The organism is Streptococcus sp. SP1 (genome assembly GCF_030440005.1).
GTDB lineage: Bacteria > Bacillota > Bacilli > Lactobacillales > Streptococcaceae > Streptococcus > Streptococcus parasanguinis.
The window spans coordinates 1-57,671 of record NZ_JAQFJJ010000004.1; the positions used below are offsets into that span (position 1 = coordinate 1).

The 57,671-nt window shown below is 41.5% G+C and carries 50 protein-coding genes (1 of these 50 running past the window's edge); 9 read left to right on the forward strand and 41 right to left on the reverse strand.

Features of this window, described 5'->3' with window-relative positions; genetic code table 11:
* Positions 1–167: 167 nt before the first annotated feature.
* Together ptsP and PCY07_RS02915 are read right to left on the reverse strand one after the other, a co-directional pair.
* Positions 168–1,901 carry a phosphoenolpyruvate--protein phosphotransferase gene (gene ptsP, locus PCY07_RS02910; protein WP_014713082.1) on the reverse strand — a complete coding sequence of 578 codons (1,734 nt, stop codon included), beginning with the start codon at positions 1,899–1,901 and terminating at the stop codon, positions 168–170.
* Between the two features lie 4 nt (positions 1,902–1,905).
* Complete coding sequence (locus PCY07_RS02915) at positions 1,906–2,169, reverse strand: phosphocarrier protein HPr (protein ID WP_003006411.1); 264 nt, start codon at positions 2,167–2,169, stop codon at positions 1,906–1,908.
* 476 nt (positions 2,170–2,645) lie between these two features.
* On the opposite strand from PCY07_RS02915, the gene nrdH reads away from it, so the two are divergent.
* The 3 genes from nrdH (at position 2,646) to nrdF (ending at position 6,854) form a co-directional block, all read left to right on the forward strand.
* Positions 2,646–2,864 carry a glutaredoxin-like protein NrdH gene (nrdH, locus tag PCY07_RS02920; RefSeq protein WP_003006408.1) on the forward strand — a complete coding sequence of 73 codons (219 nt, stop codon included), beginning with the start codon at positions 2,646–2,648 and terminating at the stop codon, positions 2,862–2,864.
* 114 nt (positions 2,865–2,978) lie between these two features.
* Entirely contained in the window at positions 2,979–5,138 is a 2,160-nt protein-coding gene (gene nrdE, locus PCY07_RS02925; RefSeq protein ID WP_301355301.1) for a class 1b ribonucleoside-diphosphate reductase subunit alpha, read from the forward strand.
* 756 nt (positions 5,139–5,894) lie between these two features.
* Positions 5,895–6,854, forward strand: coding sequence for a class 1b ribonucleoside-diphosphate reductase subunit beta (gene nrdF / locus PCY07_RS02930; RefSeq protein WP_301355300.1), 960 nt, complete (start codon positions 5,895–5,897; stop codon positions 6,852–6,854).
* A gap of 260 nt (positions 6,855–7,114) precedes the next feature.
* Here the strand turns inward: nrdF and alaS are convergent, their stop codons facing one another.
* The 10 genes from alaS to PCY07_RS02980 form a co-directional block, all read right to left on the reverse strand.
* Positions 7,115–9,733, reverse strand: coding sequence for an alanine--tRNA ligase (gene alaS / locus PCY07_RS02935; protein ID WP_301355298.1), 2,619 nt, complete (start codon positions 9,731–9,733; stop codon positions 7,115–7,117).
* A gap of 24 nt (positions 9,734–9,757) precedes the next feature.
* Positions 9,758–10,243, reverse strand: coding sequence for an LURP-one-related family protein (locus tag PCY07_RS02940; RefSeq protein ID WP_301355296.1), 486 nt, complete (start codon positions 10,241–10,243; stop codon positions 9,758–9,760).
* Between the two features lie 253 nt (positions 10,244–10,496).
* On the reverse strand, positions 10,497–11,441 hold the full coding sequence (gene prsA / locus PCY07_RS02945; RefSeq protein ID WP_301355294.1) for a peptidylprolyl isomerase PrsA: 945 nt from the start codon (positions 11,439–11,441) through the stop codon (positions 10,497–10,499).
* A gap of 73 nt (positions 11,442–11,514) precedes the next feature.
* Positions 11,515–12,234 (reverse strand): O-methyltransferase, encoded by a 720-nt coding sequence (locus PCY07_RS02950; RefSeq protein WP_301355292.1) that lies wholly within the window; start codon positions 12,232–12,234, stop codon positions 11,515–11,517.
* Between the two features lies 1 nt (position 12,235).
* On the reverse strand, positions 12,236–14,038 hold the full coding sequence (gene pepF / locus PCY07_RS02955; protein ID WP_301355290.1) for an oligoendopeptidase F: 1,803 nt from the start codon (positions 14,036–14,038) through the stop codon (positions 12,236–12,238).
* A gap of 72 nt (positions 14,039–14,110) precedes the next feature.
* Positions 14,111–15,061 carry a competence protein CoiA gene (locus PCY07_RS02960; RefSeq protein WP_301355288.1) on the reverse strand — a complete coding sequence of 317 codons (951 nt, stop codon included), beginning with the start codon at positions 15,059–15,061 and terminating at the stop codon, positions 14,111–14,113.
* 73 nt (positions 15,062–15,134) lie between these two features.
* Entirely contained in the window at positions 15,135–15,716 is a 582-nt protein-coding gene (locus PCY07_RS02965) for a hypothetical protein (protein ID WP_301355286.1), read from the reverse strand.
* 167 nt (positions 15,717–15,883) lie between these two features.
* Positions 15,884–17,056 carry an MFS transporter gene (locus PCY07_RS02970; protein WP_013903303.1) on the reverse strand — a complete coding sequence of 391 codons (1,173 nt, stop codon included), beginning with the start codon at positions 17,054–17,056 and terminating at the stop codon, positions 15,884–15,886.
* A 71-nt stretch (positions 17,057–17,127) separates the two neighbouring features.
* Complete coding sequence (locus PCY07_RS02975) at positions 17,128–18,474, reverse strand: DUF1958 domain-containing protein (protein WP_301355285.1); 1,347 nt, start codon at positions 18,472–18,474, stop codon at positions 17,128–17,130.
* A gap of 188 nt (positions 18,475–18,662) precedes the next feature.
* Positions 18,663–19,370: a glucosamine-6-phosphate deaminase gene (locus PCY07_RS02980; RefSeq protein WP_301355284.1), complete on the reverse strand. Its 708-nt coding sequence runs from the start codon at positions 19,368–19,370 to the stop codon at positions 18,663–18,665.
* 303 nt (positions 19,371–19,673) lie between these two features.
* Here PCY07_RS02980 and queA point away from each other — a divergent pair, with 303 nt between their 5' ends.
* Both queA and PCY07_RS02990 read left to right on the forward strand, forming a co-directional pair.
* Entirely contained in the window at positions 19,674–20,702 is a 1,029-nt protein-coding gene (gene queA, locus PCY07_RS02985; RefSeq protein ID WP_003006367.1) for a tRNA preQ1(34) S-adenosylmethionine ribosyltransferase-isomerase QueA, read from the forward strand.
* A gap of 11 nt (positions 20,703–20,713) precedes the next feature.
* Positions 20,714–21,184 carry an arginine repressor gene (locus PCY07_RS02990; protein ID WP_003006364.1) on the forward strand — a complete coding sequence of 157 codons (471 nt, stop codon included), beginning with the start codon at positions 20,714–20,716 and terminating at the stop codon, positions 21,182–21,184.
* A gap of 29 nt (positions 21,185–21,213) precedes the next feature.
* Here PCY07_RS02990 and PCY07_RS02995 read toward each other — a convergent pair whose 3' ends face one another.
* The 14 genes from PCY07_RS02995 to PCY07_RS03060 form a co-directional block, all read right to left on the reverse strand.
* The gene (locus PCY07_RS02995; protein WP_301355280.1) at positions 21,214–22,548 is read right to left on the reverse strand and encodes a dipeptidase; all 1,335 of its coding nucleotides are present in this window, start codon (positions 22,546–22,548) and stop codon (positions 21,214–21,216) included.
* 17 nt (positions 22,549–22,565) lie between these two features.
* Positions 22,566–24,077, reverse strand: a complete 1,512-nt coding sequence (locus PCY07_RS03000) for a YfcC family protein (protein WP_003017698.1) — start codon at positions 24,075–24,077, stop codon at positions 22,566–22,568.
* A gap of 124 nt (positions 24,078–24,201) precedes the next feature.
* Positions 24,202–25,146, reverse strand: coding sequence for a carbamate kinase (gene arcC, locus PCY07_RS03005; protein WP_003011576.1), 945 nt, complete (start codon positions 25,144–25,146; stop codon positions 24,202–24,204).
* Positions 25,147–25,231: 85 nt separating this feature from the next.
* A complete protein-coding gene (gene argF, locus PCY07_RS03010) occupies positions 25,232–26,248 on the reverse strand; it encodes an ornithine carbamoyltransferase (RefSeq protein WP_049483675.1) in 1,017 nt (338 codons plus the stop codon).
* 84 nt (positions 26,249–26,332) lie between these two features.
* On the reverse strand, positions 26,333–27,562 hold the full coding sequence (gene arcA, locus PCY07_RS03015) for an arginine deiminase (protein WP_049489081.1): 1,230 nt from the start codon (positions 27,560–27,562) through the stop codon (positions 26,333–26,335).
* A 236-nt stretch (positions 27,563–27,798) separates the two neighbouring features.
* Positions 27,799–28,488 (reverse strand): Crp/Fnr family transcriptional regulator, encoded by a 690-nt coding sequence (locus PCY07_RS03020; protein ID WP_049518503.1) that lies wholly within the window; start codon positions 28,486–28,488, stop codon positions 27,799–27,801.
* A 164-nt stretch (positions 28,489–28,652) separates the two neighbouring features.
* The gene (locus tag PCY07_RS03025) at positions 28,653–29,711 is read right to left on the reverse strand and encodes a serine hydrolase (RefSeq protein ID WP_049504007.1); all 1,059 of its coding nucleotides are present in this window, start codon (positions 29,709–29,711) and stop codon (positions 28,653–28,655) included.
* Positions 29,712–29,810: 99 nt separating this feature from the next.
* Positions 29,811–31,280 carry a helicase HerA-like domain-containing protein gene (locus PCY07_RS03030; protein ID WP_301355275.1) on the reverse strand — a complete coding sequence of 490 codons (1,470 nt, stop codon included), beginning with the start codon at positions 31,278–31,280 and terminating at the stop codon, positions 29,811–29,813.
* Between the two features lie 211 nt (positions 31,281–31,491).
* Positions 31,492–32,097 (reverse strand): superoxide dismutase SodA, encoded by a 606-nt coding sequence (gene sodA / locus PCY07_RS03035; RefSeq protein WP_003017685.1) that lies wholly within the window; start codon positions 32,095–32,097, stop codon positions 31,492–31,494.
* An 87-nt stretch (positions 32,098–32,184) separates the two neighbouring features.
* Positions 32,185–33,219, reverse strand: a complete 1,035-nt coding sequence (gene holA, locus PCY07_RS03040) for a DNA polymerase III subunit delta (RefSeq protein WP_301355274.1) — start codon at positions 33,217–33,219, stop codon at positions 32,185–32,187.
* Positions 33,197–33,844, reverse strand: a complete 648-nt coding sequence (locus PCY07_RS03045; RefSeq protein ID WP_301355273.1) for a DUF805 domain-containing protein — start codon at positions 33,842–33,844, stop codon at positions 33,197–33,199. The genes holA and PCY07_RS03045 overlap by 23 nt, the downstream gene beginning before the upstream one ends.
* A gap of 75 nt (positions 33,845–33,919) precedes the next feature.
* Positions 33,920–36,166 (reverse strand): DNA internalization-related competence protein ComEC/Rec2, encoded by a 2,247-nt coding sequence (locus PCY07_RS03050; RefSeq protein ID WP_301355272.1) that lies wholly within the window; start codon positions 36,164–36,166, stop codon positions 33,920–33,922.
* Positions 36,147–36,815 carry a helix-hairpin-helix domain-containing protein gene (locus PCY07_RS03055; RefSeq protein ID WP_301355270.1) on the reverse strand — a complete coding sequence of 223 codons (669 nt, stop codon included), beginning with the start codon at positions 36,813–36,815 and terminating at the stop codon, positions 36,147–36,149. Before PCY07_RS03055 ends, PCY07_RS03050 begins: the two co-directional genes overlap by 20 nt.
* 66 nt (positions 36,816–36,881) lie before the next feature.
* Positions 36,882–37,628 carry a 1-acyl-sn-glycerol-3-phosphate acyltransferase gene (locus tag PCY07_RS03060; protein WP_301355268.1) on the reverse strand — a complete coding sequence of 249 codons (747 nt, stop codon included), beginning with the start codon at positions 37,626–37,628 and terminating at the stop codon, positions 36,882–36,884.
* 174 nt (positions 37,629–37,802) lie between these two features.
* On the opposite strand from PCY07_RS03060, the gene PCY07_RS03065 reads away from it, so the two are divergent.
* From PCY07_RS03065 to PCY07_RS03075, 3 genes are all read left to right on the forward strand, one after another.
* Positions 37,803–40,142, forward strand: coding sequence for a cation-translocating P-type ATPase (locus tag PCY07_RS03065; RefSeq protein WP_301355266.1), 2,340 nt, complete (start codon positions 37,803–37,805; stop codon positions 40,140–40,142).
* Between the two features lie 80 nt (positions 40,143–40,222).
* A complete protein-coding gene (locus PCY07_RS03070) occupies positions 40,223–40,969 on the forward strand; it encodes a tRNA1(Val) (adenine(37)-N6)-methyltransferase (RefSeq protein ID WP_061604930.1) in 747 nt (248 codons plus the stop codon).
* On the forward strand, positions 40,959–41,228 hold the full coding sequence (locus tag PCY07_RS03075; protein ID WP_013903293.1) for a GIY-YIG nuclease family protein: 270 nt from the start codon (positions 40,959–40,961) through the stop codon (positions 41,226–41,228). Before PCY07_RS03070 ends, PCY07_RS03075 begins: the two co-directional genes overlap by 11 nt.
* Positions 41,229–41,459: 231 nt before the next feature.
* Here the strand turns inward: PCY07_RS03075 and PCY07_RS03080 are convergent, their stop codons facing one another.
* The 15 genes from PCY07_RS03080 to PCY07_RS03150 all read right to left on the reverse strand — a co-directional run bounded on the left by PCY07_RS03080 (position 41,460) and on the right by PCY07_RS03150 (position 57,525).
* The gene (locus PCY07_RS03080) at positions 41,460–42,281 is read right to left on the reverse strand and encodes an aldose 1-epimerase family protein (protein WP_301355262.1); all 822 of its coding nucleotides are present in this window, start codon (positions 42,279–42,281) and stop codon (positions 41,460–41,462) included.
* Between the two features lie 349 nt (positions 42,282–42,630).
* Complete coding sequence (locus PCY07_RS03085) at positions 42,631–44,202, reverse strand: DEAD/DEAH box helicase (protein ID WP_301355260.1); 1,572 nt, start codon at positions 44,200–44,202, stop codon at positions 42,631–42,633.
* Positions 44,203–45,001: 799 nt separating this feature from the next.
* On the reverse strand, positions 45,002–45,910 hold the full coding sequence (locus PCY07_RS03090) for a magnesium transporter CorA family protein (RefSeq protein WP_014713063.1): 909 nt from the start codon (positions 45,908–45,910) through the stop codon (positions 45,002–45,004).
* A gap of 42 nt (positions 45,911–45,952) precedes the next feature.
* Complete coding sequence (locus tag PCY07_RS03095; RefSeq protein ID WP_003015210.1) at positions 45,953–46,333, reverse strand: PH domain-containing protein; 381 nt, start codon at positions 46,331–46,333, stop codon at positions 45,953–45,955.
* A 78-nt stretch (positions 46,334–46,411) separates the two neighbouring features.
* Positions 46,412–47,959: a peptide chain release factor 3 gene (locus tag PCY07_RS03100; RefSeq protein WP_003012237.1), complete on the reverse strand. Its 1,548-nt coding sequence runs from the start codon at positions 47,957–47,959 to the stop codon at positions 46,412–46,414.
* A gap of 184 nt (positions 47,960–48,143) precedes the next feature.
* Complete coding sequence (locus PCY07_RS03105; protein WP_301355256.1) at positions 48,144–48,824, reverse strand: TIGR02206 family membrane protein; 681 nt, start codon at positions 48,822–48,824, stop codon at positions 48,144–48,146.
* 13 nt (positions 48,825–48,837) lie between these two features.
* Positions 48,838–49,524 carry a TIGR02206 family membrane protein gene (locus PCY07_RS03110; protein ID WP_301355255.1) on the reverse strand — a complete coding sequence of 229 codons (687 nt, stop codon included), beginning with the start codon at positions 49,522–49,524 and terminating at the stop codon, positions 48,838–48,840.
* Positions 49,525–49,549: 25 nt separating this feature from the next.
* The gene (locus PCY07_RS03115; RefSeq protein WP_301355253.1) at positions 49,550–50,245 is read right to left on the reverse strand and encodes a TIGR02206 family membrane protein; all 696 of its coding nucleotides are present in this window, start codon (positions 50,243–50,245) and stop codon (positions 49,550–49,552) included.
* A 30-nt stretch (positions 50,246–50,275) separates the two neighbouring features.
* The gene (locus PCY07_RS03120) at positions 50,276–50,887 is read right to left on the reverse strand and encodes an NUDIX hydrolase N-terminal domain-containing protein (RefSeq protein ID WP_003015213.1); all 612 of its coding nucleotides are present in this window, start codon (positions 50,885–50,887) and stop codon (positions 50,276–50,278) included.
* The gene (gene murF / locus PCY07_RS03125) at positions 50,877–52,247 is read right to left on the reverse strand and encodes a UDP-N-acetylmuramoyl-tripeptide--D-alanyl-D-alanine ligase (protein WP_301355252.1); all 1,371 of its coding nucleotides are present in this window, start codon (positions 52,245–52,247) and stop codon (positions 50,877–50,879) included. The genes PCY07_RS03120 and murF overlap by 11 nt, the downstream gene beginning before the upstream one ends.
* A gap of 274 nt (positions 52,248–52,521) precedes the next feature.
* Positions 52,522–53,568: a D-alanine--D-alanine ligase gene (locus PCY07_RS03130; RefSeq protein WP_301355250.1), complete on the reverse strand. Its 1,047-nt coding sequence runs from the start codon at positions 53,566–53,568 to the stop codon at positions 52,522–52,524.
* A 76-nt stretch (positions 53,569–53,644) separates the two neighbouring features.
* Complete coding sequence (recR, locus tag PCY07_RS03135) at positions 53,645–54,241, reverse strand: recombination mediator RecR (RefSeq protein ID WP_003002450.1); 597 nt, start codon at positions 54,239–54,241, stop codon at positions 53,645–53,647.
* Between the two features lie 10 nt (positions 54,242–54,251).
* Entirely contained in the window at positions 54,252–56,303 is a 2,052-nt protein-coding gene (gene pbp2b / locus PCY07_RS03140; RefSeq protein ID WP_301355247.1) for a penicillin-binding protein PBP2B, read from the reverse strand.
* Positions 56,304–56,443: 140 nt separating this feature from the next.
* The gene (locus PCY07_RS03145) at positions 56,444–57,076 is read right to left on the reverse strand and encodes a DUF421 domain-containing protein (protein WP_003014418.1); all 633 of its coding nucleotides are present in this window, start codon (positions 57,074–57,076) and stop codon (positions 56,444–56,446) included.
* Positions 57,073–57,525: a DUF3290 family protein gene (locus PCY07_RS03150; protein WP_003014412.1), complete on the reverse strand. Its 453-nt coding sequence runs from the start codon at positions 57,523–57,525 to the stop codon at positions 57,073–57,075. Before PCY07_RS03150 ends, PCY07_RS03145 begins: the two co-directional genes overlap by 4 nt.
* A 135-nt stretch (positions 57,526–57,660) precedes the next feature.
* Here PCY07_RS03150 and PCY07_RS03155 point away from each other — a divergent pair, with 135 nt between their 5' ends.
* Positions 57,661–57,671, forward strand: the 5' portion of a protein-coding gene (locus tag PCY07_RS03155; RefSeq protein ID WP_049489062.1) for an exodeoxyribonuclease III. It continues 817 nt past the right edge of the window; only the first 11 of its 828 coding nucleotides appear in the window; the start codon lies at positions 57,661–57,663; its stop codon lies beyond the right edge, outside the window.

The window sequence follows — 57,671 nt, forward strand, 5'->3', positions numbered from 1 at the left end:
ATTGGCTTGAACACCTTAATTGTATCGCGTTTGGAGTTTTTTTGGTATAACCTTCGATGCGCACCCGCATAGCGGGTGGTTTTTTGTCTCGCACCTAACGGAGCGAGACGGACTGAAAGTCACATAAGAAAAGACTAAGACAGAATTGTCTTAGTCTTGTTCGACTCTTAGTCTACATTCACATATTCTTTTGAAAGTTCAAGAACTTCTTCCATTGTTGAACATTCAGTCAGAGCACGGTTAGCGTATTCTTGCATTTTAGCAGTGTCCAATTTCTTCATCAAGCTACGTGTACGAAGGACAGATGTAGCTGACATGGAGAACTCATCCAAGCCCATTCCGACAAGAAGTGGAACAGCAGTTTGGTCACCGGCCATTTCACCACACATACCAGCCCATTTACCTTCAGCGTGAGCCGCTTTGATCACATTGTTGATCAAGCGAAGGATAGATGGGTTATAGGGTTGGTAAAGGTATGAAACTTGTTCGTTCATACGGTCAGCAGCCATTGTGTATTGGATCAGGTCGTTTGTACCAATTGAGAAGAAATCAACTTCTTTAGCAAATTGATCAGCAAGCATTGCCGCAGCTGGAATTTCAATCATGATACCTACTTGGATATCATCTGCAACCGCTACCCCTTCAGCAACCAATTTCGCTTTTTCTTCTTCGAGAATTCCTTTAGCCGTACGGAACTCAGTCAACAAAGCAACCATTGGGAACATGATCCGCAATTTACCGTGAACAGATGCACGAAGTAAAGCACGCAATTGTGTACGGAACATTTGGTTACCTGTCTCAGAAATAGAGATACGCAAAGCACGGAAACCTAAGAATGGGTTCATTTCTTTAGGAAGATCGAAGTAAGGGAGTTCTTTATCTCCACCGATATCCATTGTACGAACGACAACAGGTTTACCGTTCATACCTTCAAGAACAGCTTTGTAAGCTTCGTATTGATCATCTTCAGTTGGGAAGTCTTGAGAATCCATGTACAAGAATTCTGTACGATAGAGACCAACAGCTTCTGCACCGTTATCATTTACACCTTCAACGTCTTTAGGTGTACCGATGTTAGCAGCCAATTCGAAATGTTTTCCATCAGCAGTAACTGTTTGAGCATCTTTAAGGAGAGCCCATTCAGCTTTTTGTTTCGCGTAAGCTTCACCAGCTGCTTTGAAGGCAGCAATTTGCTCTTCAGTTGGGTTGATCACCACTTCACCAGTGATCCCTGAAACAGCCAAAACATCACCGTCTTTGACAAGTTCTGTGATGTTATTTGTACCAAGAACAGCCGCGATTTCAAGTGTACGCGCCATGATAGCTGAGTGACTGGTACGTCCACCGATGTTAGTAACAAAGGCTTTTACGTACTTTTTGTTCAACTGAGCTGTATCAGATGGTGTCAAGTCATGCGCTACCACGATTGCTTCTTCATTGATAGAAGCAGGGTTAGGCAATTTCTTACCAAGCAAGTTAGCAAGCACACGTTTTGTAACGTCACGAATATCCGCTGCACGTTCTTGCATGTAAGGATTGTCTTCCATTCCTTCAAAGATCGCAATGAACATGTCAGTGACTTCTTTTAAGCCTGCTTCTGCATTGATTTTTTTCGTACGAATCGTTTCTTTGATCTGACCAACCATTTCAGGGTCAGCGAGAACCATCATATGCGCATCAAAAACTTGCGCTGCTTCTTCACCAAGGCTTGCTACTGCATTCTCCCGAATAAGAGAAAGCTCGTTTTGTGAAGCTTCAAGAGCTGCATCCAAACGAGCTTCTTCTGCACTTGTATCTTCGACTGAAACTGTCTCAAATGATAAGTCTGGTTGAATGAGCAAATATGCCTTAGCAACGGCAACACCGTCAGATGCTGCAATTCCTTTTAGCATTTTTGTCATATTTTTAAGCCAATCCTTCTTTAGTCATTGTTTCTGAGATAGCTGCAATCGCATCATCAGCGTCAGCACCTTCAGCAGAAATTACTACGTCAGCACCTTGACCAACACCAAGGCTCATAACACCCATGATTGATTTCAAGTTAACTGATTTACCTTTGTATTCAAGAGTGATGTCTGATGCAAATTTGCTAGCAGTTTGAACCAACAAAGTTGCTGGACGTGCGTGGATACCTGTTTCTGCCACGATGTGGAAATCTTTAGAAGCCATAATTGGACTCTCCTTTTAAAAAATAGTTTTTGAGTTACCTTTTGATAACCCTTACAATTTGGTATTATATCATCTTTTGAAATTTTTTTCAAGATTTTTATCACTGACTTACAGAAAAAGACTGCGAAAAATCCCAATTTAGATACATTCTAAGAAGCTACTGAAGAACGGAGAAAATATCTTTTCAATTTTCTACTATATTATAAGTAACATTTTCCTCCACTTTCAAATAAAAAGAAGCTACTGAAACACAGGATATTGATTCACCAAAAAATTATAACTAATTAAAGATGCTTTAAAGCCTATTCCTATCCTATTTCTTGGAATTTCTCAATTTTTGTTAACCACAATATATTGTGTTTTGAAAGCCCTATTCCATCTCTTTGCACAATATTTAGTTTTATTTTGTTGACAAGTTGCTGAATTTTGTTTATACTGTTTACAGATTTATATTTCGATAGGAGAACGGAAAAGAAATGGTAACCATTTATTCAAAAAATAATTGTGTTCAGTGCAAAATGACGAAGCGATTCCTCGATAGCAATCACGTGGAATACCGCGAAATTAACTTAGATGAACAGCCAGAATTTGTAGAACATGTTAAAAACCTTGGCTTCAATGCTGCTCCAGTTATTCAAACACCGGATGAAGTATTTTCTGGTTTTCAACCAGCTAAGTTGAAGAAACTTTCTTAATATACACAGTATTTTGCTTAAATAGGGTCTAGCGTTAGCAACCTAACACTAGACTTTTTACTTGTAAAGAGAGGAATTTTCCTCTTCATTTTTTTGAACTAGAAAAGGATTATTATGGGATTAAAATCTCTTGAAGATGTGACGTATTTCCGTCTTAACAATGAAATCAACCGTCCAGTAAATGGCCAAATCATGCTTCATAAAGATAAAGAAGCTCTGGATGCTTTCTTTAAAGAAAATGTTGTACCAAATACCCTGACTTTTGACTCGATTACAGATAAGATTCAGTACCTTCTCGAGCATAATTACATTGAAAGAGCTTTTATCGAGAAATATCGTCCTGAATTTTTGGAAGAATTGGCCCAATTTATCAAAGAACAAAACTTCCAATTCAAGTCCTTCATGGCGGCCTATAAATTCTATAACCAATATGCTCTGAAAACAAATGATGGAGAATACTATCTCGAAAGTATGGAAGACCGCGTCTTCTTCAATGCTCTCTACTTTGCAGGTGGAAATGAAGCTATCGCGCGAGATATCGCAAACGAAATTATCCACCAACGTTACCAACCAGCTACTCCTTCTTTCTTAAATGCTGGTCGTGCTCGCCGTGGAGAATTGGTCTCCTGTTTCTTGATCCAAGTAACCGATGACATGAATGCAATTGGACGCTCTATCAACTCTGCCCTTCAACTTTCTCGTATCGGTGGTGGGGTTGGGATCTCCCTCAGCAACCTTCGTGAAGCTGGAGCACCGATCAAGGGCTATGAAGGAGCTGCTTCTGGGGTCGTTCCAGTTATGAAACTCTTTGAAGATAGCTTCTCTTACTCTAACCAATTGGGACAACGCCAAGGAGCTGGGGTTGTTTACCTCAACGTCTTCCACCCAGACATCATCGCCTTCCTTTCTACTAAGAAAGAAAATGCTGATGAAAAAGTTCGGGTTAAGACTCTCTCACTTGGGGTAGTCGTGCCAGACAAATTCTATGAATTGGCTCGTAAGAATGAAGAAATGTACCTCTTCAGCCCATACTCTGTTGAGCGTGAATACGGAGTGCCATTTAACTACATTGATATCACTGAAAAATATGATGAGTTGGTCGCTAATCCAAATATCCGTAAGACAAAAATCAAGGCACGTGATTTGGAAACTGAAATTTCTAAATTGCAACAAGAATCTGGCTACCCTTATGTAGTCAACATCGATACTGCTAACCGGGCAAACCCAGTTGATGGAAAAATCATCATGAGTAACTTGTGTTCAGAGATCCTACAGGTTCAAGAACCAAGCTTGATCAACGATGCCCAAGAATTTGTCCAAATGGGAACAGACGTCTCATGTAACCTTGGTTCAACCAACGTGGTCAACATGATGACTTCACCTGATTTTGGTCGTTCAATTCGTGCCATGGTTCGTGCTTTGACCTTCGTTACAGATAGCTCTCATATCGTAGCAGTCCCAACTATTGACCACGGAAATAAACTGGCGCATTCGTTCGGACTTGGAGCTATGGGACTTCACAGCTACCTTGCGCAACAATTGATTGAATACGGATCGCCTGAGTCTGTTGAGTTCACAAGTATCTATTTCATGCTCATGAACTACTGGACTCTCGTAGAATCAAACAACATCGCGCGTGAACGTGGCGTTACCTTCCACAACTTCGAAAAATCAGACTATGCCAACGGTACTTACTTTGATAAGTACACGACTGGAGAATTTGTACCAAAATCTGATCGCGTCAAAGAACTCTTTAAAGATATCTTTATCCCAAGTGCAGAGGATTGGACAGAACTGCGTGCTAAAGTTCAAGTAGATGGTCTTTACCACCAAAACCGCTTGGCTGTCGCACCAAATGGTTCAATCAGCTACATCAATGACGTATCTGCTTCTATCCACCCAATTACACAACGGATTGAAGAACGCCAAGAAAAGAAAATCGGGAAGATCTACTACCCTGCAGCTGGTTTATCAACTGCAACCATCCCTTACTACACTTCTGCCTACGACATGGATATGAGAAAAGTCATCGATGTCTATGCTGCGGCAACTGAGCATGTAGACCAAGGTCTTTCACTGACTCTCTTTATGCGCAGCGATATTCCAAAGGGTCTTTACGAATGGAAAACTGAAAACAAACAAACCACTCGTGACTTGTCTATCCTTCGGAACTACGCCTTTAACAAAGGTATCAAGTCTATCTACTACGTTCGTACCTTTACAGATGATGGTGGAGAAGTTGGCGCGAACCAATGTGAAAGCTGTGTCATCTAATGAACCCAATATTTATAATAATTATATATACAATCTGCATTATTCCTTATCGTTCTGTTTTAAAGGAATTGACAAAGTTTTGTCCAGAAATAAAAGAAACATTTGTTTTTTTCATTAAACGTTATAAGAATTCTAAAAATTTCAAGAAATTTTTAAACTTCATATTAATTATTTTTATTTCAATTTTAGTTCTATTCATATCTCCTATTTTTATTTTATATTTAATTTGTTATCATGCTTTAAAAACCAACTTAAACAATATACATGCAAATGTATATAAGTATTTTGTTATACCTTATGTTCTTACCTGGTTTCTGGTTTCCAATTTCATTAAAGATAATAACTACGGAATATCTTTATCAATAATAACAAAATACTTTAACAGGTTGAGTAAGCTATTTACCGAAACTTCTGTTGTTCAGTTCTTCTGTATACTATTAGTTATAGGAGCAATTTCTTTATTCCTTAACCTATTTCCTAAACTGTTTCTATCAGAAAATAATACTATTGACAAGGATTTTTGGGGTTTAATAACACTTCTTTTCACTAGTAGTATGCTAACAATAATATTTCTTACTTTTTTGGGAACTTTCTTTATCTTGACTGATAATGTTACAACCGATTTGACTAAAAAATTTAATATTAGTTTTTTTGATGTATATTCTACACTATCATTGTATTACGCTAGTTGTATTTTACTTGTAAAAATTGTCTTCAATCTTAGTATAAAACCATTTATAGAATCGAGAAAGCAAAATGACGACTTACTACAAAGCCATTAACTGGAATGCCATCGAAGATGTCATCGATAAATCGACCTGGGAAAAGCTAACCGAACAATTCTGGTTAGATACACGGATTCCTTTGTCAAACGACTTAGACGACTGGAGAAAGTTATCTCTCAAAGAAAAAGACTTGGTTGGTAAAGTCTTTGGTGGATTGACACTCTTGGATACCATGCAGTCTGAAACGGGTGTGCAAGCTCTTCGTGCAGATATCCGTACTCCTCATGAAGAAGCTGTCTTTAACAACATCCAATTTATGGAATCTGTCCATGCTAAATCCTACTCTTCTATCTTTTCTACCTTGAATACCAAGTCAGAAATCGAAGAGATTTTCGAATGGACCAATACCAATCCCTTCCTTCAAAAGAAGGCAGAAATCATCAACGAGATCTACCTCAATGGCACTCCTCTAGAAAAGAAAGTAGCCAGCGTCTTCCTTGAAACCTTCCTCTTCTACTCTGGTTTCTTCACACCGCTCTACTATCTTGGAAACAACAAGTTGGCCAACGTGGCTGAGATCATCAAGTTGATCATTCGGGACGAATCTGTTCACGGAACCTATATCGGCTATAAGTTCCAACTTGGATTTAACGAATTACCAGAAGAGGAACAAGAAAAACTTAAAGAATGGATGTATGACTTGCTTTACACCCTCTATGAGAATGAAGAAGGCTATACAGAGAGCCTCTATGACGGTGTAGGTTGGACAGAGGAAGTCAAGACCTTCCTTCGTTACAACGCTAATAAAGCCCTCATGAACTTGGGACAAGATCCGCTCTTCCCTGACTCAGCAGATGATGTCAACCCAATCGTCATGAACGGGATCTCAACCGGAACATCCAATCACGACTTCTTCTCTCAAGTCGGAAATGGTTACCTTCTCGGTGAAGTAGAAGCCATGCAGGATGACGATTACAACTACGGCCTATAAGACAAAAACCTTTCCAGACGGAAAGGTTTTTTTGTTGCGATTTTTTCTGATTGGATCCCCTTCTTATTTGAAAAAAAGAGGCTGGGACAAAAGTCCTAGCCTCTCAATTGTCTTTGGATTGTCGAGCAAGACGCAGTGGTTGAGTGGGGTCTACTACGATGATTTCATCAGCTTTCACAGCCCTACTCAACTGTGCGGAGGCGGGACAACGAAATCGAATTCTAACGAATTACCGATTTCTGTCCCACTCTCTCCTATTATTACAATTTACCTGCTACTGCATCCAACAATTCTTGGATTTTCGCTTGGTTGCTTCCTCCTGCCATGGCCATGTCTGGTTTACCACCGCCACGTCCATCAACGATTGGAGCCAATTCTTTAATCACATTACCTGCGTGTACATCTTTTGTCTTGCTGGCTACAAGGACGTTCACTTTGTCACCGATGGCTGCGACAAGGACAAGCACATCAGAGTAGTCTTTTTGTTTCCAGTTATCTGCGAAGGTACGAAGGGCACCTGCATCTGATACAGAAACTTGGCTTGCGATAAAGCTGTGACCATTTGCTTCTTGAACATTCTTGAAGACATCACCTGCTGCTGCAGCCGCTGCTTTTTCCTTCAATTCTGCATTTTCTTTTTGCAATTGACGAAGTTGCTCTTGAAGGCCTTCTACCTTGTGAGGGACTTCTTTGAGTTGAGGGGCTTTTAAGGTTGCTGCGACTGCTTTCAGAGCATCTTCTTGTTCACGATAAGCTTCAAAGGCTTCCTTACCAGTCACTGCCAAGATACGACGAGTTCCTGAGCCGATCCCTTCTTCCTTGACAATCTTGAAGAGACCGATTTCAGAAGTATTGCCTACATGGGTACCACCACAAAGTTCAACTGAGTAGTCACCGATGGTCACAACACGAACTTCTTTACCGTATTTCTCACCAAAGAGGGCCATCGCTCCCATTTCTTTGGCTGTATCAATATCAGTCTCAACAGTCTTGACTGCAATGGCTTCCCAGATCTTCTCATTGACTTGTTGCTCAATAGCGCGTAATTCTTCAGGAGTTACGGCTTGGAAGTGAGTAAAGTCAAAGCGAAGGAATTCTACTTCGTTGAGAGATCCTGCTTGGGTTGCGTGGTTACCAAGAATATTGTGAAGAGCCGCATGGAGCAAGTGAGTTGCTGTGTGGTTCTTCATCACACGGTGACGACGATTAGTGTCAATGGCCAAGGTGTATTCTTGGTTCAAGGCAAGAGGAGCAAGGACTTCAACAGTATGGAGTGCTTGTCCATTTGGTGCTTTTTGAACGTCTGTTACAGTCGCTACGACATTTCCTGCCGCATCCAAGATTTGACCGTGGTCAGCTACTTGTCCACCCATTTCAGCGTAGAAAGGTGTTTCTGCAAAGATCAGTGATGCAGTTCCTTCTGAAACAGCTTCTACTTCAGCATTGTCCGCTACGATAGCCACCAACTTAGAAGGCAATTGACTAGCATTATAGTTAAAGACACTTTCAACTGTGATATTTTGAAGGGTTTCATTTTGCATCCCCATAGATCCGCCTTTGACAGCTGATGCACGCGCACGCTCTTGTTGTTCCTTCATAGCTGCTTCAAAACCTTCACGATCGACTGTCATTCCAGCTTCTTCAGCGATTTCTTCTGTCAATTCTACTGGGAATCCGTATGTATCATAGAGTTTGAAGACATCTTGACCAGCAATAACCGTTTGGCCTTTTTCTTTCAAGTCTTCAACGATGGTTTGGGCAAAGTGTTGACCAGAGTTCAAAGTACGAGCAAATGACTCTTCTTCACTCTTGATGATTTTCTCGATGAAGTCTTGTTTTTCAAGTACTTCTGGGTAGTAACTTTCCATGATCTTCCCAACGGTTGGAACCAATTTATACAAGAAAGTTCCCTCGATCCCCAATTTTTGACCATGCATAGAAGCACGACGGAGGAGACGACGAAGAACGTAACCGCGTCCTTCATTACCAGGAAGAGCCCCATCTCCAATCGCAAATGAAAGCGAACGGATGTGGTCTGCAATCACCTTGAAGCTCATGTTGTCGCCATCTGGATCATAGGTTTTACCAGACATCTTTTCAACTTCACGGATAATCGGCATGAAGAGGTCTGTTTCAAAGTTGGTCTTCGCCCCTTGGATAACAGCTACCAAACGCTCTAAACCAGCGCCCGTATCAATGTTCTTGTGTGGCAATTCCTTGTATTCGCTACGAGGTACAGCAGGGTCTGCGTTAAATTGTGACAAGACAATGTTCCAGATTTCGATGTAACGGTCATTTTCGATATCTTCTGCAAGCAAGCGAAGACCAATATTTTCAGGGTCAAAAGCTTCACCACGGTCAAAGAAGATTTCAGTATCTGGTCCAGAAGGTCCCGCACCGATTTCCCAGAAGTTGTCTTCGATTGGAATCAAGTGACTTGGATCCACACCAACAGCGATCCAACGGTTGTATGAATCCTTATCATCTGGATAATAGGTCATGTAAAGTTTGTCTTTGGGGAAGTCGAACCATTCAGGACTTGTCAAAAGCTCATAAGCCCAAGTAATGGCTTCATCACGGAAGTAATCCCCGATGGAGAAGTTCCCCAACATTTCAAACATAGTATGGTGACGAGCAGTCTTCCCTACGTTTTCGATATCATTGGTACGAATGGCCTTTTGAGCATTGGTAATCCGTGGGTTTTCAGGTTTGATAGTTCCATCAAAGTATTTCTTAAGAGTGGCAACCCCTGAGTTGATCCACAAAAGGGTTGGGTCGTTTACAGGAACCAAACTAACAGATGGTTCTACTGAGTGGCCTTTGCTTGCCCAGAAATCAAGCCACATTTGGCGGACTTGTGCACTAGATAATTGTTTCATATTTGTCTCCTAATTTTTATAAGATTAGTTGGTGCCTGCTTCTAACATTTCGACATAATCGATAGCGACACACAGTGAGATGACTAAATCAGCGTATTCATCCTCATAAACCGATACTTGATAAGTAGAGGTTAGATGAAAGAGTTCTTTGCTAATCTCAGCGACGATTTGATCCCGATCATCGAACAATTTGAATTCCAGGTCCCAGATATTTCCCTGCACCCGAAGCCCCAAATCTTCGATTTCGTATTTGTCTCTGAAGATCGTCAGCTTTTTATGGATATAAAAGCGGTCCCCATTCATCAACTCAACCACAAATTTTGGAAGAAGGCTGATTGTTTTTTTGGTGATATGGCTAACTTTTTCTCCATTCTTATCATAAATGGTAAAAGTCTTGGGAATCTTAAGAAAGGATCCCTCAACCTGGTATTCGACATTTCCTAACTCATCTTTGATATCGAAGCGTTCGCCACCCAATCGAAATTTTTGTTTCACTTGATAGGTTCGCATCTTTTGATCTCCTTTGAAAAGCTTCAGAGAACGATTCACAAACAAAAGACAAGCCACTAAACGAAGGGCGAAAAACCGCGGTACCACCTTCATTCAATGAACTTGTCATTCTTCATTTTGTATGTAATTGTCTCAGCCGAGTAGCAAAATCATTTCTCTTCCATGGCTCGCACCCCCGCCACTTCTCTGATTCTGAGTAACAATGATTTATTCTCAACTATTTCATTATACAAGTTCCAAAAGGAACCGTCAACTATTTTTTAGATGATGAGCTGCTACCGCTTGTTTCAACACCGATATTTTGCAAATATTGGTTGAATGTTGATTTGAAGGCATCATCTTTGACCTTGATATTGGCATTGGTCATCGCTTTTGCAATAATGCTACGGATGTAGTTAGTATCTTGCTTACGACCGTCAACAATGATCTCTTTCAGACGTTTTTCGTATTTCTTCCAGTCAGAACCTTTTTCTGTCTTCTTGTTCAATTTGACAATATAGTAGCTAGCAGAATAGTTTTGACCTGCTGAAACTGTGATGACATCTGAAATTCCATTTTCATCCAACTTAAAGGCAGCTTCTTTGACTTGAGATGGAATATCTGCTGTTCCTGAATCGAACTTGACTTCGCCACCTTTGTCTTTTGTAGCGGTATCTGTTGAATTGTCTTTTGCAATTTTGGAAAAGTCTGCACCTTCAGCTTTAGCTGCTTCCAATACTTCTTTTGCTTTGTCTTCAGAATCCAACTTGATAATTTGTGCTGTTACTTCTGGTGTGTAAGATTCAAAAGCCGCCTTGTAGTCTGACTCTTTGATATCTTTCTTAGCAGCTTGATTAACTGCATATTCCAACAACATATTGCTACGGATTTGTTTCTTCGCTGTTTCTTCCGTCAAGCCTTGTTGCGCCAAGTAAGCGTCAAATTGGTTGCCCAATTGTTTCTTTTGTTTAGCCAATTCTTTATCGACTTCTTTATCAGAAACTTTTGATCCATATTCTTTTTCAAAAACTTTATTGATAGTCATTTGGAAAAGAACTTGTTGGGCTCCTTGGTTTGATTTGATTTCATCATAGAAATCTGAAACTGTGATCGTGTCCCCTTTCATGGTCACGACATCTTTGTTTGTGCTATTTGCACAGGCTGCTAATGTTACGACTGATAGCAAGGTCACAGCACCTGCTACAAGTTTTTTCTTCATGAAAATTACTCTCCGTTCCTTTTTAAAACTTCTTCTATTTTACCACAAATTAGAGAGAATACCTTAAATTTACCTAAAAAGAGCTAGGATCTGGCAGGGTTACCGTCTCTGCATTTTTACGAATCATCAAAATACCGTCTCCAAGTGGCACCAAGCTAGCTGTCAAATCTGGATGGTTGAGAGTCGCGTTAAAGAGGTTTTGAAGACCTCGATAAATGGTCCGTTGCCCACGACGAACTTCCATGATGTCTTTGGCAACATCTCCTCCTTGGAAAATATCATCCAATACTACGACTCCTCCAACCTCCAAGAGTTCGAGGATGCGAGGCAAAAAGACGATGTACTTAGACTTAGCAGAGTCCATAAAGACAAAGTCATAGGTTTCTGTTAAATCCCGCAAGACATCTACCGCGTCTCCTTCAAGCAAGGTAATTTGCTTTCTCAGATCGTATTTAGCTAGATTTTTCTTGGCAAAGCCAATCATTTCTTCGTTACGATCAATGGTAGTAATTTGTGCATTGGGGACATTTTCAGCCATTAAGAGCGCCGAAAACCCAATTGCTGTCCCAATTTCAAGGATTTTCTTTGGTTGTAGGGCTTGTAGGAGTAGTCTAAAGTATGCTACCGTTTCATGCGGGATGATGGGAATATTTTCCTTGCGGGCGAATGCTTCTAATTCCTTCAGGGCACCAGCTACCGGCTTTTGACGGGTCCGCATAAAGTCAACGATCTCGTCTTTAATGACTGGCCGGCGCATATTGTGGTTGGCATTTTTACTATAAGACTCTACCATTTTATGCGAGTCCTAATTTTTCCACTAGGGTTTCAAATTCATTCAAACGACGTTCAAAGACTGCAAAGGCTGCGTCCAAATAGTCTTCTTTTTCCATATCCACACCTGCTTTGCGGATGACATTGAGTGGATAATCAGAGTTTCCAGCCTTCAAGTAGTCGATATATTTGTCACGATCTTCTTGGGTTCCATGAACGATTTTTTCAGCTAGAGCTGAAGCTGCTGCAAAACCAGTTGAATATTGGAAAACGTAGTAGTTATAGTAGAAGTGAGGAATACGAGCCCATTCATATTGGATTTCAGGGTTGTCTTCTTTTGAAAGACCGTAGTATTTCTCATTGAGTTCTGCATAGAGGTTGTTCAAGAATTCACTAGTCAAAACGGTACCTTCTTGGTCTGCTTTATGGATAGCATGCTCAAATTCGGCAAACTGGGTTTGACGGAAGACGGTTCCACGGAAGCCATCCAAGAAGTGATTCAAAATAGCAAAACGAGTTGCATCGTCTTCTACTTCTTCTAGGAGACGTTCTGTCAAGATATTTTCATTGGTTGTAGAGGCAATTTCAGCAAGGAAAATAGAGTAGTCTCCATAGACATACGGCTGGGTTTCACGGGTATAGCTAGAATGCATACTATGACCAGTTTCATGCACCAAGGTGAAGAGGTTATCCAATGTATCTTGCCAGTTCAACAACATAAAGGCATTGGTATCATAAGAACCACCTGAATAGGCACCTGAGCGTTTTCCTTGGTTGACATGCACGTCGATCCACCGTTCGCTAAAGGCACGTTTCACACGAGATAGGTAGTCCTCCCCCAAAACAGCCAAGACTTCTTCTGCTTTAGCCAATGATTCTTCATAGGTAAACTTGTAGTCTGTATCGGATAATGGCGTATACATATCATACATCTTCAAGTCTGAGATTCCTAGAATTTTTGAGCGCAATTGCACATAACGTTGCAAGAGTGGCAAGTGTTTGTTCACAGCTGCTACCAAGCTATCATAAACACTTTCTGGTACAAAGTTTTCAGAAAGGGCTGCTTCACGGGCAGATGAGAATTTGCGAACTTTGGCATTGAAGTTGTGAACTTTTACATTGGTTTGCAAGGTTTTTGCATAGGTATGTTGGTACTGTTCATAGACCTTGTAGAGACCTTCATAAGCTTCTTTACGAACGGCACGATCTTTTGACTCTACCAAAGAAATATAGTTTCCATGTGTTAATTGAACTTCTTCACCCTTGTCATCATGCACAGTTGGAAAAACAATATCTGCATTGTCCAAAATTTCAAATGTTTCCCCGCCAGCAGCAAAGATCTCACCAGCTCCTGCAAGTAATTCTTCCTCTTCTTGGGACAAGACATGTTCTTTTTTCTCTAGCAAACGATCAAAATAATGACCATATTGTTCCAAGGCTGGAACCTCACTAACAAAAGCTTTGTACTGCTCATCCGTAATGGCCATGAACTCAGGCTCATAGAAGGCAAAAGTTTCGCCTAACAAGCTATAAAGAGACATCCCTTTTGATTGGTATTCTTGGTATTTAGCCACTCGTGTATCTTGGTCATTTTTCATATGAGCATAGACATAGACCTTTTCTAAGCGACGGCTCAATTCCAAATAAGCATTGGTTGTCTCCAAAAGCGTTTGCGCTGAACCCAACAAATGGCCAGCATAGTGGCTAGCTGCTTTAATATCTGAAGCTAAGCTAGCTGCTTCTTCTTCCCAAGCTTGATCTGTCGCAAAAATTGTCGACAAATCCCAGTGGTATTTTTCATCAATTTCATTACGTTGTTTTACCATTTCGATTAATCCTCCAATGGTACTATTTTAGCATAAAAATGAACATTTCGGGAGGATTTCTATCTTAGAAAGTTAGCTTTTCTGCTGAGCATAAAAACGTGGGGGATAGAGGATCTGAACAGGTTGGATCCCTTGCGACTGATAATAGGTCATAAACTGCTGGTAGTAACCTTCTACATCCTCTTCAATTTGGAGTAAGTTCTGTGAAAGGATCGGACGACAAAGAGGATAAAAGAAATCCAAGCCTAGTTCCAGTAGATGGTGTCCCTGCAAATAGAGTTCTTCCTGAAACCTCATCCACTTTGGGTGACGATAAAAGAGTTGTTGCTGTATATACGTTAAAAATGTCCGATCGAGCTCGACTGCCATTTGCTGCATGGGTTGCGAAAGATAAGGGGTCCGTAAGACTTCTAGTAAGGACCTTTGACCAAAAGGGAAAATTTCTGTTTGATAATGCAATCGCCCTCGTAAATCCTCATGAATGAGGTATTGTAAACGTAGCTCTTTCTTTGCCAGATCCAATTCCCAAAGATGAAAACCTCGATTCTGACTAAAATAAAGAAAGCCAGCCTGCAGTTTTGTTAGTCTTTCCTTGAGCCACAACTTTTTACCAAGTAACCAATAGACCTGGTAACCGTGGGATCGATAAGCATCGCTTCTCTCCTTCAAGCGTTCTAAAGATAAGGAGCTACACTGCACTTCCAAAGCTAAGTTCTTGTCTACTACCAAAAGATCGGCAATTTGTTGAAAGTCTGCTAAATAACTTTCTACCTCTGTTTTAGACTCCTTAGAGGCCCAATCATAAAGACTAGCTTTCAATTCCAGATGTTCAAAACTCTCCGCTTCGTGATGGTAGGGACAATGCTGTAATTCTACATGAGCAAAATGAGGCCGTAGAACCGAGCCATTTTTTAGACGCACTTGACTGTGACAAGCCAAGCAATAAAAAGGACCAGCTGTTGTAGGTGGGACCTCCTTGATACAGTTCCACCGCTTTTGATCTTTATCCATGGCAATAAACATAGCCCCACCTCCTCATCTATATCATTCGAAAAAAATAAGAAAAAGGCTGGAAATTTCCAACCCTTTCTTCCTTTTATTCTTCAGAATCTGAATCCGAATCATCACTGTTATCATCTGCAACAGGAGATTTACTCAATTCTTTCTGCAAATCTTTCATTTCTTTACGAGCGCTTTCCAACTCTTCACGAGCATCTTTCAAGCTTTCGATCAGAGCTTCACGGTCTTCTTTAGGAACAATAGTACTGTCGGATCCAATAGTCTCCAATCCTTCATTAAAGATTTCTTTTTGAGTTTCCATTTGTTGCTTCAAGCTACTGACAGTCGCATCATAGCCCACTTTGGCTGAGCCTGTCACAGAAGCACCTGCTTCTTCAGTAAGAGAAACCGTTTGATCCATTAGTTTTGCAAATAACTTTTTGAAGTCTCCAACTGTTTTAGCCTTGCTGATTTCAGCATCTGTTAAGAGACTAGAAGTAGATGTATCTTTTGAATCTGTTGAAGTATCCTTACTTTTTGAAGTGTTGGCAGATTTGCTCGTCACTTTAGTAGTTGATTGACTATTTGAAGTTTCCTTCTTTGTGTCTTGTTTGTTTGAACAAGCAGCAAGTGAAACAATCGTCAAAAGAGCAGCTGTCGATAAGATCATTTTTTTCATAAAATGGTCTCCTTTATATTTATTTTACCTCATTCTACCATCGGATACTTTGATTGTCAAATTAATCACTAGCTCTTAATAATAGCAAAAAAGTTGGACAAAACACTGTGAAATCAGTGTTTCTATCCAACTTCTCGATTATGAGTCATACAATTGTATCAATTTCATTAGTCTACTTTACCACCAAAAAGGCCGTGAGCCTTCCCTTGGGGCATTTTTAAGGCAAAACTCAGTAAAAAGACGATCCCTACAACCCCTGCTAAAAAGAAACTCATGACTTGGTAACCACCTCTTTCAATACAGAGGGCTGCGAGGGGTTGTAAAAGAATGGTTCCTAAATAACGAGCTCCTTGGACAATGGCCATGGCAAGAACCAAGTCTTTGCCATTTACCTGTTGGGCGATAAACCGTAAGGAGACCATAATCAAAACCATCCCTGTCGTGTGCTTAGCTAAGAGAGTCATTATCACTTTTAAGAAGACAGGACTTGGAAGAGCATAGACAGCATATTGAGCGAAAATAATCCCAATTGGAAGAGCGATCAAAACCCGTAAAGGCCAGTGGTCCATGAATCGATCAGAGAAAAAGATCAAGGGGGCTTCCACTACAACCGAGATAGCTACAACCGTTGAGGCAATATGGACTGGTAGACCGCTATCCATGAGTAGCTCAGGAATATAGGTATGACCAATATTTCCAACACCTGAAGCCAAGCCAATCAAAATGATAAAGAAGAGGTAGGGCACATTGTGAAGAAGGGGGCGAATAGAAACTGGCTCTTTAACCTTTTCTTCTTTTTTCTCTCTTGTCTTCATCCGAACTGCACTCAGACAGAAAATACTGAGTACAATAGTGATCAAAACCGTATAATAGACAGCTTGGGGGCTAAATTGATGATAGACCCAGCCGGCTATTTGAACACCGACCGAGTAGCCAATGGTTCCCCAAACGCGAATCTTCCCAAAAGCGTATGGACTTTGCGTTGCAAATACTTCCATCATGGGAGCTGTCCCATTCAAACAGACTAGAACAATCCCATAAAAAACGGTCAGCCAAAAGAGATTAGGTGCCCAAAGAAAACCTAGGACACCACCAATGATCACACTCAGACTGAGGGTCGTCATTTTTACGATTCCAAATCGCTCATTGATATACCCAAAGAAAGGTTGGGCTACCATAGATAAGAAAAAGGCAACCGATACCAAGGTCGACACTTGGGTTGCACTATAGTGCTTTCCCATCAAATAGACGGAAATGAGGGTCGTAAAGAGAGATGTGGACATAAAATAAAAACTATAGAGCAACATATAAGCTGCATAAGAATTTCGGAATTTTTTCATATGAATCCTTTTCTAAATAAGTATGAACGAAACAACGACAAAACCCAACTGATCACCAGTTGAGTTTCTATTTATTTTTTATTATAGCGCTTTTGAGCCTTTTTTTTGCGTCTCTCACGACTTTGTTTTTCAATCGAGAGAATGATGACAAGAATGAGAATTGGAATCAAGATCAGGAAGTGATCCAGCGAAAGCCATTTACTTTGCTTAGCAGTTGTCTTTTTCCCACTTGCTGTTTCTTTGACAAGCTCTGGCTTAGCCCCTTCTTCCACCTTCATATCATCTCGGATACCTTCATACAAAGTGTAGAGATCATTATCTACTGTCAGATAGCCATCTTTTACCTCAAGGGTCGGTTCTTTAGCCCCTTTTTTAACCGTTGCATAGAAGGGTTTTTCGAGTGTATAGGTCTTGCCGTCAATCTTCTGGACACCTGCATCTAACAATTTTTTATAGCCAAAATCTTTATAAGCTTTTTCGATCAAAGCATTCCCAAACGGGTGACGGTAATATTCCCCATCTTGGTCTGCCCAATCTCCTACGCCCATAATGACAGCAATCAATCGTTGATTGCCCCGTTTGATGGTCGCGATATAGTTGAAAGCTCCACGAGGACTTGATCCAGTTTTTAAACCATCCACACCTTTCAAAGCATACTTGGCTCCTGGCAATGAATAATTGTAGGTATCAAAGGTTTCCTCATACGGAGTTCCTTTTTTTACCGTGACTTGTGCTTGATTGGTATAGCTTAAGATATCCGGGTATTGATTGATGAAATGATAGACCAGAATCCCTAAATCACGCGCAGTTGTCTGGTTGGCCGCATCATTTGGATAATTATTTACCTGATAGTAGCCTTGCAAGGTTGAGATAGCCGCCCCGCTTGGGTTATTCCAGACCGTATTGGTCATGCCTAATTCCTTAGCCTTGGTATTCATGCGCTCGATAAAAGCATCTGGATCATTGTTGGACATGAGATTGGCCAACATGAGGGTCGATACATTTGAGGATGGAACCACTGTCATGGTAATCAGCTCAGGAATTGTATAGTCCACCCCAGCAACAATATTATTGTTGGAGATTTCATAAATCTTTCCGATCGCTTGATCTGAAGCGGTCGCCTTGATCACTGTATCCTTACTGATCTTGCCATTTGCCATATCTTCAAACAAGAGATAGAGCGTCATGAGCTTACTCATGCTGGCAGGATCTCTGACTTCATCGATATTGTCTTTCCAAAGAACATTTCCCGTATTGCCGTCAATAATGAGAGAAGAATGCGGACGGTTAATGGCTTGGACATTGTCATTTGGGTACATCTTTTGCGCCATATCCACCAATTCATCCGCACTAGCTAGAATTGGCTGGCATAAGAGACTCAGAAGGAGGCAAATATGGATCAAATATTTTTTTATCATAAACTATTCCTTTATAACAGACTATTCAGCTGGAGGTTGAAACAAGCTTCTAACCTTTATGCTCTTTCTTCTTGTCTCCCCGTAGATGAAAAGAGCCAATCACAGCAGTTAATTACTTGTATTGTACCATACTTTGAAGCAGAAAAAAACCTATCTGGCCCGAATAAATCGGCGATAGGTCCTGTTTTTTATCGACTTAACAAGCTCAAAGCTTCCTTATCCGCAATGATGGTCACATCTGGATGTCCCTGAAGGGCACTTGCAGGCACTTCTTCTGTCTTTTCACCCTCTACTGTTCCTTTAATCGCTTGGGCTTTCGATTCCCCATAAGCAAACAAAACAATCGATTTAGCTGCTAAGATATTAGCAATTCCCATCGAAATTGCCTTGGTTGGTACATCCTCAATTTTATCAAAGAAACGAGAGTTCGCTTCAATCGTAGAAGCATCCAACTGGACTAAATGGGTTTGGCTATCAAAGGATGTCCCTGGCTCATTGAAACCGATGTGTCCATTGCGCCCAACCCCTAGAATTTGAAGATCTACAGGATGTTCTTCTAAAATCTGATTATAACGTGCAACTTCTTGTTCGGCTGTTTCTTCTGCACCTATTGGGAGGTAGCTTTCTTTAAATGGTTTGGCATCAAAGAGATTTTTCTCCATGAAATAACGGTAGGATTGAGGATCATCTCCTGTTAATCCTACATATTCATCTAAGTTAACACTAATTAGATTAGATAAGTCCAAATCACTTTCGCGAATTTGTTTGTAAAATTCAAGGGGACTGCTTCCTGTCGCAAGACCTATGGTTTGAGCTCCTTCCTGTAATTTTTCTTTAAACAGATCAAAGGCAACTTTTCCACCCTCAATTTGGTCCTGAACTTCAATAATCTTCATGCGATAGACCTCCTATATCTCTATGGTTTCATTATATGGTATAGACCAATTTTTGTCAAGTGAAACCGCTATCTTTTTTGTATTTTTTCATTTTCAATTCGATTCGTGATATAATGAAAGGTATGATTGTAACTATATTATTTATCATTTTTTTGATAGGACTTCTTGTTTTTCTCTTATCTTTTTTGATTCACCGAAGAAAAGTCCTAAGGGCTATAATATTTTTGATAGGAACTTGCCTGATGCTTTTAGCTATTGGAACAACCATCTATCTACTCTCAAATTTACTTTAAAGGAGCACAAATGAACACAAACGACTTTGACTTTGATTTACCTGAAGAACTGATTGCCCAAACCCCTCTTGAAAAACGCGATGCCTCAAAGCTCTTGATCCTCGATCGAAAAACAGGGCAATTCCAAGACCGTCATTTTGATGCAATTTTGGATGAATTGGAGCCAGGAGATGCTCTTGTCATGAACAATACGCGCGTGCTACCTGCCCGTCTTCATGGAGTCAAACCAGAAACAGGTGGTCACGTCGAATTCCTTCTCCTTAAAAATACGCAAGATGACTGTTGGGAAGTCTTGGCAAAACCTGCAAAACGCTTAAAGGTAGGGGCCACAGTCAGCTTTGGAGATGGTCGTTTGACCGCAACTGTCGAGGAAGAATTGGAGCATGGAGGCCGTATCGTTCGCTTCCACTATCAAGGGATTTTCTTAGAAGTTCTAGAAAGCCTTGGCGAAATGCCACTTCCTCCCTATATTCACGAAAAGCTTGCTGACCGCGAACGTTACCAAACCGTTTACGCCAAAGAAAATGGTTCTGCTGCAGCTCCAACGGCAGGTCTTCATTTCACCCAAGAATTGCTCCAAAAGATTGAAGCAAAAGGTGTTCACCTGGTCTATTTGACCCTTCATGTGGGCCTAGGAACCTTCCGTCCAGTATCCGTGGACAATCTTGAAGACCATGAGATGCACTCTGAATTTTACCAACTTTCTGAAGAAGCTGCTGCTACCCTTCGTCAGGTAAAAGCTGCAGGAAAACGCATCGTGGCCGTCGGAACGACTTCTATTCGGACCCTTGAAACGATTGGCAACAAATTTGATGGAGACATCCAAGCTGATTCAGGCTGGACCAATATTTTTATCAAACCAGGTTATGAATGGAAAGTCGTCGATGCCTTTTCAACCAACTTCCACCTTCCAAAATCAACTCTGGTCATGTTGGTTTCTGCCTTTGCTGGCCGTGAATTAACCCTCGAAGCATACCACCATGCGATTCAAGAACGCTACCGCTTCTTCAGTTTTGGGGATGCTATGTTCATCAAGTAAAGGAGTCTCTCATGAATAAAATTGAAAGTCGCCACCGCTTGATCCGCTCTATCATTTCTGAGCGTAGGATTCATACTCAACAAGAACTTCAAGAAGCCTTAGAAGCCAATGGCGTTCTCGTTACCCAGTCCACCCTTTCACGGGATGTCAAATCCTTGAATCTAGTAAAAATTAACGAGGGGGATAGTTCCTACTATGCCATGAATACCATCGCTCCTTCCCGTTGGGAAAAGCGCCTGCGGATGTATATGGAAGATGCCTTAGTCATGTTGCGGCCCGTTCAAAACCAGGTCGTTGTAAAAACTCTTCCAGGCCTCGCTCAATCTTTTGGAGCGATCTTAGATGCATTAGAACTCCAAGAAATTGTAGCCACCATCTGTGGAGACGATGTCTGTTTGGTCATCTGCGAAGACAATCAAGGAGCTTTGGATTGTTTTGAAAAATTAAAAGAATTCACCCCACCCTTCTTCTTTAGTAAATAAAAAGTTTGGAAACCAAGTTTCCAAACTTTTTATGTTGTAGCTAAGCGTTGAATGGCTTCTCGATAGATTTCCATCGCAGCATAGAGATCTTCAATTTTTGCACGTTCATTGGCTTGGTGCTCGGTCTGTTCTGCACCTGGGAAAAGAGCCCCAAAGGCAACACAATTTTCCATGGTCCGCGCAAATGTCGCACCACCAGAAGACATAGCTGGCGTCTTATCACCAGTTTCTTCCTGATAGACGGCCATCAAAGAGCTGACTAAAGAACTATCCAAAGGAACATATAAAGGAGCCAAATAATCAAACTCTTCATATTCCAACTGATAACTAGCTGCAATTTCTTGCAAACGAGCTACCAAGGCATCCTTGTCTGCTAAAACTGGAATCCGGATATCAATCCCGATTTCCGATTGTTCTTGATCGATCACAAGGGTCGCAAGATTAAAAGAAAGATCCCCACTAGGTTCATCTGTAATTCTGCCAAATAAAGCTTCTCCCGTTGCATCCTCACCAACAGCATCTGCTATAAAGAGCAAGGCTGGATGGGGTTGGATGAGGGATAAACTTTCCGCTAAACCGACAATAGCATTCACTCCTTCGGCTGCATCTTTAGAGTGTTTCGAAACACCCAAAACCGTTACAGAATCTGCTGTTTGGCTATACTGAACCCCACTTTGATCCAAAACAGGAAGCAACTCCTCCAAACGATGACCAGCATAGGTCGCCTTGTCTGGAACAACATTGAGGGCCTGTCCAGCCTGTAAGGGAAGATCATCCCAACCTGGACCATGCAATTTCACTTGTAATAAGCCTTTTTCAGCATAGGTTAAGGGGAAAGAGGAATCTGGTGCAAATCCTAAATCTGCTTGCTCTTCGATTTGATTGTAGCGGTTCATACAGCGCCACAAGGTTTCTTCATCCGTCCCAAAGATAAAGCGGATTCGTTTGGTAAACTGGATGCCATCATCCAGCAAACTCTTAACTGCATAGAGGGCAGCGAGGGACGGCCCCTTATCATCCTGCACACCACGACCTACTAAATAATCCCCGACAACGGTCGCTTCAAAAGGTGGCGTTTGCCAATCTTGTAAATCACCGGCTGGAACAACATCCAAGTGACAAAGAACGGCCAGGAGTTCTTCCCCCTGACCGATCTCTGCATATCCATAGTATCCTTCAGGATCTATATATGTTTGAAAACCTAATTCCTGAGCAAGCTCTAAGGCTTTTTCTAGGACATCTTGGATAGCTTGTCCAAACGGTGTTCCATTTTCCCCTTCGTTCAATACAGAAGGGTAAGAAATGATGGTTTGAAGCGAGTTTAAAAACTGCTCTTTTACATCGTTCTTTATTATATTTTTCATGAAACACCTACTTTATTCTATTGCAAGAATGGAACCACAGTTCCTAGTAGAAGAAGGGCAATGGTGATCACAACAATCGCTACGACCAATTTACCCATGAATTTCCACCATGCACTCAAGTCAACACGTCCAAGAGCAAGAGCTCCCATTACGATACCTGAAGTTGGTGCGATCAAGTTCAAGACACCAGATGCAGATTGGTAAGCTGTGACAATCAAGCTACCTGGTACATTGACAAATTTACCAAGAGGTGCCATGATACCCATTGTTGCACTGGCAAGACCAGATGATGATGGGATCAAGAATGACATTGGCAAGTAGAAAATGTAAGTCAAGACAATGAACAATTGAGATGAAAGACCTTTCAATCCTTCTTCACCCCAGTGAAGAATTGTCGCAGTGATCATACCGTCGTTCATGATGACTTGGATACCACGTGCTACTGCTACGATAAGAGCAACACTCAAGAGGTCAGCTGCACCATTCATGAAGGATGAAATGATTTTATCTTCTTTCAAGCCATAAATGATACCAACGAGGATTCCCATGAAGGCAAAGAGCATAGCTGTTTGAGGGAAGTACCATGTACCAAGAGCATCTGTGTTACCGATCAATTGACCAAGTACTGGAATTTTATGGAGAGATTCGTTAAAGCTTTCAAAGAATTTAATACCCAAATCTTTGAATGGGATAAATCCAGCAACCATGATAACGAATGTTGAGATGAAGACGAGCAAGACACGTTTTTGTTTCTTGTTCATTTGTGAAGGAATTTCTTCACCACTATCAACGTTGAAGTGTTTCAAATCTTCTTCACGAGTTGCATAGGTGAGAGATTTGGTTGGGTCTTTTTGAACCTTATCTGCATAACGGTATACATAATATGTGCTAAGTCCTGTCAATACGATCCAGAAGATCACACGAAGTAAGAGACCTGAAGCACTTGAGATACCTGCAGTATCAGATGCGATAACTGTCGCAAATGGGTTCAATGTTGACGCCAAACATCCGATTTGTGATCCTAAAAGGATAATGGCTACCCCTGTCAAGCTGTCAAAACCAACGGACATCATAACAGGTACAAGAAGTGGATAGAAGGCCATGGTTTCTTCACCCATACCATAAGTTGTACCACCAAGGGCAAACAATGGCATCAAGATCAAAATCAACATTTTTTCGCGGCCTTTGTATTTGCGAACGATAGAAGCAATCCCTACATCAAGGGTACCTGTTTCGTTTACAACTCCAAGGAAACCACCGACCATCAAGATGAAGAAGGCTACGTCAATCGCTGCACTAGTTGGTGCTTTACCAAGCATGGCATTGATTGGGGCCATCAAGACATCCCAAATCCCTTGAGGATGTGCTTTTACAGATTCATAACTACCTGCAATGATAGCACCTGCATCGTCAACCTTGTATTGACCAGCTGGAATAATCCAAGTTAACACTGCCATAATAGCAATGATAATTAACAATACGGAAAAAGATGAAGGCATCTTAAATCCTTTTTTTGTTTTTTCACTCATTTGTCTTCCTCCTAACGCAACAAAGTGTGAGTGATGTTTTACAAGAGTCTCTTGTAAAACGCTTTCCTATAGACTTATTCTATCACAATAAGCTTTAAAATACTAGTTTTTTCCTAATTTTTCATTAGTCTTTTTGGATGATTGTTCCACTTTCAGACTCAATCAAAGCTCCCAGGTTTTCAAGTGATGTAATAACTGCTTTTCCTTCTGGGCGACCATTTACAAAGGCAATGGCAGCTTCCACTTTAGGAAGCATGCTTCCTGGTGCAAATTGGTCTTGTTTGATATATTCTTCCAATTGAGCCACATTAACATGTTCCAATTTTGCTTGGTCTGGTTTGTTGTAGTTCACAAAGACATAATCGACACCAGTCAAGACGATGAAGAGGTCTGCTTCTACTAATTCAGCCAAACGTTGAGATGCGAAGTCTTTATCGATGACAGCTTCAACACCAGATAGGCTACCATCTGCTTCTTTCACAACTGGGATACCGCCACCACCGGCTGCCACAACGACTTGACCGTCGTTCAACAAAGTACGGATGGTATTGATTTCTTTGATATCCACTGGTTTTGGTGAAGCAACAACTTTACGCCAGCCACGACCAGCATCTTCTTTGAAAGTTGCTCCAGATTTTTCAGCTTCTGCTTTTGCTTCTTCTTCTGAGTAGAATGGACCGATTGGTTTGCTGAGGTTGACAAAAGCTGGGTCGTTCTTATCAACAACGACTTGTGTCACAACAGAAGCCACATCTTTTTCAATTCCTTCTTCAAGAAGAGCATTTTGAAGAGCATTTTGAAGCCAGTAGCCAATGCTTCCTTCGGTCATAGCAACTAATGAATCAAGTGGGAAAGCAGGGTTCTTTTCAGAGTTTGCTGCCAAGTGTTGGAGCAAAAGGTTTCCTACTTGAGGACCATTTCCGTGAGTGATGATCAAGTCATCCCCATTTTTGATTAATTTGACTAAGTGTTTTGCTGTTTCTACAAGTGCTTCTTGTTGAGCTTGAGCAGAAGGATCAGATGAGAGAATAGCATTTCCTCCCAAAGCAACAACTATTTTTCTTGACATAAGTTTTCCCTTTCTATAAAAAATAGGGGCAGGACTAAAGCTAGCAGTCCAGCCCCTATAGCTGTTGGTATACGGTTATAAAGTCTTAAACTTTTGGAATGTACAAGTTACCAAGAGTAGCTGCCATAACCGCTTTGATTGTGTGCATACGGTTTTCAGCTTGGTCAAAGTGACGAGCATATTTGCTACGGAACACTTCGTCAGTAACTTCCATTTCTTCTACGCCGAATTTTTCAGCAACATCTTTACCGTAAACAGTATTTGTATCGTGGAAGGCTGGTAAGCAGTGCAAGAAGATCAAGTCTTCGTTATCAGCTTTCTTAATCAAATCCATGTTTACTTGGTAAGGTTTCAAAAGGGCAACACGTTCTGCAAATTTGTCTTCTTCACCCATTGATACCCAAACGTCAGTGTAAAGTACGTCTGCACCTTTCACTGCTTCGTCAGCATCTTCAGTGATCAAGATATGAGCGCCACTTTCTTTTGCGAATCCTTCTGCCAATTCAACAATTTCTTGTTCTGGGAAGAGTTCTTTTGGTGAGAAGATGTGTACGTTCACGCCAAGGATAGCACCTGTTACAAGAAGGCTATTCGCAACGTTGTTACGTCCATCACCACAGTATACAAGTGTCAAGCCTTCCAAACGTCCAAAGTTTTCTTGAACTGTCAAGTAGTCTGCAAGCATTTGAGTTGGGTGCCATTCGTCAGTCAAACCATTCCATACTGGAACACCTGAGAATTCAGCCAATTCTTCAACCATACGTTGGCTGAAACCACGGAATTCAATACCGTCAAACATACGTCCAAGAACTTTAGCAGTATCTTCTGTAGATTCTTTTTTACCAAGTTGGATGTCGTTTGCACCTAGATATTCTGGGTGAGCACCAAGGTCGATAGCTGCTGTTGTGAAGGCAGCACGAGTACGAGTTGAAGTTTTTTCAAACAAAAGCGCAATGTTTTTACCAGCAAGATAGTGGTGTTCAATGTTGCGTTTTTTAAGGTCTTTCAAGTGAGCTGAAAGTCCGATAAGGTATTCTAACTCTGCACGTGTAAAGTCTTTTTCTGCCAAGAAGCTACGTCCTTGGAACACTGAATTTGTCATTCTAATTGTCTCCTATTTTCTTTCTAGTATTGATCAGTAAGAAGGAAGAGCTGATCCCTCAAGACCAGCTCTCGGTCTTCTACATTAGATTTCTTCACGTTCGAATGGCATTGACATACAACGAGGTCCACCACGACCGCGAACCAATTCACTTCCGCGGATCTTAATCAAACGAAGTCCGTATTCTTCTAATTTCTTGTTGGTAACAGTGTTACGGTCGTATACTACTACCACACCTGGTGCGATTGTAAGAGTATTTGATCCGTCGTTCCATTGTTCACGTGCAGCAGCAACGACGTTGCCACCTCCACATGGAATCAATGTAACTTTTTCAACACCAAGGTTTTCAGCAAGCAATTCAGCCAAATCACCTTTTTCTTCAACGATCTTCAATTGTTCGTTTTCATAAGTTACAGAGAAGACGCGAAGGTTACCTTGGATTTCTGGGTGGATTGTGAATTTATCGTAGTCCACCATTGTGAATACTGTATCCAAGTGCATGAATTTACGGTTGTTAGCAAATTCGAAGGCCAATACTTTCTTGAAGCCAACGTTCTTCTTGAAGATGTTTACCAACAATTTTTCGATTGATGCAGCATCAGTACGTTGTGAGATACCAACTGCCAATACATCTTTAGAAAGTACCAACTCATCTCCACCTTCGATACGAGTATCTTCTTCACGGTTGTAGACAAGTTCAACTTTTCCACCGTAAACTGGGTGGTATTTGAAGATGTATTTACCATACAAAGTTTCACGGTTACGTGTATCTGCGTACATGTGGTTCAATGATACTGCATTACCAATTGTTGCAAATGGGTCACGTGTGAAGTACAAGTTTGTCATTGGATCAATCGCAAATGGGTAGTCAGATTCAACAAGGTCTGTCAATCCTTTTGCTTCTTCAGGAATTTCTGGAAGTTCAGCTTTTTGAACCCCTTCCATTGTTTTTTCAACCAATTCTTGGTTGTCTTCAATGCTGTGAAGCAATTCACGGATCGCAATTTTTGTTTGGCGTCCACGAATGTTCGCTTCTTCAAGGTATTCTTCGATGAACTGATCACGAATTTCTGGAGAAGTCAATGATTCAGCAGCCAACTGCTCAAGATAAAGTACTTCGATTCCTTCATTACGAAGTGCTTGAGCAAATGCGTCGTGTTCTTTTTGAGCATCTTCCAAGAAAGGAATATCATCAAAAAGAAGACGTTCAAGATAGTCAGGCATCAAGTTTTCCAACTCTTTACCTGGACGGTGCAAACAAACTTTTTTCAGTTTTCCAATTTCTGAGAAAACATGAATTGGGTGTGTAGACATCTATAGTCCTCCTTTTTCTTCGAGCTTATTCACAAGCTTTATTACAATTGTTATTATATTCTTTATTGGTACCGCTTTCACAAAGGATTCTACTTTTTGAATGCAAAGAATTTGGCGTTTTTTTGAATCCTTCCTATTTTTTAGTTAATATGAAGCGTTTTCTTTGCATATTTTGCCTTTTATATTATTTTTATGAATATATATTTTTTTGTAAAAAATAAAAAAAGATCAACGAATTAGTTGATCTCTTCAAAACTTTTTAAAAAGTAGGCTGTATCTAGAAAAGTTAGTTGTTTTCTCTCATACTGGATCTTATGAGAATCGATGAGTTTCTTTAAAACTTGATTGACGGTTTCTCGGGTTGTTGCCGCTAATTTAGCCATTTCCTTCATACTGATTGGAAATGGAAGTTGATTTCCTAAACTTTCATAGTCCTTGCACAAGATAGCTAAAGATTGAACCACACGCTCACTGGCACTAGCTGTCACGACATTACGTAGACGCAACTCTTGAAATTCTAAAATCGACGAGAGCTTTCTCGTAATGAAGAGCAACTGCTCCTTACTCTCTTGGGCAGATAATTCATAGAGGTTGACGGGAATTACAAAACAGCGTAAATCCGTTACAGCACTGGCTGTATAGTGGTAGCGTTCGTCCTGGAACATTCCACCATAAGGAAACAAGGACCCTTTTTTAATGTAATCCATATAGGAGAATTGATCAGAAGAATCAAATTGCTCAATGCGAACAAAGCCCTCCACTAGAAGGAATATGCGATCCCGTCTATCTCCTGCAAAAAATAAAATTTGTCCTTTAGGGATATCCCTGGCATGAATTTCAACAGCTAATTTATCAAAAAGCTCCACTGGCAACGCAGAAAATGCAGGATGCAAGCGAAGCAACTGGTAATCGTCTTTTGTAATCATGTCTACTATACTTCCTCTTATTTCTATTGTTAGTATAACATACTTTTTAATAGAAAGGGGAAAGAAGTCTCTTTAGAACAGAAAAGTAATTCAAAACAACAAGTGAATTTCATCCTACTTTAATAGAATAAAAGGCCTGAGCACAACTCAGACCCTTCTGTCGATTATTCATTCATATTAACTCGATGCCATTCATTGATAACATAAGCCAATTGACCCAATTGATATAGACCGACACCACTGATCTCAGAACTTTCTGGAGTCGTTCCTCCAAGACCTGCGGTATAAATGGCGATCAGGTACGGAGTAGATTCACGCACAATAGCGTCCACATTCAAAGCTTCAGCAACATAGCCTGGTTTTTGTTGAATGACCAAATCCGGTAAGAATTTCTTATAGTACTCACCTGGGAAAGACTCCCCAATCAATTCCAACAAATCTGCATATTTTTCTTGATGATTCCAAAGATATTCCAAAACATGGATATAGTAATCTGTTGTCGTTTTATTTTCATCGCTAAAGGTCTTTACTTCTGGTGAACGGGATTGACCATAGCGACTGAATAGCTTCCGCGCTTGCTCCATGCCACCCAATCGATCTGCTAAGGCATAAGCTGGGGTATTTTCAGAGTAAACCAATGAATAGCGTTGCATATCAGGGATAGACATGGCTCCATCAAATGCTGCGACGTAATTGTCATGCTCACCGACATATTCATAGTAGGTATTGGTAATATCAAACCGATCTGTTAAATTCAGTTTGCCTTTTGCAACCTCATCTACCACCAACATATTCAACGGCAACTTGTAGGTACTTCCTGCAGTCATTGGTTGAAGATCATTCATCGCAAACTGCTCTCCTGTAATGGCATTACGATAAGTAAAGGCAATTTGTGATGGATCAATTCCACTTTCTGCTAAGAAATCCTGAACAACCTCTACCAAACCTTTATTAGCATAATCATAGACAAGGCCATAAGCGCTCATCGTCTCCATATCTGCGTCTACAACTGCTTGCTTAGCTTCTGGAGATTTGACACGTGGTTTTTTGGTCTCTGGGGTTGACTTTTCTACATCTAATTTTTTTGTTTTCTTTGCTTTGTTTTCAATTGCTGATACTGTTGGTTGCGTGAGATGCAAATACCCCAATACACCTGTTCCCACCAGGCACAAAAGGATGCTGATTCCAATCATAATCGAGCGTAGATTAAAATATTTTTTCATATAGAATTAATTATAAAAGATTCTACTAAAAATAACAAGAATAATCAGAAGGGGAAAACGGTTTATTTTTTAAAAAAATATCCCTCTTCTTTAAAGAAATTACTTCTGTTTAAAGGAGCCCATAATGAGCTTAGCAATTTCACGCGCGATCGTCCGGAATAAAGAACTCAAGAAGGAATCTTTTGCCTTTTCAAGACTGGATTTCCTTGGACGACCTGGACTGCGTTTTTGCTCTGTTTTTTCTGTTGCAGACCGTTCTTTTTCTGCTTCTTTTTTCTCTTCTTGCACTTCCTTGCTTGCTTTAGCCACTAATTTTTCATAGGCAGATTCTCGGTCAATCGCTGTCGCATACTTTTGATGGAAAGGCGATGTTGTGATCAAGGCCAATTGTTCACTTTCATTTAACAGATCAAAACTGGATTGAGGAGAAAGAATAAAGGTACGCTCAACCACACTAGGCTGTCCCTTTTCATTCAGGAAAGAAACCAAGGCTTCCCCTGTCCCTAACTCAGTAATCACAGTTTCTGTATCAAAATCTGGATTCGGACGAAAACTTTGGGCAGCAACCTTAATCGCCTTCATTTCTTTTGGAGTGTAAGCTCGAAGAGCATGCTGAATACGATTCCCAAGTTGCGCTAAAACAGACTCTGGTAGGTCTTGAGGATTTTGGGTAATAAAGTAAATCCCTACACCTTTCGAACGAATCAGGCGTACCACTTGCTCGACCTTCTCAAGAAAGAGCTTGCTCGCATCCTTAAAGAGGAGATGCGCTTCATCAAAGAAGAAGACCAATTTTGGCTTTTCAGGATCCCCAACCTCTGGAAGTGTTTCAAAGAGACGAGACAGCATCCAGATCAAAAAGGTTGAATACAATTTAGGTGAATGAAAGAGCTTTGTAGCAGAAAGAATATTGATATAACCACGACCAGATGCATCGAGTTGCATGAAATCATTTAAATCAAGTGCTGGCTCACCGAAAAACTGATCTGCTCCTTCTTCTTCCAAAACCAAGAGACTTCTTTGGATCGCTCCAACAGACTGTTTGGTAATATTGCCATAATGGGCTGAATATTCCGAACTATGTTCATAGACTTCCTTTAAAAGACTTTGCAAGTCCTTCAAATCTATCAAAGGCCACTCTTTCTCCTTGGCTAATTTAAAAACAATCGCTAAAATCCCTGTCTGAGTCTCATTTAAATCAAGAAGACGAGAAAGGAATAATGAACCCATTCCTTCAACAGTCGCACGGACAGGATGGCCTGCTTGGCCAAAGACATCCCACAATCGGACAGGAAAAGCTTGTGGCTCAAAAGGATCTGTGATTCCAATAAGCTTATAGCGTTCTTCCAGTTTTGGTGTCCATTGCCCCGCTTTCGCTAATCCAGATAAATCTCCTTTGATATCTGCAAGAAAAACTGGAATACCTTCTTTACTTAATTTTTCTGTTAGGACCTTGAGAGTGACTGTTTTCCCTGTCCCTGTTGCACCCGCAATCAAGCCATGCCGATTCACCATCTGTAAGTAGATTGGCGTATCGACAACTCCTTTGGTAATAGCAATACTAGTCATTTCATTTCTCCCTGAACTTTCAGATTTTATTTATCGTTTTGACTTCGTCCTACCTAATCACTTTAAACAGGTTTCACATAGGTGTGACACATTTCTACTAGTGTATCATTTTACCGTCCAAACGCAAGGAATTATACTCCGATTTCAAGATGAATTCATAAAAAAAATCTATAAAAACAAAGACCTGTTCCTATAGATTCATTACGGATTATTATTTTGCTGCTACAAACAATTCATTAACTTTATTCCAGTTGATCACTGAGAAGAAAGCTTTGATGTAGTCAGGACGTACGTTACGGTATTTCACGTAGTAAGCGTGTTCCCAGACATCCAAACCAAGGATTGGTGTTTTACCTTCAGAGAGTGGTGTATCTTGGTTTGCTGTTGAAGTCACTTCGAGTTTGCCTTCTTTGTTGACAACCAACCATGCCCACCCAGAACCAAAACGTGTCGTTGCTGCTGCTGTGAAGGCTGCTTTGAAGTCTTCAAATGAACCAAATGTAGCATCAATCGCTGCAGCAAGTTCTGCTGAAGGAGCTGTTTGTTCTGGAGTCATCAATTCCCAGAAAAGAGCATGGTTCAAATGACCACCACCATTGTTGATTACAGCTTGGCGAATGTCAGCTGGAATGGATTCAACATCAGCTAACAAGCTTTCAAGGTCTTCTCCAATTTCAGGATGTTTTTCAAGAGCTGCATTAACATTGTTTACATATGTTTGATGGTGTTTATCATGGTGCAAATGCATGGTTTCTTCATCGATATAAGGTTCCAATGCATCATAAGCATATGGTAATTCTGGTAAAATGATAGCCATTTTATGGTCCTCTTTTCTTTATTACTGACTTGATGATAACGCAAACAGCTAAATTATTCAACTAATCTGCTTGCGATTCATTCGTATTTAGACGCTATTCGCTACTTTCAACAGGGCCAAATCAAATAAGTAGTCTTTTTCATATGTTCCACTTTTAATCGCAAAATCCGTCTCGATGAAAGTCATCATAGCCTGCTTCAAAAAGGACAGGGAAAGCCTGCGGCTATCCCGTAAGGCAAACTTCACCTGGTAAGGATTGACCTTGCGTCCTGACAACTCCGACAAGCTCGCTACAATTTGGCTTTCGGATTGGCCTTCTTCTGAGAAAATTTTAACTTGAGAAAACATTCGGAATTGCCCCAACAGAATAGCGATCAATTTTATCTCATCTTCTCCTTGTAAGCGGAGATCCTTCACCAAATTCCGGGCTTGATCGATTTGGCGTTTGAGAATCATTTGTGTCAGATCAAAAATATTATCTTGCAAGGATTTTGGAACAACCTCCTCGATATCTTCGAGGGTAATCTGACCATCTTCTTTATAAGCCTGCAGTAGAGCGATATTCTTCTGTAACTCTCCAAAATCATAGCCAGATTTTAAGAGTAGCTGGTCCAAGGAATCGCCCTCAAACTGCAAGCCCAATTCTTGGGCCTGACTTGCAAAATAACGTTTTACCTCTTGCTCTTTAGGCGTTGTCGCTTCAATGATTTGGGCATCCCGTTTTAGGAGTTTGACCAAGCGGCGCTTACTATCTAATTTTCCTTCTGCAAATATCACCAAACGGGTCGATTCAGAAGGATTTTCCAGATAGTTTTCAAATTGCTTTAGATCTTCATCTGTTAAATTGCGTTTTTTGGCAGTGGTCACATCCAATAAGTGATCCAAAATCACGATTTTTTCATCTGCAAAAAAGGGAAGACTGACCAAATCCAGCTCGACCTCATCATAGGAGGTTTCCTTCATATCAAAATAAGAATAATTCAAATCTGAAGGATCATAGCCTATTTTATTTAAAATATCTTTTTTTAACCATTCAAATTGACCTACATCCTCTCCTGTCAAGACAAGAATAGGAGGCAGAGTTTGAACCGTCAGATGTTTAGTGTCGGTAATTGCTTGCATGAAACTCTCTTATCTTTATCAGTTTAGTGGATTTCGTGTTCAGCAGCCATTTTTTTTCCAATGGTGGTTTTTCGTCGGACAAATCAGGTGCTGCTACAAAATTAGGAATCTGCTCAAACGAGTTGCCTCCAAAGCTCCCCCCTGTCGCTGTAACCTGTGGTTCAGAAGCCACTCCCATAGGAGTTTCCATTGATTGTGGGAAGGTGTTTTTCCCTGGAAGCATCATGAGAATCAAGAGGGAAATAACTGTGATCACCCAGAGAAATAGGAAAATATCTAGCCCCGTCAACAAATAGAGCATAACCGGACCAAGGTTCAAAAAGATCCAAGACCAATGGATTCCAGCATCCCGCAAGCGACGCACACAAATGGCTTGACTGGGTACCAAAATGAGGAAGTAAAAGAATGCTAAGAAAGCGAGCGCCCATAAACCTGTCTTAGAATGAACAGTTGAAAAATTGAGCGTTTCTTGAGCATTTTGATGGGATAAAGAAGTCACTACGTAAAAAACCCAAAGAGGCAAAGAAATCAGGAAATTCCAGAAAAAAGCTAGCCAAAAATGAGCTCGACTGGTCTTACTTGAAAAATCTGCATACTGTATCCAAAATTGCTTAAATGCGTTCATACGATTCTACCTTTACATTGATTTCACCTTCTATAATAGCAATTTTCAGCATAGAAAGCAAACCTCTCCTCGTCTCTAGCGGACCGTTTCCACCCTCCAATGGTCCCATCCAATCAAGCGAATCGCTCCTCTTTCATCGGTACGAAGATAAGAAATAGATCGTTCCTCTAATCGATCGAGTAATTCTTTATGGGGATGCTGGTAGCGATTTTTCTTGCCAACAGAGATCAAGGCCAATTGAGGATGTACCTGATCCAAAAACACATCACTAGAGGAACCTTTAGAACCGTGGTGGCCTACTTTCAAGACATCCACTTGTAATTGTGGATAGTTTTCCAAAAGTTTTTTCTCTCCAGCTTCTTCCAGATCACCCGTGAACAAAAATCGTTTCTGATAGAACTGCCCATAGAGGACAATCGAATCATCATTTTTACCATCCCCCACTTCATCAGGGGATAAGACTTCTAGATCATGATCAAAAATAGGAAGACGATCCCCTCTCTGAACTACTTTAATCGGACTATGAAGTTGTTTCAATTTCTCTTGAAATTTCGAACTGGTTAGACTTCCTGGACTGACATACACTTTTTTAACCGGGATTTGTCTTGCAACCTCTAACATATCGCCCATATGGTCCTGGTCTGTATGAGTCAAGACCAAAGCATCGAGTTTTCCAACACCTCGACTCTTGAGATAGGGAATCAGGGTTTGATCCGCATTGGCAGATTGACTGCGCTCTTGCCACTTGTCTCCACTTTTAAAAGTGACGCGTCCTCCGACATCAATCAATATGGTTCTTCCTTTCCAATCGCGTAAAAAGATACTATCTCCTTGACCGATATCCACCATGGTGATCTCATTTTCTAAAGGATGCTTGGTCCAACAAAAGATGAGTAGAATCATACCTATTAACAGGAAACGACGTTTTTTTTGCTTTCGAAGATCATATAAGATCCCTAAAAGAAGAAAGAGAGCAATCAGAGCTGGTCCCGTCGGCTGACCAAATACCAAAGGTAAGGACGTGAGCTTTGAAATCCAACGAATACACTCCTCTATGAGAAGAAAGAAACTGTTAAAAATTGTAAGGGGCTTTAGAATCGATAAGATAAATAGCACCGTTAAACCTGGAAGAAGGACAAGGTCAAATAAGAAAGAAAAGAGGAAGGTTAAAGGGAGTGACCACGGTTGAAAGACACTAAAGTAATAGGTCAAAAGGGGCAAAATCCCCAGGCTAATCCAGAAACTTTCCACTAGTAGCTTTTTAAGTCCTGAATAAAAACTGGTATCTACCAAGGTCAAAATAAAGGCATAGGCACAACTCAAGACCCCTCCAGCTGTCAGGAGAAACTTGGGCATGAGCAGCATTAAGAGCATCAAGGTCATCGCCATATTCTCCATCCCTCGGATGCTCTTTTGAGAGAGAATCTTCTGCAAGAGACTGCGAACCACTGAAACTGAAAAACCTGTCAAGCCAGCATACACCAAAGAAATTGGAACCATCCAGATATCGACTGTCTCTTGCAAGATTCCTAGACGTAAGAGAGCTTTCCGGATCCCATTGATGAAAAAGCCGACCTGCATCCCCGATAAGGCGAATAAATGGATGATTCCTAAACTCGTGTAAAGCTGGTCCATCTCTTCAAAATCCGTATCTAAATAGCCAAAAAGAAGGCCGGTCATATACTGGTTCATTGGCTGCGGAAAGTGCTCCTTGCTCCAAACAATGGCTTGGCGCCTCCATTGAGATAGCCAGTCAAAAACATTCCACGTCTGGATGGGAAGAGCGGATTGGATCGCTTCAATTTTTATTTGATAGTGAATCCCCTGAGTTTGCAAATAAGACCGGTAGTCAAATCCTCTAAAATTTCGTTGCCCTTCTGGCTCTTCTATAACACCTTTATATGTCAACTCCAGCAAGTGAGTTTGACTTTGCCACTGCTGTTTTTCTTTTTCTGATTTTAAAGTGTAGAAGACTTGGTAGGTCCTTCCTTGATTTTTAACACGAAAAGACAGGGCGTCCCCATTGATCTTGATAGTATCTGGAATCAGGCGTAAGTGGGATGGGGGCTGACTTTCTACTTGTACTGGATGATCCTGTATTCGCTGAAAGACAAAGAAGGCCGCAAAACAAAGGGTTGCTAGAGCAAGACCTAGCAAACTTGAGCGATCCCCTTTATAGTGATGAACCGCTAAAATTCCCACTACTACTAGACCGCTGATTGAAAGCCAAGATGGTTGATAAACGCTAAAATACAGCCATAGGAGTAAAAAGGCGAGATGGACAAGGGAAAAAGGAAGGTCTTTAATCCACCGTGAAAGCATCTCTTAGTTTCTCCAGTGTTTTCTCTCCGATTCCTGAAACATTCTTCAGATCATCCACTGATCGAAAAGGACCATTTGCTTCGCGATAGGCGATAATGTCCTGGGCACGTTTCTGTCCAATGCCCGATACGGTCTGGAGCTCTGACTCGGTCGCTCGATTTAAATGGACCTTGCCTGTTTTTTCTGCTGGCGCTGACGAAGTTGCAGGACTTTCTGAACTTCCAAGTGCTGGAACATCCTCTCCTTCTTTAGCAACATAGATCACTGCTTCATCGGAGAGTTTTTGCGCTAAATTGACCGATTGGCTATTGGCATCTGCTGTCATCCCACCCGCCTTATGAATGGCATCGTGGACTCTGCTATTTGAGCGTAGCTCATAGACACCTGGTTGTTTGACAGCTCCTTTGACATCGACCGTAATGATCTCGGGTGTATCAGACACTGAAGTAACCGTCTTTTCTTCTTTGGAACTAGTGGTCTGCACCTTTTCTTTGCTCGAAGTTGAACTAGAAGCCTGATAAAGATCCGGTATGGTGGATGCACTTGACTGAGGTCGATGGAAAAGAAAATACCCACCAAGTAAGAGTCCAATAGCAGTAAGAGCTAAAAAGAGCTTATATTCTTTGATTTTTTCGATGATATCCTCCATAAGAAACCTCCTCTCACTTTTATTATTCGTAAAAATAAAAAAAACTGAGAAAAACTCTCAGTTTTTTTACTTGTTTTTCCGATGTTTATCTGGATCCCATACAAAGCTTGCTAAGTAACTAAAGAGCAAGGTCAAGATTCCCACGACTAAGACAAGGGGAATCAAAAGGATTTTTAACAAACGAATCAAGATAAAAGGTTTTGTTGGGGTGTTGATCGCTTGTGCTTCCGCATCTAAGCGGTCAAACTCCTCTTGGATACGGCGGGCAACTTCTGCCACTCCTTCGTCATTCATCTTTTTAATATCCGAAATATCAATGGGATGTCCAAAGTTCATATCAATGCGTTCACCCGTTGCCAACCCTTTCAAGTCTCTTGGACCAGTATAAGTCACTGGCATGATACGGACCTTCGCCATTTTGGCGATGATGGCAACACCGCCTTTGACGTCTTGAGAATGACGGCTTCCACTTGGAAACATAATCAAGGAACGGTTGCTCTTTTTCAGCATATTGATAGGATACTTAATGGCTTCCGCTCCCGGATTTTCACGGTCGATCGGAAATGCCCCACACATGCGAATCCACCAGCCAAAAATACGATTGGTGAAGAGTTCTTTTTTAGCCATAAAGATAAATTGTTTTGGCTTGGTTGCAAAGGCCATATAGACTGGATCCCACCAAGTTCGGTGAGGTGATACCAAGATGTAGTTCTCTTTCCGATCTGGAATACTGTTCTTATGATGGTAATGGGCATTCCCATTTAAGACCCAAAGAATAAAGGCAACAAGGCCACGTAGATAGGTATAAAACATAGTTGTTCCTCAAATCCATTTCATTTGTCTCTCTACAAGATATTCAATCATGTAAAACATTCTTTCTTATTATACCGTATCCTGATTTTGACCGCAAACCTTTTTAGATAAAAAATGTCTCAGCGGACCGATTCTAGATAGTCTTTTTCTCAAAAAAATGATATCATATTGTCTATGGAAACTATTGATTTAAAGGGATTAACCCAAAATGAAGTCCGCAAAAAAGTTGACCACGGACAAACCAATGATTTTACAACGAATACAAGTACCAGTACCTGGCAAATTATCAAGCGCAACGTCTTTACCTTGTTTAACACCTTAAATTTTGTGATCGCGGTAGCCTTGGCTGCTGTACAAGCTTGGAGCAATATGATCTTTTTCGCGGTTATTTGCTTCAATGCCATTACAGGGATCATGACCGAGATGCGCGCCAAGCGGATGATTGATAAGCTCAACCTCATGAGTCGTGAGCTAGTGACTGTTATTCGAGACGGGGAAAAAGATGCGATTCCACCCGAAAAGCTCGTTCTAGGTGATGTAATGCTCTTGTCTTCGGGTGAGCAGATCCCTAGTGATGCTGAAGTCATGTCCGGTATCGCAGAAGCCAATGAGGCTATGCTGACTGGTGAGAGTGATCTGGTCTTAAAAGAAGTTGGCGATGAACTTCTTTCTGGTAGTTATATTGCCAGTGGTCAAGTCTATGCTCGTGTCAAGCGAGTTGGAGCAAACAACTATGCCAACAAACTGATGATGGAAGCCAAAACCTTGAAGCCTATCAATTCGCGTATTCTCTATAATTTAGCGAAAATTTCTAGTTTCACTGGTAAAATTATCATCCCATTTGGCCTTGCACTCTTCTTTGAAGCATTGTTGATCAAGATGCTGCCAATCAAAGATTCTGTCGTGAATTCTTCCACAGCTCTCTTGGGAATGTTGCCAAAGGGGATCGCTTTACTGACAGTTACGTCTCTTTTGACAGCGGTTATTAAGCTCGGCATGCGCAAGGTTCTTGTCCAAGAAATGTACTCAGTAGAAACCCTGGCGCGTGTGGATACCTTGTGTCTTGATAAGACCGGTACCATCACTCAAGGGAAGATGACAGTCGAAGCTCTCCATAGCTTATCTGATCATTTTTCGGAACAGACGATTCAGGTCATCCTCTCTGCTTACATGCAATATAGCGAGGACACCAATCCTACTGCTCAAGCTATTCGCAAGGCTTATGGGGAGTTGGAGCATGCTTATACTGCGGAAAACATTATTCCTTTCTCAAGTGATCGGAAATGGGGAGCCATGCACCTATCCAACCTTGGAACCGTCTTTCTCGGTGCTCCTGAAATGCTCCTTAAAGAAAATCCCGCTCCTGTCGTCGAAGCACAAGCTCGTGGATCGCGCGTGCTCGTTTTGGCTCACAGTTCAGAACTGATCAGCATGCAGGAATTGAAACTGCCTGAAAATCTTGAAGGGATTGCGGTTATTGAGATTACAGACCCCATTCGCGAAGGGGCTTCAGATACTCTTGAGTATTTGCGCTCTCAAGGAGTGGATCTCAAAATCATCTCCGGTGACAACCCTGTGACGGTTTCTTATATCGCTCAACAAGCTGGCTTCAAAAATTATGAGAACTACGTCGATTGTTCAAAAATTTCTGATGATCAATTAGTGGATCAAGCAGAAGAAACAGCTATCTTTGGACGCGTGTCTCCTCACCAGAAAAAACTGCTTATCCAAACCTTGAAAGCAGCTGGTCGGACGACTGCTATGACAGGAGATGGTGTCAATGATATCCTTGCTCTTCGCGAAGCAGACTGCTCCATCGTGATGGCTGAGGGAGATCCCGCAACTCGTCAAATTGCCAATATTGTTCTTTTGAACTCTGACTTTAATGACGTTCCAGAAATTCTTTTTGAAGGCCGTCGTGTGGTGAATAACATTGGACGAATTGCTCCAATCTTCTTTATCAAAACGATCTATTCCTTCCTCTTGGCTATCATTTGTATTGCCAGTGCTCTCTTCTTTAACGTCAACTATTTGCTGATTTTCCCTTTCATCCCTATTCAAATCACCCTGATCGACCAATTCGTCGAAGGATTCCCACCATTTGTGTTGACCTTTGAACGCAATATCAAACCGGTTGAAAAACACTTCTTGAGACGTTCCCTTCTGTTAGCCTTACCAAGCGCCTTGATGGTCGTCTTTAGTGTCTTGTTCATTCGCCTTTGGGGAGCAAGCCATGGTTGGTCTGCAGCCGATATGTCTACTGTATCCTACTACTTACTTGGATCCATCGGTTTCCTATCCGTTATCCGTGCTTGCCTGCCACTAAATATCTGGCGGGCCCTCCTCATCCTCTTCTCTGTAGTAGGATTCTACGCATCTGCGGTTGTGTTGAAAAACTTGATCGAGATTTCCCTCCTTACAGCCACTACTTTCCCAGTTTATCTGGCATTGATGGCTATCTTTACAGGAGTCTTTATCCTCACTACGATTCTCCAAAAATATGAATTTGATTAAAAAAAGTTGAGAGAAAAACTCTCAACTTTTTATGTTCTATCGATCTTTCCCCAAGCCTCTTTTCATGCTATAATAGAGCCATGACAGATATCGAATTAAAAGACGGCGAGCGCGTCAATCAACTCTTTTCAAGTGATGTGAAAATCATACAAAATCGGGAAGTCTTTAGTTACTCCGTGGATAGCGTCCTGCTCTCGCGCTTTCCAAAATTGCCCAAGCGGGGCTTGATCGTAGATCTCTGCGCTGGAAATGGAGCCGTGGGACTTTTTGCGAGTACTCGTACAGAGGCCCAGATCATTGGTGTCGAAATACAGGAACGTCTAGCGGATATGGCAACCCGCTCCATTGATCTCAATGGCTTGAACCAGCAAATGTCCATGATCACCGATGACCTCAAGCATTTGCCTCAACATATCAAGGGCAGTAAAGTGGATATCATCCTCTGCAATCCTCCTTATTTCAAGGTGGATGAGCATTCCAATCTCAATGAGAGTGAACACTACCTCTTAGCTCGGCATGAAATTACGACCAATTTAGATGAGATTTGCCATGTGGCCCAGCGGGTTCTCAAATCAAATGGTCGCTTAGCGATGGTCCATCGTCCAGATCGCTTTTTAGATATCATCGAAACCATGAAGCGTTACAATCTTGCACCTAAGCGGATCCAGTTTGTCTATCCCAAAGTGACCAAAGAGGCGAATATGTTATTGATTGAAGCGATCAAGGATGGCTCACTGGACGGTTTAAAAATTCTGCCTCCCCTCTTTATTCACAATGAAGATGGCAGCTATACAGAAGAGATTCATGAGATCTACTATGGAAACTAAGGCTTACATGTATGTCCTAGAGTGTGCGGATGGCTCCCTCTACACTGGCTACACCACGGATGTCGAAAAACGCCTAAAGACTCACAATGCTGGAAAAGGCGCCAAATACACACGGGCTCGCCTCCCTGTTAAACTTCTTTACCAAGAAGCCTATCCAGATAAACCCTCTGCTATGTCTGCCGAGGCTCTCTTTAAAAAGAAATCGCGTCAAGCAAAGCTAAACTATATCAAAAAAAGAGAGTGGGACAGAAATCGGTAATTCGTTAGAATTCGATTTCGTCGTCCCACCTCCGCACAGTTGAGTAGGGCTGTAAAAGCTGATGAAATCAGCGTAGTAGAGCCCACTCAACCACTGCGTCTTGTTCGACAATCCAAAAATAATTGAGAGGCTAGGACTTTTGTCCCAGCCTCTTTTCATTTACAAAATGGTGATACGGTACTGATGACTCCGTGTTTCTTGAGGAGCTAACTGGATCACACCTTTTTTATCTTAGAAGAAATCGCCCTCTTCTGCAGATGTGGAAATACCCGTCCAAGGCTCTAAGGCAATGAAAGGACCCTTGTTATTGGTAGACCAAAGGACTAGATTCTCAAAATCTGCAAAGGCAAATTCCAAACCTTTACCGGATTTTTTCGAGAGGAGCTGCACAGATTTAGAGGCTAATTGATCTAAAATAATGGCATCTTTTTCAAACAGTTCATGGCGCAAAGGTAGGCTAGGACTATGGTCTAAAAATGGCGTCCGCTGCAGGCGATCGACCAAACCGGTTTCTGTGAACAAGAGAGGAACGCTACAGCTTTCTTCTTTTTCAAAAATCAACTCGTAGTCTTCATAGTCTTCATCTGCTAAAAGGGGACAACGAAAGACTGGATGCCCTCCAATGAAATAAGGCATGACTTGATCTGACTCTAAATTTTGCACGCGATAGGTGATGGTGATCTCTTTCCCTTTCAATTCATAAGCGATTTCCACTCGAAAATGGTAGGGATAATTTTGTAAGCTTTCGTCGTTAGAGGTGATTTTAAAAACAAGACGATTGTCTGTTTGTTCTTTGAGTTCAAACTCTCTCTTGCGAATGAGGCCGTGTCTTGGAAGCTGGCCTATCTTCACTCCATCTTTTAGATGATACTGCACTTGGCCATTACGAACGCTCCCGCAAATTGGAAACAGAACCGGCGCTTGTCCTGACCAATACTCTGGATCCCCTTGCCAGAGATATTCTATGCCTTCTTTACTTCGAATAGAGCTCAATTCCCCTCCAAATGTCTTAAATTGTACTTCTAGATCATCATTTTTTAATGCAATCACCATGGACGACACCTCTTTATAATTAGCATAGTTATTATATTTATTATAACCTTTTAGAAGAGATTGTCAATTTTTATTTTTCTAGTCAAAAATTTTAAAAAATAAGAAAAATTTCTTGACAAAGCTTAGAAATAATTGTAGACTTAATATGTTAACAGGAATATTCCGTTTTAGGAATTCATTCTTTCTGTTGTCTGACTTTTTTGGATGCTCCTTATCATGATACATTTTTCTAAAAGAGTCAGTTATCATTTAGGTCTCCTTATAAATATACAAGGGTTAACAGCTGGTTAACCCTTGTATTTTTGATTTGCATATAAAAAACGGCCTATTGCTAGACCGTCCTTCGGACTTATTTATCCCCTTTGTTGCGGATGACAAATCCATTTTTCTTTTCATTGGAAGTACGATGAGGACGTTTGTTGCCTTTGCCTTCAAAGTCTCGACTATTTTTATTGGACTTGCGTTTGAAATCACGGCGTCCACCTTCACGGTCATCTCTGCGATTTCGGTCACGGCGTTGGTCTCCACGACGGCCATTTCCACGGCCACCTTTGCCTTTTCCACCAAAGCCACCACCAGATGGTTTAAATGGCAATGGTTTTTCACGCGCAATTTCAACTTCTGGAAGACTGTCTGGATCTTGAACGGTCAAGCTCAAAATATACATAGCCAATTCTTCAGGAGTGAATTCTGCAGCCAATTTGCGAGCATCCTTACCAAACTTCTCAAAGTTGGTCCGGATGGTTTCATCTTCAAAGTCTCGCTCAATTTTCTTCAGTGCTACTTGTTTTTTCGCTTGGAAGGCTTCTTCTGCTGTTGCAGGTTTCATTCCCTTCATCCGCTTTTTGGTCAAGTTCTCAATGATTTGCAAATAGCCCATTTCATTTGGCGATACAAAGGTAATGGATTGCCCAGTTTTCCCAGCACGACCTGTCCGTCCGATCCGGTGAACATAGCTTTCTGGATCTTGTGGAATATCGTAGTTGTAGACATGGGTCACACCTGAAATGTCCAACCCACGTGCCGCAACGTCCGTTGCGACCAAGACGTCCAAGTTCCCATTTTTGAAATCACGAAGGACACGGAGACGTTTGTTTTGATCCAAATCTCCGTGAATCCCTTCTGCTCGGAAACCACGAATCTTCAGGCCACGAGTCAATTCATCAACCCGGCGTTTCGTCCGACCAAAGACAATGGCAAGTTCAGGTTGCTCGACATCCATCAATCGAGTCATGGTATCAAATTTTTCGCCTTCTTTGACACGAATATAGTATTGATCGACCAAATCGGTTGTCAATTCTTTGGCCGCAATCTTAACGTGTTCTGGCTCTTTCATAAACTGAACACCGATGCGTTTGATGGCTTCTGGCATCGTTGCTGAAAAGAGCAAGGTCTGGCGTGTTTCTGGAACACGGCTAATGATGGCTTCGATATCTTCCAAGAAGCCCATATTGAGCATTTCATCTGCTTCATCCAGGATCAAGGTTTCAATATGATCGAGTTTCAAGGCCTTGCGCTTGATCAAATCTAGCAAACGTCCAGGTGTTCCCACAACGATGTGAGCGCCTGACTTCAAAGCTTTAATTTGCTTTTCAATGCTTGATCCACCATAGACAGAGCGAACTTTGACACCCTTACTGCGTCCAAAGCGGAAGAGTTCTTCCTGACTTTGAACCGCCAATTCACGCGTTGGGGCAATGACAAGTGCTTGGATCACTGTGTTATCGACATCAATCTTCTCCAACGTTGGAAGACCGAAAGCGGCTGTTTTACCAGTCCCTGTTTGCGCTTGACCGATGACATCTTTTCCTTCAAGGGCCAAAGGAATAGTTTGTTCTTGGATCGGGCTTGCTTCTACAAAGCCTGCTTTTTCAATTTCTGCTAATAATGCAGTAGACAAGTTAAATTCGTTGAATTTCAATTCTTTCTTCTTTCTAAAAAGTGGTGCGAAGCCACTTTATCAAACTTCTTTCAATGCGAAAACGCACTGATTGCATAGGAAGTCACCTTCCTGGTTACCTGTCGCAAGACTCATCTAAAGGAAAAGCCAATCGTTTTTCAATGGAATTCCCTTTGGCGAAAAATGTTTTCGCACTAGCGGATTTGGTTGATTAGAGTCGTTTTTCAAACGAAGAGACACCAAGATCCTTTTTGCGGGAGTCTTCTTTCGAACAGAAGCCTTCCATCTGCTCCGCCTCCCCACCATTTCTCTCATACAAGTTTGCAGCTTATCTAGTATAACACAATGAAGAGGCAAATGATAGTCAAAGGAGAATTATTTTATTTTTTAGGAAAACCTCCTTGATAGCTCGAAATCTTCAAAGTGACGTAAAGCCAGGCCAGGACTGCTTTTCTTCTTGCGACCATCTAATATGCTTCATCATAGGAGTATAAAAAAATCGGAAAAACTTTTATTTTTTGGTAGCTCTTATCTTGCGTTTTTACAAATAAATATGTATAATACAGTTAGTATCTAAAATATTTCTGTATAAAGAAATAGGATCATTTTATCTGATTCAACGATTTATTCTACGTTCTAATTTTTTTAGAAACCACTCAGTACTATTAAATCTACTCCTACTATTTCCAAGAAGATTTTGTACAGTCAATGAACTATTCACACTGCCCCTTCTTTGGAGAGGAGGGCAGGTGTCTAGATGGTTCCTATTTCTCAGATTATTTAGATACGAAGAGGCTCGGATTTCTCCAAGCCTCTTTTTTTATCTTTTTTTAACAATCCACCGCATCACTTTTGCCAAAAGGAGCCATAAAATAAAGCTGCATACCGACACATAAATCCATGCATTGGGATCTTGTGTCAATGGAAGAGGAATGTTCATACCGAAGAAACCTGTGATCACGGCTAAAACAGCCAACAAGGCTTCAAAGATGGTTAGGGTGGTCAGGTTGTCATTCAGGTTATTGTTTAGGATATTATTGTATGATCCAGACAACTGCTGCAAGACGTTGGAAATCAACTCAGTCATTGAAACCAACTGACGCGCTTCGATCATGGCATCATCAAACTGCTCTTTTTCAACATCATCCATCCTTCGATAGATGGCGTGCGCTTTAATATGCTCTAGCAACATCCGATTTTGCTTGGCTGCTGCAACTAGATAAACCATACCGGTCTCAAGGTCAGACAGGGCATAGAGATTCTTGGTCGTTGTAGTTTTTCGAAGCAAGCGATTGAGTTCATCCTTGTGCTTATCTAAGCGATCAATAATCGGATAATAAGCATTACTGATCATTTCAAGACCTGCAAAAAGCAGTTTATAGATCGATAGTTCCTCATGGCTTTCCAAATAGCGAACCATTTGTTCAATGATATAGGCATTGTCTTGGTTACTGATGGTGACGAGTCGCGTATCTTGAACGATAAAGGTCATAGGAATGGTTTCGTAGTATTCCTTGTCCTTTTCTAAATCCAATACATTGTAGATAAAGGTGATCGTACCGTTTTCTCGATTGTAATCCATATGGGCACGTTCGTTCTTATCCATCGCGTACTCAATGGTTTCTTTGTCAATCTCGTATTTTTTATAAAGATATGAATTTTCAGCAATCATATCCGAGTCGATATTGATCCATTTCCGATCTTGACCCAATTGTTTATCGATAAACATTCCGTCTCCTTTCTCAACTGTTCTTTATCAAATCGATTTCTTTTATTTAAAGACCGCACTGGCTAATGCTTGCTGGATTTCAATGACGCTGTTGTCACTCTTGAATTGTAAAACTTCTGAAGGCTCAACTGCAGAAGAGACCCAGATTTTTAATTCTGCATCCAAATCAAAATGACCAGAAGTTTCCACTGAAAAACGAGAGATAGAACGATAAGGAAGGGATTTGTAGGACGTTTTCTTTCCTGTTACTCCTTGCTTATCCACCAAGATCAAACGAAACTCTGTAAAGACGATTAAATCACGAATCAGGCTAAAAGCAAGTGTCACTTGCTCTCCAGGCACCAAGATATCTTCTAGATCTCTTTCTACCTTATCGACATTTTTTTGAGAGGCATTGCCCATCAAACCACTTAATAATCCCATCATTTCTCCTTTATAAGCGAAAACGGGTAGTGTCCATTTTCGTATTTCTATTTTAATGAATCGGTTGTGAATTGTTTCTTAACCCATTTTTTCTTCCAGCTCAACGTCAGGATACTTGTCCGCAAACCAACGGAGGGCAAAATCATTTTCAAAGAGGAAGACAGGTTGGTCAAAGCGGTCTTTAGCCAAGATATTCCGGCTTGAAGACATGCGCTCATCTAAGTCTTCTGGTTTGATCCAGCGAACGGTCTTTTTACCCATTGGGCTCATGACCACTTCTGCATTGTATTCATTTTCCATGCGGTGCTTAAAGACTTCAAACTGGAGTTGTCCAACGGCACCCAACATGTATTCACCTGTTTGGTAGTTGGTATAGAGCTGGATGGCTCCTTCTTGCACCAATTGCTCGATTCCCTTATGGAAGGATTTTTGCTTCATAACGTTCTTGGCAGATACCTTCATGAAGATTTCAGGCGTAAAGGTTGGCAGTGGTTCAAATTCAAACTTGTTTTTGCCAACAGTCAGCGTATCTCCAACCTGATAAGTCCCTGTATCGTAAACCCCGATAATGTCTCCTGCTACGGCATTGCTGACATTCTCACGGCTTTCGGCCATAAACTGAGTGACATTAGAGAGTTTCGCTCCCTTACCAGTACGAGGCAGGTTGACACTCATCCCACGCTCAAATTCACCCGATACGATCCGAACAAAGGCAATCCGGTCGCGGTGACGAGGGTCCATGTTGGCTTGGATTTTAAAGACAAAGCCTGAGAAATCCTTGTCGTAAGGATCCACCATTTCTCCATCCGTCTTCTTGTGGCCGTGTGGTTCTGGAGCAAACTTGAGGAAGGTTTCAAGGAAGGTCTGCACCCCAAAGTTCGTCAAAGCGGATCCGAAGAAGACAGGTGTTAATTCACCCGCAAGGATGGCTTCTTCTGAGAATTCATTTCCAGCTTCTTGCAAGAGCTCGATATCGTCTTTCACCTGCTCGTAGAATGGATTGTTAGCAAAGAGCTTGTCTCCGTCTTCAAGACTTGCAAAGCGTTCATCCCCTTTGTAGAGTTCCAAGCGTTGATTATAGAGGTCGTAAAGCCCCTCAAAGGCTTTCCCCATCCCGATCGGCCAGTTCATCGGATAGCTAGCAATTCCCAAGACTTCTTCCAATTCTTGCAGGAGATCCAGTGGCTCACGTCCATCACGGTCCAGCTTGTTCATAAAGGTAAAGACTGGAATGCCACGATGTTTCACAACCTCAAACAATTTCTTGGTTTGGGCCTCGATCCCTTTGGCAGAGTCCACCACCATAACGGCAGCATCCACCGCCATCAAGGTTCGGTAAGTATCTTCTGAGAAGTCCTCGTGTCCTGGTGTATCAAGGATATTGACACGTTTGCCATCGTAATCAAACTGCATAACAGATGAGGTTACCGAAATCCCACGTTGTTTCTCAATGTCCATCCAGTCAGATTTAGCAAAGTTTCCTGTTTTCTTCCCTTTAACAGTACCGGCTTCCCGAATCTCTCCCCCAAAGTAGAGCAACTGCTCTGTAATAGTCGTTTTACCAGCATCCGGGTGGGAGATGATGGCAAAGGTACGGCGTTTTTTGATTTCTTCTTGTACGTTCATATTCCTAATTCTTTCTCTTCTTATTTTTTGATAAATTTATAAATTCATCTCTACATCGGATTTCTCCTCAAATTCTCTATCTGTCCTATTATAGCGAAAATAGGCACTTTTTTCAACGATGATTCTTCTTTGAGAGCAAAAAGAAAGACCAAAATCCATAGATTCTAGTCTTCTTCAATCATGGTTATTTTCTCACTTTCACCCGCTCACTTCTGCGATTGAAGAACTGATTAAAGAGCAATAAAGCAAGGGCTAAAATACTGGATACAACCAGATAATTGAGCCATACCTTATCCCCTCTCATAATCGGAGGGCGAGCCATCAAGCCATAATTTCCTCCCGTCAATTGATTGACTCCAACCAGGAATAAATCTAAGGCAAAGGTATAGAGAACAATCTGACTATTTTTTAAGAGGTTTCGATCATACCATCTCAAGAGATAAATCAAGGAATTGATGAGGAGACAGTAATGTCCGAGGAGGAAAGAAAAGCTCGTAATATGAGGGAAAGTGTAGGGATCAAAGACTGGATAGCCCAAGGCAAAGATGGCTCCACTCACTCCCATCAAGGCAAAGAACTGTTTGCTTTTCCAGCGGTCTGGTAAAAACAAGACCGCAAACATGGCCAAGCGGCAATGATAAAATGGTAAGCTATTGGACCAAGGAATGTGGTAGGCAAAATACCAAAGATACAAGCAAATTAACTGGAAGCCCTGTAAGTATTGAAAGCATTTGCGAAATTGCTCATTCTGATAATAGCGAAGTGACATCATGATCGCTGTCACAATTAACAAGACCATCAAACTATACCAAAGTGCTGAGATTGCTGGTGGTGCTGTTGATTCTGTAGTGAAAAAATGATGCATAAAGTCTCCTTATTTAAACAGATTCAGGTATTCTTCTTTTCTTACTGTACTGAACGATTGTATTGATGAGGATCAGTGTCCCCGTCATGAGGACTGTCACGATCAAATAGTTGAGCACAAGGCCATGGTCACCTATCACAGGAGGGCGACGCATAAAGCCGTAGTTCCCACCTGTTGCGAGATTCGCAAGCTGAATAATGGCATTGACCCCAAAAGTCATCTGACAGATTTTCCAAACAGACCCTTCTTTCACCTGGTAGGATTGAACCAGATAGATCAAACAGTTGGCCAAGAGAGCCCAGTGACCAAAGACATTGTTGATCGAGGATACGTGAGGAAAAGGGTAAGGATAAAAAACGGGATGAACCAAGGCCATAATGGAGCCAAAGACTCCCACGAGGGCAAAATATTGTTTGAAGCTGCTCTTAGGAGCTAAGAGAATAATCCACATGGCCATCCGACTGTGATAGAAGGGAAGACTCTCTGAAAGAGGCAAGCGTGCAGCTAGGTACCAAGAGTTGATGATGAGCAACTGGATCAACTGCCCATAATACCAAAAGTTTTGGTAGCCTTTAGAGTGAGCAAATCGAATGGACAGAACTCCCACTACCACCAATGAAGTCGGCAATAAGAAATACCAGACCCCCAATTGAGGAGGGGACGTTGGTTGACTGGTGAAAAATAAGTCCCAAAGTGTCATGATTTCTTTCCCTTATCTGCTCTTTTTATTCTGAACGCGAAACTATACTCTCTTCGACCATCTTGTATTTATAGCGTTGATTGACCAAGCAAATACCAGCTACCATCACGATGCTGACCAAGAGGTAATTCAAGAGAGCACCCTGGTCTCCAATGATTGGTGGACGTCGTAAGAAGCCGTAATCCCCTCTGGTCAAGAGGTTGACCAAGAAAATCAAGGCATTCATGCCAAAGGTAATCTTAACAATTCGTAAGCTGTCTTGCTTTTCCGACTGATAAAAATCTTGCAGGTAAATCAAACTATTAGCAAACAAGGCCCAGTGACTAAAAATCAGATTTAGCACGGTAATATGGGGGAATGGGAAGGGGTCAAAGGCCGGATAAACCAAGGCCGCAATGGATCCTAGAACTCCCAACAAGGCAAAATATTGCTTGATATAGGTCCCTCTCGGTGCAAAGAGGATCGCAAGCATGGCCAAGCGACAATGATAAAAAGGCAAATTATCTGTCAGAGGCATGTGGGCTAGAATATACCAAGCATTGATGGTCAAGACTTGAATCAATTGTGCCCAGTACCAAAAGCGTTGGTAGCTTTTTGACTGAGCATATTTGATAGAAAAGTAGCCAACCACCAACAAGGAAGCTGGTAGGAAAAAATACCAGAGCCCAAATTCAGGCGGGGCTGATTTTTGGTTCGTAAACAATAAATCCCAAAGTGTCATGTTTATATCCCTTTAATTTATAGATCGTTTTTAATCACAATACAAATCTCGTTTCCCATCATAAACCTCCCAAAGGAAATTCAATTGTTCCTCTGTATTGCGCTTGGTAGAAAGAGCAGGCATTTTCTCTCTCTCAAAAAATGCAAGATCGGAAATTTCCTGATTCTGTTGAAAACTTCCATCCAGCAATTCACATTCAAATACCAATTTCACATATTGGCGGCTTTGCAATTGGTAGCGATTGGTATCAAATACTGCCAACAACCGATTGACACGTGCTACATAGCCCGTTTCTTCTTGGATTTCCTTTAAAATATTTTCTTTAGGAGAATAGCCAACCTCACCAAAACCACCCGGCAAAGCCCAGGTCTCTTCTCCCTGACCTTTCACCAGACAAAGTTTTCTATCTTTGACAATCCAAGCCCTAACATCAATTAAGGGGGTGTCATAATAGTTTGTCGGTCGAAACAAATCCGATAATTCTTGTGAATTCAGATCAGTCGTTTCTCTCACAAGATCCTGTAAAATTTCACGAATATCCTGGTAGCGTTCTTGATCAAATGGATCTTTTGAGAAGGCTAAGCCTGTATTGGTGATTGAAATCAAGCGCTGAATGTCCTTCAGTACATTATTACTTACCATTCTCCAATTCCTCTACCAATTTGCCCAAATTCATGGAATTGCTTCCCTTGATAAGGATTTGGTCTTGCTCTTTCAAGCTTTCCTTGACTTGTTTGACCATGTCCTCAAACTGATCTTCCTCAGCTGTCTTCTTGAAATAATAGACATGTCCGAGTGGGAACATCTGACTCGCTAACTGAGCCAATCCCGCAATGTCTTGACCATAGAAAATAACCGTATCCAAAACATCTGGCGAGAGGCTGAGAATCATTTGGTTGTGCAGATCTACCGATTGCTCCCCTAGTTCTTTCATATCTGCCAGGACGGCCAATTTTCGACCATTTGGATTGGCAGGAATAGTCGAGAAAGTTTCTAAGATTAGGCGCATGGCCGTCGGGTTGGCATTGTAGACATCGGATAAGATATCTGCTCCGTTACTTGCCTTCTTCCATTCTGTCCGGTTGCGTGTTAATTGCAAGGTTTCGAAACTATCACGAATCGCAGCTTCACTCACTCCTTCTTTCAAGGCAACATAAGCTGCAATCATGGCATTGGTCGCATTATATTTTCCTGTTACTGGAAGATCAATCGCTTCTTCTAAGAAATTAGCTCGGAAAGTTAAGCTATCCTTTCGCTCGATTAACTCAGTAATAAAAATCTCCTCGTCTGAACCAAAGCGGACCACTGTTTGCTTTTCAGGAAGGTAGGCATTCACGATCGGATCAGCTGGAACTACCATAAGACCACCTTCTGGCATCCCGTCCGCAATCTGGAGTTTTCCTTTTGCGATCTCACTTCGATCTTTAAAGAATTCCAAATGGGCTTCCCCAATCAAGGTGACAATAGCAGCTTTTGGATGTGCCAGTTCTGACAAGAGATGGATATCTCCTAGATGGTCTTGCCCCATTTCAAGGACGAGTTTGTCTGTCCCTTCTGGCATATGCAAAACCGTATAAGGAAGACCAATTTCGTTATTATAGTTTCCTTGTGTTTTATAGGTTAGGTAAGTAGTGGACAAAAGCTGTGCTAACATATCTTTTGTAGTGGTTTTACCATTTGACCCCGTCACTGCAAAAACATCTACTTTTGTCTTTTGAAGATAGGCTGCAGCAAGTGTTTGAAAAGCACTCAATACATCTTCCACCAAAATATAAGGGTGGCCTTCTACCACTTTCTCTGAAAAAGTGGCTACAGCTCCATTTTCAAAAGCAGTCTCGATAAAATCATGACCATCACGCGCTCCCTTTAAAGGAACAAACAGGTCTCCAGGCCCAATCAAACGGCTGTCAAATTCCGGCTTGACAAGGGCCACATCTTCAAATTGGCTGATATCATTTTTTGCATGTACTAGATGAGCAACTTCATGTAATGTGAGATTCATATCCGACTCCTCAGTTCTCCGTAGCGTCCTCAAAGATTTGGACGCTCCTATCAAATTCTTCTCATTATACCATATTCTAGACCACAAAAAAAGGGGCTGGGACAGAAGTCCTAGCCTCTTGATTGTTTTAGGATTGTCGAGCAAGACGCAGTGGTTGAGTGGGCTCTACTACGCTGATTTCATCAGCTTTTACAGCCCTACTCAACTGTGCGGAGGTGGGACGACGAAATCGAATTCTAACGAATTACCGATTTCTGTCCCACTCTCTCTTTTCTTACAACAAATGCGCCTCGTGTTTTTGGAAGACTTCTTTTCCAAGCTCTACTAACTTGGTGATCAAATCTGTATAGTTAAGTCCCATATTGTCCCAAAGCAAGGGATACATAGACCATTGGGTAAATCCTGGCATGGTATTGAGTTCGTTTAAGAAGATCTCTCCTTTATCGGTATAGAAGAAATCACAACGCGCTAAACCTAGACCACCGATCGCACGAAAGGCTTTTTCTGCGTTGGTCCGCATAGTTTTCACAACCTCAGGGTCCAATTGAGCTGGAATCGCCATGGTAATTTTGTTGTCGATGTATTTGGCATCATAATCATAGAAGGCCACATCTTTCACAACTTCACCTGGCAAGGTGCTCTTCACATCATAGTTTCCAAGCAGTCCAACTTCAATCTCACGCGCATTGACTCCTTGTTCTACTAAAACACGGCTATCGTATTTAAAGGCTAATTCAAGAGCAGCCCGAAGCTCTGTTTGGTTTTCAGATTTTGAAATCCCTACGCTAGAACCCATATTGGATGGTTTGGTAAAGACAGGATAAGAGAGATTGGCTTCAATTGTAGCAATTTTCTCCTCCAAGTCATCGCCTTCCACTACAGCTACATAAGGAACTTGTGGAATCCCTGCAGACTCCAAGACCCGTTTGGTCGTGATCTTGTCCATCGCAACACTGGAAGCTAGGATGCCACAGCCAACATAAGGCATCTTCAAGACTTCTAAGAAGCCTTGAATGGAACCATCTTCTCCCATTGGTCCATGAAGAACTGGAAAGACCACTGCTCCTTCCTTGTAAATCGCAGATGGTGCCACTTTTTTAGACCAGTCCACTGTATCATTGGTCATCAATTTCTCATCATCCGCTGGTTTCTCTTCAAAAGCTTGCGTCTGGATGAAGTCTCCTGACTGCGTAATAAAGTAGGTTTGAACCGAAAATGCTTGGTAATCAATCGCGCGCATCACGCTTTCTGCTGAAAGAACAGAAACTTCACGTTCTGCACTACGTCCACCATACAACAGGATTAAGTCTTGTTTACTCATATTTTCTCCCTAATTGTTCCCTTGATTTCTTACTTGATAGTATACCACAATGATAGCCCTTTCGAAAGAACTTCTCTTATAATTCTGTCCGATTTTCAATCGCGCGAAGCAAGGTCACTTCGTCCGCATACTCGATATCGGCTCCAACTGCGAGTCCCCGTGCCAAACGTGTCACTTTGATCCCTGCTGGCTTGAGCACGCGCGAGATATACATCGATGTCGCTTCCCCGTCTGCCGTCGCATTGGTCGCAACAATGACCTCTGTTACTGTTCCATCCATCAAGCGACTAATCAAACTCTTGAGATTGATATCATCGGGTCCCACGCCATTCATGGGCGAGATTAAGCCATGCAAGACATGGTAACGACCGTGGTATTCCTGAATATTCTCCATAGCAGATACATCCCGGCTATCTTCTACAACCAGAATGAGGGATGGATCCCGCGTTTCATCTCGACAAATCTCGCAGGTTTCTTCATCGGTTAAATTTCCACAAATACTGCAATACCCCAGCTCACGCTTGGCATTCAGTAAGTTCTTGGCAAATTCATTGACATCATCATCCGACATACCAATCGTGTAAAAAGCCAGACGAGTCGCTGTTTTGATCCCAATTCCTGGCAACTTCGAATAGCTGTCAATTAATTTTGCAATAGGTGCTGGATAAAGCATAATTTCCTTTCTAATTCATGGGGTGTTTCTGATTGTATAAATTAATAATGTCACGCGCAATGGAATGACTGACCGTCGCTTGTAGATTGGTATTATGTGGAAAAACCACTGCTACCGCAATCTTTGGATTGTTTGATGGTGCATAAGCCACCACATTGGTATTAATGGCTTGTTTGCCTCCATCGACTGTGGTTTCAGCTGTACCGGTCTTTGCACTAATGGGCACACTAGCACCTCGACCCACGGTCTTTCCTGTCGTTAACCCACTCGTACCATTTGCAACTTGGTAGAACCCTTGCTTGATCAAAGCCTTGTCCTCCGCTGAGATATGCACCTGATTGAGCTCTTTAGTTTCGATCGTTTTTTTCAACTGACCAAGGCCCCCTTGATCATTATTGTCATAGATACCTTCAACAACATGAGGACTCACCCTCTTCCCATCATTCGCAACTGTCGCCACATACTGGGCCAATTGCATCGGTGTATAGTTGTCAAACTGGCCAAAGGCATTAGTCAAATAATTGCCGACTGTATACTCTTTCGGGATAAAACCAGTCGATTCATTGGGAAGGTCAATCCCCGTTGTCGTTCCAAGACCATACTCTGCAAAAGTAGAACGGAGTTTTTTCATAGCAGGGTCTACTTGATCCACTTGTAAGGTCATGTTTGGAGTGTAGGGTTGCCCCATCATCTTAAGGGCAATTTGGACCATATAGGTATTAGAGGAGTATTCCAAAGCCTCCACCGCATTGATGGAACGACTACCGTATTGGGTAAACCAAGAATTGATAGGAGCTGATCCTGCAAAAACAATCGGCTGATCGGTCAGCACCTGATTCCCAGAAATGGCTCCATTTTCCCATCCCGAAGTCAAGGTCGCTCCTTTGACCACGGATCCTGGGACGAAGACGTTGGTCACTGTTCCCAAAGCATCTGCTGATAGATCTTGACTCCCTGCTTGGTGTTTAATCCCTGCCATAGCAAGAACTTTCCCTGTATCAGGCTCCAGTGCTACAGCATAGACACCTTCGGAGTAGGTCGCATTTCCAGCTTGTAACTCTGCGCTAAAGGCAGAGCGGAGAATATCCTCCACCCCTTTTTGGAAATCCAAATCAATCGAGAGCTTGAGGTTTTCTCCCTTAGCCCCTTTCGAAACGTCGACCACTTTTTCTATGTTGCCATTTTTATCCAGAAGAATTTCTTTTTCACTGCGTTTCCCTTGGAGAACCTCTTCATATTCCTTTTCGAGATAAGACGTTCCAACCCGGTCATTAAGGGCGTAACCTTTTTTGACATACTGGTCGACCTCTTCTGCTGGAAGCCCCGCCTGCTCGGTTGAGACATTCCCAATAATAGAGGCTAGAGGAGTATCCAAAACCTTGCGGTCCCAGCTAGTCGTGATGGCAATTCCCGGAAAATCTTGACTGTCAGCAGTGATGGTCGCAATCTGCTCAGCACCTAACGCTTTCGTCGTAATGATTCCCGTCGCAAAATTCTCCACAGCATTCATCTGGCTGTAAAGATAGATGATCTTTTTCTCATCATCAGTATAACCGAGTTTCGAAGGATCAATGCTGTCCACTGCCGCTTGATAGATTTTAGCTTCCGGCAGACGATTTCCATCTGTATCATATTTCTTTTTCTCAGGCAGATGTTCCACGACCTCTTGATAGACTTTGGTATTGGCTAGATAATAGTCTACTTCTTGCCGTTCGGTCACTTGAGGATCCTCTACATCAACGTACTGTAAGAGTTTCCCTGCAGTCTCTCGCATTTCTTGGGCTGTCATTTTACGATCCCGCGTAAATGTCAGAACCTGTTTCCCCACATTTTCCACCAAGGGCTTGCCAGAAGCATCATAGATTTGCCCTCGCACACTCCCTTGTTTGACCGTCTTTTTCGTAGCTTTTGCCAATTTATCCGTATAATAGGATTGGTGAGTGATCTGCATATAGCCAAGCCGAGCAATCAGAACTAAAAAAAGAAGGCAAATCAAACTAAACAGCAGATATAGCCTGCGTGTTATCGAATGATTCTCAAACTTCCGTATTTTTTTCTTCATGAAATTTTCTATCCTTCTTTTCTAATAAACACTTTCCTTTCATTTTACTATTTTTTCAAGAGTATCTCAAGAAAATGAAGAGGCCTTTCCTGGAATTTTACAAAGAAAAAAGATTGGACAGGCTCGCCCAATCTCTTCTACTAATAGGTCACCACGTTGATCTTTCCTTTGTCGTACTCGGCAATGAAAATATCCAAAACGTTGTCATAGCCTTCTTTTTCCAATTCAGCCAGCAGCCACTCTTCACTTTTTCCAATTGTTTCCAAAATTTCAAGCTGAACTACGCCATCCGTAATAATCGGGTATTTAGGATTCTCATCTCCCAAACGTACAATAATCAATTGACCATTTTGTTCAATAACAGCGCGCTTCACATCTTTTAATTGAAAAATCCCTTGTCCACGTAGTTTCAAGGCAACATCTGAAGCAGAAAGTCCTTTGGAACGACAAGCTTCCGGATCGAGTTTCCCATTTTTAATGATGACAGTAGGTTTTCCATCAATCAAATGCTTCATAAAACGAACATTGGTATTGAGCCATTTTAAGAGCAAGATCAAAATGGTCCACATCAAGAGAATCACAATGTATTGAAGAATGGTAATGGAGCTATTGTAAATAACCCCACCAATAATTCCCCCCAGAACAAAGTTCTGTATCTGGTCTACTGCAGAACTTGGTGCTAGATTGCCTTTCCCTGTCACATTGATCACAAATACCAAGGAAATCAAGCCGAGAGCTAATTTAATCAAAATGGCTAAAAAATCTACTGTCATTTGTTCACCTCCACAAGTTCCACGTCTGTTTTATACAGATCCATCTTTTCTAATAGGTAGCTATCTGGGTCAGATCCTGCGATAGCTCGGTAATAAACTGCTCCAACTTTCAGGATCGCCCCATCTGTGGCTGCCGAAGTATTGACATAGACCTTTTCTTTTTTGACATTCAACTCCTTTGAGATAACCTCAATAAAATGCAGAGAACGTTGGAATTGGTCATTATTACTTTGGCTATTTTGGAAATTGCTGATGCCGATCAAGACCACTGCAACCAGAGTCAAAATGGAAATAATGGATAATTCACGGAATTTGCTATCGTGCTTATCCCGATAAGCTTTCACCGCAAAAAAACTGGTCAGTAGAATGAGCAAACCAGAGATCCCAATGGTCACCCAATTTTGCTGACTAATCTGACTCAATACATAGTCATAAGAGTAAAATTTCATAATGAACTCCCTTTCTCCAAATGAATTCAAGCTATTATAATGGATTTCAGGAGAGAATTCAAGGCATTCTAATCAGAAAATCATTAAATTTTTGTTATAATAAAATTATCTATCATGTCAAGAAAAGGAAACACAATGAAACTCAT

Excerpts from the sequence above, each read along its gene's own strand:
- PCY07_RS02965 (WP_301355286.1), bottom strand. The coding sequence starts at position 15,716 with ATGAAAAAAATGATCTTATCGACAGCTGCTCTTTTGACGATTGTTTCA.
- PCY07_RS03060 (WP_301355268.1), bottom strand. The coding sequence starts at position 37,628 with ATGTTTTATACCTATCTACGTGGCCTTGTTGCCTTTATTCTTTGGGTC.
- PCY07_RS02975 (WP_301355285.1), bottom strand. The coding sequence starts at position 18,474 with ATGATAAAAAAATATTTGATCCATATTTGCCTCCTTCTGAGTCTCTTA.
- nrdF (WP_301355300.1), top strand. The coding sequence starts at position 5,895 with ATGACGACTTACTACAAAGCCATTAACTGGAATGCCATCGAAGATGTC.
- PCY07_RS03025 (WP_049504007.1), bottom strand. The coding sequence starts at position 29,711 with ATGAAAAAATATTTTAATCTACGCTCGATTATGATTGGAATCAGCATC.
- holA (WP_301355274.1), bottom strand. The coding sequence starts at position 33,219 with ATGCAAGCAATTACCGACACTAAACATCTGACGGTTCAAACTCTGCCT.
- PCY07_RS03100 (WP_003012237.1), bottom strand. The coding sequence starts at position 47,959 with ATGAACGTACAAGAAGAAATCAAAAAACGCCGTACCTTTGCCATCATC.
- PCY07_RS03075 (WP_013903293.1), top strand. The coding sequence starts at position 40,959 with ATGGAAACTAAGGCTTACATGTATGTCCTAGAGTGTGCGGATGGCTCC.
- PCY07_RS03050 (WP_301355272.1), bottom strand. The coding sequence starts at position 36,166 with ATGCTTTCACGGTGGATTAAAGACCTTCCTTTTTCCCTTGTCCATCTC.
- sodA (WP_003017685.1), bottom strand. The coding sequence starts at position 32,097 with ATGGCTATCATTTTACCAGAATTACCATATGCTTATGATGCATTGGAA.
- recR (WP_003002450.1), bottom strand. The coding sequence starts at position 54,241 with ATGCTTTATCCAGCACCTATTGCAAAATTAATTGACAGCTATTCGAAG.
- PCY07_RS03045 (WP_301355273.1), bottom strand. The coding sequence starts at position 33,844 with ATGAACGCATTTAAGCAATTTTGGATACAGTATGCAGATTTTTCAAGT.
- PCY07_RS03130 (WP_301355250.1), bottom strand. The coding sequence starts at position 53,568 with ATGAGTAAACAAGACTTAATCCTGTTGTATGGTGGACGTAGTGCAGAA.
- pbp2b (WP_301355247.1), bottom strand. The coding sequence starts at position 56,303 with ATGAAGAAAAAAATACGGAAGTTTGAGAATCATTCGATAACACGCAGG.
- PCY07_RS03115 (WP_301355253.1), bottom strand. The coding sequence starts at position 50,245 with ATGACACTTTGGGATTTATTGTTTACGAACCAAAAATCAGCCCCGCCT.
- pepF (WP_301355290.1), bottom strand. The coding sequence starts at position 14,038 with ATGGTAAAACAACGTAATGAAATTGATGAAAAATACCACTGGGATTTG.
- ptsP (WP_014713082.1), bottom strand. The coding sequence starts at position 1,901 with ATGACAAAAATGCTAAAAGGAATTGCAGCATCTGACGGTGTTGCCGTT.
- PCY07_RS03080 (WP_301355262.1), bottom strand. The coding sequence starts at position 42,281 with ATGGTGATTGCATTAAAAAATGATGATCTAGAAGTACAATTTAAGACA.
- PCY07_RS03090 (WP_014713063.1), bottom strand. The coding sequence starts at position 45,910 with ATGTTTATCGATAAACAATTGGGTCAAGATCGGAAATGGATCAATATC.
- PCY07_RS03065 (WP_301355266.1), top strand. The coding sequence starts at position 37,803 with ATGGAAACTATTGATTTAAAGGGATTAACCCAAAATGAAGTCCGCAAA.
- PCY07_RS03055 (WP_301355270.1), bottom strand. The coding sequence starts at position 36,815 with ATGGAGGATATCATCGAAAAAATCAAAGAATATAAGCTCTTTTTAGCT.
- PCY07_RS03000 (WP_003017698.1), bottom strand. The coding sequence starts at position 24,077 with ATGAGTGAAAAAACAAAAAAAGGATTTAAGATGCCTTCATCTTTTTCC.
- nrdE (WP_301355301.1), top strand. The coding sequence starts at position 2,979 with ATGGGATTAAAATCTCTTGAAGATGTGACGTATTTCCGTCTTAACAAT.
- PCY07_RS02980 (WP_301355284.1), bottom strand. The coding sequence starts at position 19,370 with ATGAAGATTATTGAAGTTCAGGACCAAATTGAGGGTGGAAAAGTTGCC.
- PCY07_RS02970 (WP_013903303.1), bottom strand. The coding sequence starts at position 17,056 with ATGAAAAAATTCCGAAATTCTTATGCAGCTTATATGTTGCTCTATAGT.
- PCY07_RS02950 (WP_301355292.1), bottom strand. The coding sequence starts at position 12,234 with ATGGTAGAGTCTTATAGTAAAAATGCCAACCACAATATGCGCCGGCCA.
- PCY07_RS03030 (WP_301355275.1), bottom strand. The coding sequence starts at position 31,280 with ATGACTAGTATTGCTATTACCAAAGGAGTTGTCGATACGCCAATCTAC.
- PCY07_RS03145 (WP_003014418.1), bottom strand. The coding sequence starts at position 57,076 with ATGACAGTAGATTTTTTAGCCATTTTGATTAAATTAGCTCTCGGCTTG.
- PCY07_RS03150 (WP_003014412.1), bottom strand. The coding sequence starts at position 57,525 with ATGAAATTTTACTCTTATGACTATGTATTGAGTCAGATTAGTCAGCAA.
- PCY07_RS03095 (WP_003015210.1), bottom strand. The coding sequence starts at position 46,333 with ATGGGATTATTAAGTGGTTTGATGGGCAATGCCTCTCAAAAAAATGTC.
- alaS (WP_301355298.1), bottom strand. The coding sequence starts at position 9,733 with ATGAAACAATTATCTAGTGCACAAGTCCGCCAAATGTGGCTTGATTTC.
- PCY07_RS02940 (WP_301355296.1), bottom strand. The coding sequence starts at position 10,243 with ATGCGAACCTATCAAGTGAAACAAAAATTTCGATTGGGTGGCGAACGC.
- PCY07_RS02960 (WP_301355288.1), bottom strand. The coding sequence starts at position 15,061 with ATGTTTATTGCCATGGATAAAGATCAAAAGCGGTGGAACTGTATCAAG.
- PCY07_RS03070 (WP_061604930.1), top strand. The coding sequence starts at position 40,223 with ATGACAGATATCGAATTAAAAGACGGCGAGCGCGTCAATCAACTCTTT.
- prsA (WP_301355294.1), bottom strand. The coding sequence starts at position 11,441 with ATGAAGAAAAAACTTGTAGCAGGTGCTGTGACCTTGCTATCAGTCGTA.
- PCY07_RS03110 (WP_301355255.1), bottom strand. The coding sequence starts at position 49,524 with ATGACACTTTGGGACTTATTTTTCACCAGTCAACCAACGTCCCCTCCT.
- nrdH (WP_003006408.1), top strand. The coding sequence starts at position 2,646 with ATGGTAACCATTTATTCAAAAAATAATTGTGTTCAGTGCAAAATGACG.
- PCY07_RS02990 (WP_003006364.1), top strand. The coding sequence starts at position 20,714 with ATGAATAAAATTGAAAGTCGCCACCGCTTGATCCGCTCTATCATTTCT.
- arcC (WP_003011576.1), bottom strand. The coding sequence starts at position 25,146 with ATGTCAAGAAAAATAGTTGTTGCTTTGGGAGGAAATGCTATTCTCTCA.
- arcA (WP_049489081.1), bottom strand. The coding sequence starts at position 27,562 with ATGTCTACACACCCAATTCATGTTTTCTCAGAAATTGGAAAACTGAAA.
- PCY07_RS02915 (WP_003006411.1), bottom strand. The coding sequence starts at position 2,169 with ATGGCTTCTAAAGATTTCCACATCGTGGCAGAAACAGGTATCCACGCA.
- murF (WP_301355252.1), bottom strand. The coding sequence starts at position 52,247 with ATGAATCTCACATTACATGAAGTTGCTCATCTAGTACATGCAAAAAAT.
- argF (WP_049483675.1), bottom strand. The coding sequence starts at position 26,248 with ATGACAAATTCAGTGTTCCAAGGACGTAGCTTCTTGGCAGAAAAAGAC.
- PCY07_RS03105 (WP_301355256.1), bottom strand. The coding sequence starts at position 48,824 with ATGCATCATTTTTTCACTACAGAATCAACAGCACCACCAGCAATCTCA.
- PCY07_RS03020 (WP_049518503.1), bottom strand. The coding sequence starts at position 28,488 with ATGATTACAAAAGACGATTACCAGTTGCTTCGCTTGCATCCTGCATTT.
- PCY07_RS02995 (WP_301355280.1), bottom strand. The coding sequence starts at position 22,548 with ATGAAAAATATAATAAAGAACGATGTAAAAGAGCAGTTTTTAAACTCG.
- queA (WP_003006367.1), top strand. The coding sequence starts at position 19,674 with ATGAACACAAACGACTTTGACTTTGATTTACCTGAAGAACTGATTGCC.
- PCY07_RS03120 (WP_003015213.1), bottom strand. The coding sequence starts at position 50,887 with ATGGTAAGTAATAATGTACTGAAGGACATTCAGCGCTTGATTTCAATC.